The following is a 57671-nucleotide window of genomic DNA, read 5'->3' on the forward strand; positions in this document are numbered from 1 at the left end:
GAAAGTCCCGTCCCCCTGTTTTTAGAACTCAATCTCGCGGCTCCATGCCAAATGGCATGTCAGTATTGCTTTACTGAGTCTGCAACTCTCTTAGATCGGAGGAAATTCAAACTGAGAGACGTAGATCTGTTCGCTCTTAGAGAGAAAAAAATAACACCATTATCAGTTTCCGAAATCTGCGATGCGATGGCGCAGTTTTCGAGTATGGGTGGATCGGTGATTTTCTTGTGCAGCGAGGGTGAAGTCTTGATTAGAAAAAAATCGTGTAGGCAACTGGCATTGAAAGCTAAGGAGCTAAATTTAGGACTGATTATTTATACGAATATGAAAGTGCTAGACGAAGAATATGCGACGGAACTTCATAATCTCGGAGTTAACTTAAGCTGCAAGTTGGAGAGCTTAAACCCTCAAATTAATGATCAATTAATTCCAGGAAAGACCATTAACCACTTTTACAATTATGTAAATTTTAGTGGAGTGGATATTCCAGAACAACTAAGTATGTTGTTGCAAGTATATGAAGATGACCTAAGTAAACTCGGGTTGAGTACGACCTTAACAAACCTGAACGCACCAGGAATACTCGAAGTAAGGAAATTTGCATTTGAACATGGTATGCAACATATGATCAAAGGTTTGCATTTCGACGGCTATGCAAACAAGAACGATATATTACTTAAGTTGGATCCGAACTCTTTAAAAAAAGTTGAAAGTGAGTTAGAAGAATTCGGTTCTCGTTACGGGTACTCATGTCCTAGACAAGACTGTGCTGGAGAGCATCAACATGCTTACGACATCAGAACGTGGCTAAATAATAGGAAAAGTCATAGTAGTGGCATGTTTGCGAAAGTTATTACTAATCAAGCCGGCGCGTTTGCAGAGTACAAAGGTAATTTTGTAAGCGTGCGAGATGACCAAGGCATAGTTAACCTCAGCAATATGTTTAAGAAATTGTCACAGCTTGGGGAACACGATATATGAAAACCCTCGAAACCAATAACTACTCCATACATAGTGAAGACATGGAGAGAACAATTGGAAGTATGTCCGAACTTGCTGACGGTAGACTCCCAACAATTTACCCGTATCAATTACAGGTAAATCTAACTGATCGTTGCAATCTCTTTTACCCAAATGGGCCCAAAGACTGTGTAGGTTGTTCGTTCCCAATCAAAAATGACATCTCAGTGCCAATTGATGGGTTAATAAAGAACATTTCTCAATTCGCATCTTTCCAAGGCCAATCGGTATTGATTACTGGTGGAGGAGAACCTGGCATGTATGCTAGCTGGAAGGACTTACTTCAAGAAGTTGCCAAGAGAGATCTAAGCTTAGATGTGAACACAAATGGACTAGTATCGATCGTATATGAAAAGTTAGTCCGAAATGATGCCCTGGGTGCCAGCCTATTACAAAAAATATATTCACGTCAAAGAAAAGTCTCGACAATGAGTTTTTCTGTTCATGAACAAGGTGCTTATACGGCAATTAAGCGAATGAACCAGATTAAACGAGAATTAGATTTGAACCTAAGACTGCGATCAACATTTTTGCTCCATGCAGATACTACTCAAGATGAAATAGATCGGTTCATAGAAAATAGCGCTAATAGTGGTAGTGATGTTATCCACTTCAAACCTTTTCATGTGTTCGATCCTAACAGTGAAAAACGGCGCTTCATCAAAAATATACCGGCCTATGAATATGTGAATGCTTTATGCAGTAATAGTCAAATCGAACTCCAAATTGGAGCGTTGAGATTAGATCGCATGCATACAGATTATTTATCGATTGAAGAAAAAATGATCTCAGATAGAAAATTAAATCAGTTTGAGGACTTAGCATTCGATCCCGTGTTCACTATATTTCTGGATACGAATTTGCGACCGGCTTTCAATTGCGATACAAAAGCAGTTGGAATTGGCGGAGTAAAGGAACGATTAATTGATAATCATCTTACTACGCCGAAGGATTACTTTCTTCAAGCGATTTTAGGCATTGTAACTGCAGACACAAACAATCATTTGGTTGGCGACAATTTTACAGAAATGAATCAATTAATCTTGTCAAATGCCAAGTTCAGTACATTGATTACGTTTCTAAAAAATCTTCGCACTCAATTTTTTGCCAAAAAAATGAGCGGGCAGGATATTAGTCGAATTCTTAGCGCCCATTTCGTCTGATTGTAAGTAATCGAGGAAAAGCAACAGGCGTTTGCAGAAACAGCTACTACGCTTCTCTAACACCAGCACGCTCACCCCATGCATAGTTAGGTAAGTCCAGTGTTCCATACTATTACTTACCTAGGTGAATTTGGTATCTCTAGCATCAGATTTGGCGCGCAAAGTGGCGCGAATTCATTTGCGCGCCACTTTGCAATGATTATCACAGTTTCGCCAATCAGCAGAGAAAGAAGATGAAACCGGCTTTCTCAGCTCATTTTCGTATTTGGGGGAAGTTGCAGAAGAGGACGTTCTAAATGCCCTGGAGACCATCGAAGCTCAAAACCTTTTCGTGGAAGCGCTTCGTGGCTAAACACGGCTGGCTCCGAGTTGAGTTATTGGACCAAGAGACCTATCCAGGAGCGGATCCCTTGTTTTGGTCTGCCATTGTCGGAATTTTAGGGACGGAATACCAAATTGCTGCAGAGGGGCCCTATGGGGGTATGTACCAGTCGCAACTAAAATCGGCGTATTTGAGCCGCCAGCATTTGTCAGAATAGACGATCATGTGAGATTGATGCGCCATGCTGACGATTCATGGACTTGCGAAGGGTGGGCCTACAGCATTGTTGGTCACTACATCGCGCAGTATGCAAGGATCGAGCTAGCTGAGCCATCAAGCTACAAGAAACGAATCAAAGCCTGCGTTGCAGAAACTCACGGCCTGTTAGCTTCCACGATGGTGAAATAGAGCTGAAGGTCACTGACGTCAGGACTGATGAGGCCCAATAGCGATTCGAGCTAGCTACAAACTAGCGCCTGACGAATCGCCTTATCACTTAGAGTACCGCTGGTACCAAAATCGTCTGTGGACCAACGTAAAATGTTACCGGGGCGAGGTGCATTTGGACAGAGGTACTAAAAAGCCCTTATTGTTCGCTAAATATGGCCAGATCCTAGATCTCAGAGGTGATTGGCGTTTGGAAAGCTCCGAGTTTGGATTCTTCATGCCTAATGTGGTCAATTCAAAGGATCAAATTGTTGATTTCTTGAATGATTGGGTTAAACATGAGCTGATCATCGATGGTTGCGGCATTCAAGCACGTCGAATGGTCTTACCGTCAAGTGTAATCAGCATCAAAACTTTCCCCCACCTACCCAAGATTTTAGCCAGGACGCCTGCAACTTAAGTAAGGACACAATAGAAAAAGCCACCTAGCAGGTAGCTTTTTTAATCGGTAGAAAATTAGTGCACCTGTTGACTGAATCGCGGGTGCGCCGGCCTTTCTATGGATCCGGTACAATAGTCGCTGCAGAAGTCTACTAGCCGTTCCACATGAGAAACCGCAAAATTGGGCAGGACGATATCATCAGTGCGTCCGTTGTCTCCGACAACGATACAAAGTGCCTGCTGTGCATCAAACTGGATCTCTGCCTTGTTGAGCTGAGTATAGTGGCTGCGTATCAATACTCCGGCGCCATTGAATTGTTCTGCGAATAGCATGGGATGGGAATAGCCTCTCCGCCGAATTGAAAATACCCAATCCCCAAGTTCCATATTCTCGTCAGTGGATATTCCTAAACGACTATTCGAGCCAGAAAGTTTGGTTTGGTCACTGGCATCAAGTTGCAATACTTGCGATAGCCTAGCAGCTGTTTCGACCGGGTTAGCCAACACGAAACTTGCAACACTGTCGTAGCCAGGATCAGGATAAACTTCCATTGCCGGTGCAACTGAACATGCATCCTCCAGCCAGTCATGTCGGTCAATCTGTTGGTCGGAATGAAAGTGAGCGTGGATGTATGGACAGCCACCGTCCAAGGTCTTGCCGCTGTACTGTACTGCACCGATTGCTTCGCCAGACCAAGAATCAAGTGTAGCCGCAAAGCTCCAAATCCCTTCTCCAGCCGTGCGATAGAATCGATACTTTAGCTTGTCTGTATCAGACCTGCTCTCCACCGTACTTAGCATAACAGGCAAAGTCCGGCATATTCCCTCGTCTTCCCCGGATACCAGATGTGCCCAATTCTTCGCTCCAAGGCTTGAGGCTAAGAGCTCTTGAACCTGGTGTTGCTTCAGATTAACGTCGAATAGTTCCTTCAGCCTATTTCGTAAGCCGCTGGCAAGGTTTGCGGCTGTTTTGATGAGCGTAATACCATTATTATCACTATCGCGATCTCTGGCACGGCCTGAAATCGATGACAGCCCTGGCAAGCTTGCCAACCGCTTGCATGCGCGATCGTCCGGCCCAAACGCTAGGATACCCTTGAGCGCTTTTTCCACTCGGTGTCTGTTGTGAGCAGAGTATGGCTCGAACGGAACTGGTTGGATCCTTAGCACCAAGGAGCCTTTGCACCGAAACTCAATTTCCATATTCTGAACCAACACTTCGTCAGGGAAAATACGAGCAGTATCCATCTCGCTCAGCGCACTAGATAGTGCATCCCGCTGTGACCTCGCCACCGACACCAGATCGTTCCGCTCGATAATAGAACCAGCAGCCGGGCCAAGCCAAATAAGGTGCCACGAATGCGGTTCACATCCCAAAAGCTGCTGAGCATAGTCGAAATCGCATTGCTCAAAGTCTGTCACAACATAATCAAGCACGTCATCGAAGTTCAGTTCGTACCCAAAAGCGTTGAGATGATCGGTTAGTCGCTGCGCAAACGTCGAATGCGAGTCAGTTGAAGCAAGGTAATGTATCAAAGAAGCAGTCATCAATATCTCCAAAATGGACAGCATGCATCGGTGTGCGCATTGCCGACATCGTGTCCTGGATTATCGATGTGGTAGGGAGTGATATGGTCCTGATTTACCGTAATGCCTGAACATTCGCGCACGGAAGGTATCGGACAACCCGAGAGGAATGCTAAACCAAAAAAATCAAAGGCGCAAGGGAGCTATAAAGATAGGACTGGTAAGGGGCACGCACTTCCCGCAGGGGGATGCTCCTCTTCTCGGGAGAAACTGAATGAGTTGCAGTCTCGAAACAATAACGAAAGTCGGCTGTTTATGCTGTGGAAAACGTGCCGCAACAATCGTGTACGAGGATAAGTTCCCCCATTATTTGGAGTCCATTTCAAAAAGCGTATTTATCGTTCTGAGCGAGTCATAAATTTTTTCGAAAAGACTATCGTAAATTACTTCGTGAGACGTATTCGATACGTCAACGGAAAGCCTTTCGTTTATTGACTTAGTTTTTGTCATTACTGTTTCTTGAGACTGCAAGTGACAAACATTTATTCTGTAGTCATAAAGCACAAAGAACGGCGACATTATCGTTCGCGCCGCAGATGTGTCTGATAAATTTTCAATGACTTTTTCCAGCAACTTCAGTCCGCGCGCGTTCTGAATAATGTTGATTTCACGGGAAATCAGAAAATCTTTTAGAAAATTTTCATTTAGTGATTCAATAAAAATTCGATTGAGTGATTCGACCACTGGCGCGACATGTCGATCCTCCCAAAAAATCGGCTTCTGCAATCCTGCAATAGTTAATCCAATTTCATTGGGCAACTTATAAAGACTGACTCCATAAAGGTCCTTTACTTTGTCGGAAATTTCCCCCCTTAGATTTAAGCATTTATTTTCGATGGCGCCCTCTGACCATTGATTTTCAATTTGCGCATCGAAAAAGTCAGAATGAATATCAAATGCAGAAGTGATGTTTTCCGAAAGCAAATACTGTTGCTCCTTAACTGGGAGTTTATCAATATCTCCAAGCCACATAATTACTTGCTTTTTAGCGTTGACGCCAAATGATATCTGCCATTCGTCGCCTTGTGAGATGCTGCCATAGGTTCCCGAAAATATATCGATTGTGTATTTTGGATTTTGAGTGTACTTGTTTAAAACTTCATTGTTGAAATATACGGGAGCGAGAAACCCATCATGACTGAATTCGCTGCCCAGCCCGGGTATAGAAAGATATTCAATGTTGGAGTATTCAAATTGTACGGAAGGGCAAAGGCTATCAAATCGCGCTTTTTGTATATGAGATGGCGGCGTAACGCCCTCAATAGAAGATAGTCTCTTCTTTTTGGCTATTTCAACAAGCTTTTGTAGCGCGACATCAGTAAATGGAGTTCTGTACAGTTTATTGTTGCGGTTATCACGTAAAAATGGCATCCCCTTCGTTTTGACAACAACTCCATTTAAGTTATCTTCCACCTCATCAAATGTTAATTCCAATTTTTGGCCATCGTCAGTTTTATAAGAGTCAATTCGTTCTATCATGCTTTGTAATCCGTTCAATAGGCTGTTGCAGAGGGGGCTTGCCGCTCAGTGACTTTGCATGGAGCTCGACACGATTACTTTACAGTCAATTCTCGCACCCAGCAAGAATTGGAGGCGGCAAAGGCTGCTGCCTACTCCTGCCGCATTGGGGTTCATGCTTTTAACTCGCAAAAGGCCATCGGCGGGCATCCAGAGGATGCGATTGAAGCGTAAGGGAAGCCGCTTTTATTTGAACACCAAGCGGCGGATAAACTACGCTGGAGAGCAGATAGATTATCTTGCCTGTGACAGCCTCCAGGCACACATTACTAAACTCTACAAGGATGCGGGCATCAAACAAGGCTCAAGCCACTGTGGTCGGCGCACCATTGCCTATAAATAACCGCTGACACATCACATCGCGCTGTTCGTCTAGGAATACCGGATCCGATTCAAGGACAATTCCGTAGCTAAATTTTCGTTCAAATGCGCAATAGATCGAGATTGGGTCAGTTGACAGCTATTCTTGTGTCAAAAACAATCATTTGCATTTATCAATGTTCTATTCGCAAATAGCAATGTTCGTCACACAAGGAATCAGGCCGTTTTGATTTGCCCATTGCCCTTGGCATACTGGCCGCCTCTGGCCAGATACCCGGCGACGCGCTGGAACAATATGAATTTGCCGGTGAACTGTCCCTGTCAGGTGAATTGCGCCCCATACGCGGTGCGCTGGCCATGACATTTGCCATCTGCAAGAGCCAGCAGCATACCCGGCAAGAACCTGCCTTCATCCTGCCGCGCGCCAATGCCGATGAAGCCGCCCTGGTCAGTGATGCAGCGATCTACCCTGCTGATTCCTTGCTGCAGGTATGCGCCCACTTCGCCGGATTTGACAAAGACCAGAAGCTGCCACGCCACCGCCCCAGCTCAAACCGGCAGCGTCCGGCTTATCCGGATTTTGCCGAAGTCAAGGGACAGCTACAGGCCAAGCGTGCACTGGAAGTTGCCGCAGCAGGATCACATTCCATCCTGATGATGGGCCCGCCCGGCACAGGAAAATCCATGCTGGCCGCCCGTTTCCCCGGCATCCTGCCCACCATGACAGACCAGGAAGCGCTGGAATCGGCCGCAGTACAGTCGCTGACTTCGGGTTTTTCAATTGAGAGATGGAAAGCGCGTCCATACAGAAGCCCTCATCACACTGCTTCGGCAGTCGCATTGGTAGGAGGTGGAGGAACACCAAGGCCAGGCGAGATATCGCTGGCGCATCGTGGTGTGCTGTTCCTCGACGAACTTCCTGAGTTTGACAGGAAGGTTCTGGAGGTTTTGCGTGAACCACTGGAATCGGGTCATATTACGATTTCTCGCGCCGCCCGACAAGCAGATTTCCCGGCACGTTTCCAGCTGGTCGCGGCAATGAATCCCTGTCCGTGTGGCTACTACGGCCACAGCAACGGTAAATGCCGCTGCACACCTGATCTTATTGCCCGCTATCAGGACAGGATATCCGGCCCCTTGCTTGACCGCATCGATATGCAGATACAAGTCGGCGCCCTGCCGCATGCTGATTTGCTCAGGCAGGCAGATGGCGAAGCCAGTGCGTATATCCATGCGCGAGTAGAGGATGCCTTTGCCTTGCAGCAGCAACGCCAGGGCAAGGCAAACAACCTGTTGTCAACGACAGAGATTGACGTCCATTGCAAACCTGATGACGCTGCGGGTCAGCTCTTGCGCAATGCCATGAACAAACTCAACTGGTCGGCCCGCGCCTACCACCGTGTATTGAAAGTCGCCCGCACCATTGCCGACCTGGCCGGTGCACAGCAGATTGCAACGGCCCATGTGGCAGAGGCAATTCAGTACAGGCGGGCGCTCAGGGACCAGTAAATTGCTCCAACAAGTATTCAACTGTTGGCGATTTCTAATGCGTTGACACACAGTTGGTAATCAAGATGTGGTGTAGTTTTTTTCGGATCAATCGGAATCCCTATTTGCTACCTGACAGTCCTTGGAACACTGATGCAAACTTGTTCACGACATAGGGTGCAAATAGCGTAAGGCCTCCAAACAGAAAATGAACCACTTGATCAGAACTGGGAGGCACTTTCCCCGTGTTGCCAAACGAAAACAATATAAATACACCAAAGCCTATAAACAGGAACAAAATTGCGATCATGCCCATCAATGCGACTACGCGACTGCTACTCGCCCGCATTTCTGGCACTAGAACCGGTTTTTCATCTTTGCCGTAAACTGGTTCACGTGTTTTTACACCTTGAGTATCAGTAATTTCCTTAAAAACTGGAAGATCAACCTCTTCAGAAAGCGCGTCCGCTAAAGACCAGCTTGTCGATTTCAAAGCTCCTCGAACAGCCAGGATAGCCATAAAAGACCCGATTAACACAACTGTTGGAATAAAGTAGAGAAAAAAATCATTTGGCCTACAACTGTTTGGTTGACACTCCTTCTGCGAATCAACATTAGACGCCGCTTCCGGTGTTTTTTCTTTCGGGGGCGGAGACTGCGGCACACTCGCAGACCCATCTGGTTTTAGCACTGATGCCGCTGCATTTTGTGGAGGAGGCGCTGGGGTCTCAGCATACACTGGAGCAAGCAAAGTCACTAGCATAGCCATGACCAGGTAGAGTTGGGTAATTAACCGCATGGTAACTCCTGATAAGCAAAGGGCATTTATCGTTCTCCTCTTCAACTGAAAGTTGTGAAGATGAGAGAAGGCATTGATATAAATAAGTTAATTTTGTATTTTTATTAATATAGCATTTAAGTAAAAAATGACAAGATTTTTTTATGCTTCTGAAATTCTATTGATGCTTAATTCGCTATATGTTAATGAGCAAAGAAAAAATGAAGCGATTGATGCTATGAGCCAATAGCAACGCTTCAACATTGCATTCCCGCAAAATACTGACTAGCCGCTCTACGTTCAGGGATCAGTAAGTTGATCATCGCTGGCATTGAAATCCCCATCATCATGACCAGATTAGGCTTAATACTGTCCATCAGGAGTTGATCATGTCGCCACAAGAAGTCCAGGTATTACAAAACTTTCTTGATCAGTTGTGCAAGGTGCAAGGCATCAGCAAGGATGTCCAGGCGCAACAGTTGATCAATGAGGCTGTGAGCAAGCAGCCTGATGCCAGCTACCTGCTAGTGCAGAGAGCCTTGTTGCTGGAACAGGCTCTGGCGAATGCCAATAATCAGATTGCCAGCTTGCAGGCGGATGTGCGCAACTTGCAGGCAAGCAAGGTAAATACTGCCGGGTCCGGCTTTCTTGATCCGGCCCATGGTGGCTGGGGCAACAGTGCCAGCAGCCGCCCGTTGACGGCAAGCGCAGTCAATACGGCCATGCCGCCACCTATCCCTGTGAATGCCACGAATAACTATGCCAGCATGGCGGCACCAATCGCTGCCCCTGCCTCCGGCTTTTTTGGTGGTGGCGCCGGCAGCGTGCTGGGCACGGTCGCGGCGACAGCAGCCGGTGTTGCTGCCGGGGCGTTTTTGTTCCAGGGCATAGGGCATTTGCTGGGGCAGCAATCTCATACGCAAATTGCAGACAACTCTGCTGCGCAATTAAACCAGGGTGGCGGTGATTTATTGCCTGGTTACTTTGACCAGGGCAACACCGCTGCGGCAAATATACCTGTGCCCATTGATACCACAAATACCGTAGATACCGCAGCTCTGGATACATCGTTTACCGATGATGACAGTGTTTACGATGGCGATGACATGGACCTGGCCTGAGCATCTTCCATGAATGAAAACTGATATGTTGTCGGACTGAAACCACGTCCCCCTGTGCGAGCTTGCTTTGCAGAATAGCAGGCTTGCCACTGTCAAAAATGCCTCCAGCACAGGCATGCTTGCCTTTTTCCGGTCTGTTACAGCGCGTTACGAATTTTTGGGTAAATATACATATACTTCGTATCACGATTTACCGGTTCGCACGTTAAGTGCAGATGTCAACGGAAAAGGCTGAGCGAAATGATGACCCGATTGAACTTGCAACATGCTCTGGCTGCCAGTTTGCTGGTTTTACTGACCGCCTGTAGCACCACATACCAGCAGCAGGCTGGCGACACCGGCAAACCCCCTGTAGGCAAAACGCTGACGCAGGCGGCAGTACCACCAGAGCAATTATTGAACCGCCTGAGCTGGGGCAGCAATCCCTCGACATTGCAGGCCATGCAGACCCTAGGCCCGGACCGTTACCTTGATCAGCAGTTGCGCGGGCGCAATGCCATCCTGCCAGCTGCGATACAGGCACAGATCGATGCGATGACTATTTCGCGCCAGCCCTTCATGGATACCATGCGTGATCTGGAGGCACGCCGGGTAGCGTCGGAACAGCAAAAAGGCACAGACGATACCCTGCGCAAGGAATACCAGCAGGAACTGACACGCCTGGCCAGGGAAGCAGCCAACCGTGCCCTGTTACGCGATATTTATTCGTCCAACCAGTTGCAGGAGCAGATGAGCTGGTTCTGGATGAATCATTTCAATATCCATAGCGGCAAGCACAATATCCGCGCCATGCTCGGTGATTTTGAAGAGCAGGCGATACGGCCAAATGCCCTTGGCAATTTCCGTGACTTGCTGCGCGCCACGGTCATGCATCCGGCCATGCTGCGTTACCTCGACAATGAATACAATGCCGTCAACCGCATCAATGAAAACTATGCGCGTGAACTGATGGAGTTGCACACCATGGGCGTCAATGGTGGCTACAGCCAGAAAGATGTGCAGGAACTGGCCAGGGTGCTCACTGGTGTCGGTGTCAGCCTAAACAAGGATGCACCACGCATGAAGCCTGAGCAGGAAAAACTGTATGTCAGGAAGGGAATGTTTGAATTTCAGCCGCAGCGCCATGATTTTGGTGACAAGCAGATACTCGGGCAAACCATCAAGGGCCGTGGTATTGCCGAGCTGGACGATGTCTTGCTGATGCTGTCCAGGCAACCGGCCACGGCGCGTTATGTGAGTCAGAAGCTTGCACAGTTTTTTGTAGCGGATAATCCCTCAAAAGACCTGGTAGAGAAGATGGCGCAACGTTTCCTGCAAACCGATGGCGATATCCCGGCGACCCTGCGCACCATGTTTGACAGTCAGGAATTCATCGCCTCGCTGGGCAAGAAATTCAAGGATCCCATGCACTACATGCTGGCCTCGGTACGCCTGGCGTATGACGGCAATACCATCGTCAATACCGGCCCCATGCTGAACTGGCTCAATATGATGGGCCAGCAACTGAACGGCAGGCAGACACCTGACGGTTATGCCCTTGATGAAAGCGCCTGGGCCAGTTCCGGCCAGATGACAGTGCGCTTTGATATTGCCAGGTCACTGGCGAATGGCAACCCTGGCCTGTTCAAAGTCGATACACCGGCAGTACCTGCCCAGGATAAGTCAGCACAACCTGCCATGCAGACGGGCATGCAGCCATCAATGATGCAGGCAATGCCGGCGCCTGCTTCCCCACCGGCGGCGCAATCATCGGTGACACAGCCACCTGCACCAAAACCGCCGCAACCGGCATTGGCAACATCGAACTATGTAAAAAACTGGAGCAAGCAATTCAGCCCGGCCACGCAGACTGCATTGAGTCAGGCAAGTACACCGCAGGAGTGGAATGCCCTTTTCCTCGCCTCGCCTGAAATGATGCGCCGCTAATTCTCACGGAGAACCCGACATGAACCGCCGCGACCTGTTAAAAGCACTATCCTTGATGTCGTCTACTGCCATGCTGGGTATCAGCAGTCAGGTGATGGCCGCCCCTGCCACACAAAACCGGCTGTTGCTGGTCTTTTTGCGTGGCGGCTATGATGCCAGTAACCTGCTGGTGCCGACATCAAGCAATTTTTATTATGAATCGCGCCCGAACATTGCGATTGCCAGGCCGGGATCAACTCCGGATGCTGCACTCGCCCTGAATGCAGACTGGGGCCTGCACCCTGCCTTGCGTGACACGATCTACCCGATGTTCCAGCAGGGTGAAGCAGCCTTTATCCCTTTTGCGGGCACCGATGACCTGACGCGCAGCCATTTTGAAACCCAAGACAGCATAGAAATGGGCCAGCCCTTAAATGGCAGCCGCAACTTCCATTCCGGCTTCATGAACCGTCTGGCCAAGGTGCTGGGCAACAATGGCCGGGTGACTGCGATGTCCTTCACCGACCAGTTGCCGCTGGCCATGCAGGGCAGCGCTCACATCGCCAATACGGCATTACGCAATGTCAGCAAGAACAACGTCGACCAGCGCCAGCGTGACCTGATCCTGCAGATGTATGCCAACACCAGTCTGTCACAATCCGTCAGGGACGGCTTTGCCATGCGCGATGAAGTCGCGCGCGAAATGCAGGAAGAAATGAACAGTGCCAACCGCAATGCGATTTCCACCAAGGGCTTTGAACTGGAAGCGCAAAGAATAGCCAGATTGATGCGCGAAAAATATGCGCTGGGCTTCATTGACGTCGGCGGCTGGGACACCCATGTCAACCAGGGCGGCTCCAGCGGTACCCTGGCGGTCAAGTTCGAAGAACTGGGTCGCGGCCTGGCGGCCTACCGCAAGGAGATGGGAGACAACTGGCGCAATACAACGGTGGTCGTCATCAGCGAATTTGGCCGCACCTTCCGCGAAAATGGCAAGCATGGTACTGACCATGGTCATGGCAGCGTGTACTGGGTATTGGGCGGTGGCATCAAGGGCGGACAGGTTGCCGGTGAGCAGATTGCGCTGGAAGCAGGCAAGCTGTTCCAGAACCGTGATTACCCTGTGCTCAATGAGTACCGCACTGTCCTTGGTGGCCTGTTTAGCCGTATCTATGGCTTGAATGCCAATCAGCTTGATCAGGTCTTTGCCGGTGTCAAGCCGCGTGATCTTGCTTTAGCGTAATCGCTTCAAATCCTGCCAGCTCATCTTTGTGCAGTGGCAGGTCTACATAGAAATGTGTCCCCGGCTGTGCCGGGTCCTCATTCATGTAGTAACCGATATCACCATGCATTTGCCGCATGATGGCCTGGGATATGGCCAGACCCAGGCCGGTGCCGCCCTTGGCGCGGGTATCAGAAGAATCGGCTTGCGAAAACTTCTGGAACAGACGCTCACGGAAGCTTTCCGGAATACCCGAACCGTGATCAATCACTTCAATACGGATCAGGTTGTCATGCGTTTGCAAGGTCAGCACCTGCACCGCCACGCCAGGCGGCGAGTATTTGCAGGCATTTGACAAGAGGTTGGCCATCACTTGCTGGAAGCGGCCAGCGTCTACCATGACCAGGGCGGACCCGGCATTGTTTTCTATACGGATTTCCGTTTCCATGCTGTGCGCAAAACTCTGGGTATTGGCAACCGCTGTTTGCAAGAGTGTCTGCAAATTCAGCAGCTCAAACGCAAAATCCATCTTTCCGGCTTCTATCTTCTGGATATCTAGCAGATCATTGATCAATCTGGTGAGGCTCTCACTGTTCTTGTGGGCCATGCCCAGCAAGGCGGAAATTTTTTCAGGGATGCCGCCCATGGCGCCACCGACCACCAGGCCGAGAGCCCCGCGTATGGCGGTCAATGGCGTACGCAATTCATGACTGACGGTGGAGATGAACTCGCTCTTCATCCTCTCCATCTTGCGACGCTCTGAAATATCCCTGACGATCACGATCAGTTTGCGCCGGCCCGCATGATAGTACTCACTGATGGCCAGTTCTGCCGGGAACAGGCTACCATCTTTGCGCATGCGTTCGGTTTCTGTACGCAGGCAGCCGGTTTCAAGAAATTCCTTACGGCTCATGGCCAGGCCCAGCAAATCCGGCTGGCCAGGTGGCGAGAAGAATTTGCCATTCTTGCCCACCACCTCATTGGCCGGATGGCCGTAAATCGCCACCGCCGCCGGGTTCAGTGCTTCTATCTTGCCAGTGTCATCAATCATGATGATGCCGTCCGCAGCATTCTGGAAGATCGCCTGCAGGCGATCCGACGAATCTTTCAGGGCCAGTTGCTGTTCGGTCAGGTTCTTCAGCAGATGCGCCTGGTTACGGTTGATGACCTCGGCCTGCTGCTTTAATTCCGTCGTCATGACCAGGTCCTGTTCGCGCCGCTCAAGCAGCGTGACCAGCACACTGAACGCCGCCACGATCGCCAGTACACCACCCATGGCAATCACCACCAGGCCAGTGCTGATCTTGCGCCAGTCGGCCAGGTATAAATCTTCGTCGACCGAGAAATTGATGATCAGCGGATATTTTTCCAGTGACTGCACGGCTGCCATGCGGGTGACCTGCTTGCCGCCGTCAGCCATACGCGAATTATTGGTAATGATGATACCAGCCTTCTTTTTTTGCTCATGCACTAGTTGATAGGTACTGCCGGTCAGGTTCTTCATGCCCATGACAGCACTGCTTTCGGGCCAGCGCGCCAGGTAGGTAAAGTCATTCCTCAGCAAACCGATGGAAGCATGGCCGTCAGCGCTGAGTTTTTCGTAAAACTGTGAATAAAAGGAAGGTGACATACCGAGTATCACGACACCGATGAATTCACCATCGCTGCCGGTCAGCCTGTGACTGAGAAAAAACATCCATTTACCGGTAGTCTTGCTGCGTACTGACGAACTGAGGTAAATACCCTGTACAGGATTGTCGCGCTGGACAATAAAATAATCGCGATCTGCCAGGCTATAGGTCGGCGCAGGAAAACTGCGTGAGGTATTGATGACATTGCCGTTCACATCGAGTACAGAAATCACTTCGACCGCTGGTGACAGTGCCGCTTTTTCACGCAGGAACTGGTGAAAATCATGGGTAGATAATTTGCCTGTCAGGTATTCGGCACTGACGCTCCAGCGGTCCTGTATGCGCTCAGAGATACTGTCTAGGGCTGTATAGGCAAAATCCATTTGCTGGCTGACGGTTTCTGCCAGCACGATACTGAAAGTCTCGGTCTGCTTTTCCCATTTGCCGGTTTCCTGCACACGCAGCATCCAGACCGCCGTTGCCGTACCGACGATAATGGCCAGCACCAGGCAAGCTGCCAGCGCAATGGCTAAACGACTGGTGGGCAATCCCGCTGGCTTCATTTCATGTGGTCCGGTCATGCAAAAAAGCTGATCTTGTCCTTGTGCTCAGGCCTTACACAGAATAGGAAGTGTGATGGCACCCGCATCTTGCCTGAATTGAATTATGTATTCAGAAGTGCAAGCACTTCCCGCTCCCATCATCATAAAGCAAAGCTGCATGGAAGACATATTCTATCCCAGCACGGGCGTGCAAAAGCAGCAATACCAGGTTTTCCCCCATTTAGTGAGAACGCGCCGCGTCTATGTTGCCCATATTGCCAGTCTCAGGTTTGCCCGACTATAAAACAATATAAAGAAAACATGTGAAATTGCCCAGCAGACAGAATCTTTGCAGACGATTTACCACGGTTTCACTGAAGAAATCATATATTTCTGTCAAAAACATCGCGGAAATGTTACGGTTTTATTGCTATCAAACAAACGCACAACAATAGCTTTTCGTAAACGGCGAAATCGGAAAGGCAGATGCCAAATCAATGCCCTGTCTCCTTTTTCGTCAGATGCCAAGCACAGAAAGGGAGCACATCAATGAGAATAAGCGTTTTGATCAAAGGCCTGGCAATCAGCGTGTTGCTCTGCACCACACCGGCGTGGGCAGAAATCACTTCTTGTGAAACCATTAAAGACAAGGTAGCTGCCAAGCTTGAGCGTAAAGGTGTCAACAATTACACCCTGGAAGTTGTATCAAAGGATACGGAAACCAAATTACGCGTCGTTGGCTCTTGTGAAGGCGGCAAGAAAAAAATCATCTACAAAAAAACCAAGGGCAAAGCCGAAGAATAATCCCTCTGGCCGCGCCTACGTATCCTGATCGGACCTGTTTCAGGTCTGGTCGCTCTGGATTGCGCCCGTCAACTCCCTGTACATATATGTTGCCAGCCCGGTATAGCTGCCCAGCTTTGCCCGTTGGTCCTCGTCAGGGTCTTCGAATTCAGCGAAACCCAGGCGCTGCCAATAGGTCTGCGTGCTCTGCACTGAAACCAGGCAAGCATACCGCCATCCTTGCCGGCGCGCATAGTCAAGCGCAACATCAAGCAGCAAGCTTGCCACACCACGCCCACCATGCCGGGGCTCCACGGCCATGTCATGCAGGTAAAGTGCATTGGCCGGATCAGCGACCGCGAATTCATGCCCCAGAGCAGAAATCCTGCCAGCCAGGGACGGGTAAGCCGCCAGATAGGCAATCACCTGGCGGCCTTCTTCCGCCACCCAGGCGGTTGCGGGTGCTGCAGCCAGGCGTGCTGCAAGTACATCCTCGGCTTCTACCATGGCGGGGACATAGGCGAATGTCTGTATCCGGAAAACTGCAGCCAGATCTGCTGCCTGCATGGGGCGCACCAACACTGTCATGCCTGATCTGCTTCGCTCTTATTTTTCTGACTTGGCGCTGGCGGAGGAACTTGCCTCTTCCGCTTTTACCGGTATTTCTGATTTTGCCAGCTCGGGTTTGACCACTTCTATCTTGTTTTCACGCATATAGTCATTCATTTCTTTCCAGCCTGCATAAACTGCCGAGCGTGACGCGTCCGGATTGAGGGCATAGCAATCTTCGATCGCCCGGCCAGCATGACGGCAGGCACTACCGGTCGCACGCGCATCTGACTCGCGTGCCGCGGCCTCTCTGGCTGGATCAGGCAAGCCCAGGCGGTCGCAAGCAGTCAGCGATGTCAACATGAGCAGGGAAATGCCAACAATAGTAGGGAATGACATCAAAGCACCAGAAAAATTGAAATAAACCGCACCGCGCAACCCTTATATGATAACCCAGTGTACATCCTGGCAGAGCAGCTTGAATGCACGGGCAGATGGCAAAATACCTGCCAGTTCAGCAGCTTGGCAGCTTATTGCGAGACATACGGAGATAAAAACGCATAAAGCCATTATCATGTCGGCTGCCAGGGAGTGTTGACGTCAAACCTCTCTGGCAGCCAACGTGCGAATATGCACAGGCAAAAGAGTCCATGCATGTCTGCCCATTATTGAACTGCATGACCTTTACGGCAAGAAATGCCGCAAACATGAATACTATCGAGCAAATTTAATGATGTCCGCTTCCAAACTCCCTTCCCTTGGCCGTCTGTTCCTGCTTGCAGGCGTTTTTTTTGCCGCCGCCTGCAGCCCCAAATTTGACTGGCGTGACGCCCGCGGCAGCGACGCCCCATACACCATATTAATGCCCGGCAAGCCCTTGAGCGATAGCAAGGACTTGCAACTGGAGGGTGTAAGCCTGAAGATGCACATGCTGGCTGCAGAAGTCGAAGGTATCAGTTTTGCGGTTGGCAGCACCAAAGTGGATGATGCAGCCAAGGCCGGGCAGATCATGGCAGCCATGAAAAATGGCATGATCAAAAATATACAGGGCACAAGCGACAGCACCAAAACCATAGCGCCAGACATGGTGGAAGTACGCGGCAAACTGGGAAATGGCACACCGGTACTGATGGTAGGACGTTTTCTGACACACGGCCCCTGGGTCTATCAGGTGATACTACTGGGCCAAGAAAAAAACATCAAGCCTGAAGTCATCGACACCTTCATGACATCTTTCAAGGCAAATTGAATCAACAATCTGACACAATAATCTGAAACGACAAATACGCAATTTGGGATTATTATATAAACAGCGGGACAGGCATGGCGTATGCAGCAAATACCATATTGGCATCTGGTGCCTGATGTTGCCTGGTATTGCCTGATCTCTGCGCTTTCACAATCCTTTTACAAAAGGGGAAAAGTTCATGCTGATCACGTTTAAATCCAAAGCTGCTACCGAAATCACCATGTACAAGGAACACGCGCGCCGCATCCTGGATCTGCTGCACAAAGACGTGGAGCGCGGCATTATCACGCCTCCTGAATTACCTCAGGCGATACAAAAAATCGAAGCTGCTGTTGCAGAAAGCAAGGCCCACCCTATCTCTGACGAAGTCAGCCGTGATATTAACGCCCACCATAATGAAAATGGTGATGACAACGAGCACGAACAACCAGAGCCTGTGAGCTTTGCGACACGGGTGTTCCCCGTACTGGAAATGCTGCACGCAGCCAATAAAATGCAGCGTGAAGTGATGTGGGGCGTATAAAACCATGACTTCCCACGTAGACAATACCAGGGAATTCGAACTCAAGACCGACGACGGCCAGGCATTGTTTATACGTGACTGGCCACTCGCCGGCAGTAATCATCAGCAATTACAACAGGGTGTGGTCATCATGCATGGCCTGGGCGAACACTGTGGCCGCTATGCCCATGTTGCCAGATTTTTCAATGCCCTCGGTTTTGTGGTGCGCAGCTATGATCATCGCGGTCATGGTCAGTCTGACGGCGCGAGCGGTGACGTGCCCGACTCGACCTGCCTGTTGCGTGATGCGCAAGTGGTCATCAATGATTTCAGCCAGCAGTTGTCAGGGCCGCCGATCTTGCTGGGCCATAGCATGGGCGGCCTGTTCGCTGCCCGTTATGCTCTCGAACAATTATCCCCTTTGCGTGCGCTGATATTGTCTTCACCGGCGCTGGCAATACGCATGTCGGCCTTCCAGCATGGTTTGCTGAAGGTGGCATCGAGCCTGATACCCGGGGTGGGCCTGCCGAATGGCTTGCAAACCCGTTACCTGTCCCATGATGGCGAAGTCGTCATCGCCTACCAGAATGACGCCCTGGTGCATACACGCCTGAGCGCCCGCCTGCTGACGAGCATGTTGCAAGCCATGGATTTTTGTCATGCACATGCCGCTGAACTGAATATTCCATTACTACTGATGGTGGCCGGCGATGATCACCTGGTCGATCCCGCAGGCAGTCGCCGTTTCCATGAAAAACTGACTGGCAGTGCAGTCAGTTCTGCAGCCAGTTTATATAGCGCTCATTACTATCCAGAGTTTTATCACGAAATATTTAATGAACTCGATGCCACCAGGGTTTTTGATGATTTGCGTACCTGGCTGGAATTACAAAAATTTACCCCTGTAGAAGTTATCCAGCAAGCGGCCTGAAGCAGATTGCAAAGTGGTGCGCGTCCAGTAAAAAGCCTGGGGTAAGCGGCAAGGCTGTTACACTACGTGCCCAAAGCTGGGATCGCGCTGTCGTTTTGTGTTGCGCACCTGGTTGGCGTATCCGCATAAAATTGCTATAAATGCATTTATGCACAGTAATCGAATTGATTGAACAAGAATATGCAAGAACAACCAAGAAAAATCCTGGGCAAACCTGCCAAACCGGGCCGTACCACGGCAACCAGGGCAAACACCGCGCCCGTGGCGGCAGAATTCCAGTCCGTTGATGTCAAGCTTGACTCCCTGGCTTTCAGCCTGACCGGTGCAGCACAGGCAGTTGCCTATGTATTGGAAGGCACGGCCCTGCCCCAGGCCCTGTCGCGCGTATTCGCACAAACCAACACCCAGCCACAGGCCCGCGGCGCCATCCAGGATATTTCTTACCGCACCATGCGCCAGGTAGGCCGGGTCGATGCCCTGCTCAAGGTCATGACCAACAAGACGCCAGAGCCGGCGCTGCTCTATGGTTTGCTGTGTTGCGCACTGACTTTGCTGGTTGGTAATGACGGCGATGAAAGTCCGGCCTATGAAGAATTTGTCGTGGTTGACCAGGCGGTCACTGCTGCGACGTCCAGTCCGCACATGGTATTTGCCAAGGGTATGGTGAATGCGGTCTTGCGTCGTTACCTGCGTGAAAAAGACGAATTATTGAAGCTGGTCATGAAGCAACCGGCAGCAGCCTGGAATTACCCGCAATGGTGGGTAGACCAGTGCAAGGCGGCCTATCCGCAAGACTGGCAAGCCATTTTACGATGTGGCAATCATGCCCCGCCACTGACTTTGCGTGTGAATCAGCGCATGGGCACCACCGCCGCCTACCTGCAGCTATTAGCCAATCAGCAGATTGCTGCCAGCCAGATTGGCCCGTTTGCCGTACGTCTGGCCAGGCCCATACCTGTGCAACAGATACCAGGTTTTAACGAAGGCCGGGTCTCGGTACAGGATGCTGCAGCCCAGCTGGCAGCTCCCCTGCTCGATGTACAGGACGGTATGCGTGTGCTGGATGCCTGCGCCGCGCCCGGTGGCAAAACCTGTCATCTGCTGGAAATGGCCGACGTTGAATTGACGGCGCTGGACACCGATCCTGCCCGTATCGCCCGCATCCATGAAAACCTGGCGCGCCTGAAACTGTATGCCAGCATCAAGGAAGGGGACGCCAGCCGCCTCAACTGGTGGGACACCCAGCCGTACGACCGCATACTGGCCGACGTGCCCTGTACCGCTTCTGGTGTAGTACGCCGTCATCCCGACAGTCGCTGGCTGCGGCGCAAGACCGATGCCGCCCAGCTGACTGCCCTGTCAGCCCGCATACTCGACAATTTGTGGCGCACGCTGAAACCTGGTGGAAAGATGCTGATGGTCACCTGCTCCATCTGGCCCATGGAATCAGAAAACCAGGCGACCGCCTTTGCCAGCCGCAACGCTGCAATACGCCTTGATGCACCTGGGCAACTGCTCCCGACAATAGCCACGACGTCCGAAAGCAACAACGAACATGACGGTTTGTTCTATGCATTGTTTCAAAAACCACTGCAAAATTAACGAATGCCAACAAGTTCAAGCTATCATTAGCAGACTTTTGTTTTCGCATTGATTGCATGATCCGACGTTTCGCTTCCCTGCTGCGCCAATTTAGCCTGACTTTGATGTTGGCGATATTGGCATTGGCGTTCGTCCCTGCCGTCCAGGCTGCGGATGTGGAAGTAAAGTCAGCCAGGGTCGAGGCCAGTGATGAAGGTTACCGTCTGGCTGCGAGCTTTGCCCTGGAGCTCAGCGACGGCCTGCGCAAGGCCATCAGGGATGGCATCCCGGTATCATTTACCACCGAAGTCGAGCTGACACGTTCACGCTGGTACTGGGTGGATGAAAAAGTCGTGCGCAGTGAATATACCGTCAGGATTGCCTATAATGAATGGACCCAGCAATATACGGCGACCATCAACAATGGCCTGCAGCAGACTTTCCCCTCTCTTGATGCGGCACTCAATCTGGTCACGCGGCCCAACCGCTGGCTGATTGCCGACAAATCCATCCTGGCTGCTGGCGCCAACTACAATGCGGCTGTGCAATTGCGCATGGGTTTGAGCAAGATCCCCATGCATTTGCAGATACCGAGCTTCAATGACAGTCACTGGAGTCAAAAGACCGAGTGGAAGCGTTTTTCCTTCAAGGCTGACGACAAGTGACAAGATTTTTGCGGTATGCCCTGATTATCGGCGGTGCTCTGATGAGCATCCTGCTGTTCTTCCTGACCACGGTATCAGAGAATTCAGCCCGCTTTGAACACAATTATGAATGGCTGCTTGATGCCAATGCCATCGTTGCACTGGCGCTGCTGATTCTGGTCCTGACCCTGGTATTGCGACTGTTCCGACGTTTCCGCGCCAAGGAATTTGGATCACGCCTGATGACCAGGCTGGTAGTCCTGTTTGCCCTGGTCGGTATTTTGCCGGGCAGCGTGATCTACCTGGTATCGGTGCAATTCGTATCGCGTTCCATTGAATCCTGGTTCGACGTCAAGGTGGAATCAGCACTCGATTCAGGCAAGAACATGGGCCTGACGGCGCTTGACTTTTTGCTGGCTGACCTGCAATCCAAGGCCAATGACATGGCATCCGAGCTGTCTGATCCTTCAGAAAGCTCCATGTCCATCCACTTGTCACGCCTGCGTGAACGCATGCAGGTACAGGAGGCCACCATCGTCAACAGCAAGGGACGTCTGATTGCATCAGCCAATGAAAACGTCGACAGCCTGCTGCCGGAACTGCCTACCCAGGAAATGATCAGACAGGTCAGACTCTCGCGTTTCTATGCCGCCAGGGATGAAAAAATCATTGGCGGGAATCAGGACATGGCCGTTGCATCCAGTGGTGTCAGCACATCGGCACCGGCGACAGAGCCTGTGCGCCTGCTGCGTTCACGTGTGGTGGTACCGCTGACGGTGAAAAATGGCTGGATTTCCCTGCAAAATGAAGCCTTGTACCTACAGTTGATACAACCCGTACCGACCAACCTGGCCATGCATGCCGAAGCCCTGAGCAATGCCTCGCGCGAATACCAGGTGCGCTCCATTGGGCGCGTCAACCTGAAAAAGATGTACATCATCACCTTGACGTTGACGCTGATGCTGGCCATTGTCGCCGCTATCACCAGTGCTTTCCTGATTTCGGGTGAACTGGCCAGACCCTTGCTGCTGCTGGCAGAAGGTACCAAGGCAGTCACTGAAGGTAATTTCTCACCGCGCCCCATCGTAACCAGTACGGATGAACTGGGCAGCCTGACCAAGTCTTTCAATACCATGACCAGGCAGTTATTTGACGCCCGCGCCGCCGTTGAAAAAAACCGCAATGAACTGGAAAATGCCAAAGCCTACCTGGAATCGGTGCTTGCCAACATGTCGGCCGGGGTAATGGTGCTGGATCAAAGTGGCCATCTGGTAACCTGTAATGAATCGGTGGAACGCATACTGCAACGCAAGCTGGAAAATGAAATCAACCGGCCGCTTGCCGACATCGACGGCATGCAGGCATTTGCATCCGCCATTTCCAAGGCGTTTTCCGAGCAGCATGCACAGTCAGCCGCCGGCGGTGAAAACGAGAGGGAACAGCATTGGCAACAGCAGATAGAAGTACCGCGTCCAAACGCCGGCAAGCAAGTCACCGTAAATGATGCAAACTCGCAGGCGACAGAAGATGAACAAAGAATCACCCTGCTGGCCCGCGGCTCCCACCTGCCTGTCGCTTCAGGCAGTGGCTATGTGGTGGTATTTGATGACATCAGTAATATCATTTCTGCCCAGCGCTCGATTGCCTGGGGTGAAGTGGCACGACGTCTGGCACATGAAATTAAGAATCCGCTGACCCCCATACAATTATCGGCTGAACGCCTGCAAATGAAACTGCAGGACAAACTCAGCGAAACCGATGCCTTGATACTCAACAAAAGCACCACGACCATCGTCAACCAGGTCACTTCCATGAAACGCATGGTTGATGATTTCCGCGATTATGCGCGCACTCCGCCAGCCGTATTGATGACCCTGGACCTGGCAGAGCTGATCGATGAGGTGCTGCATCTTTACCTGGCAGGCGATGGCCGTGATGCCATCAAGCTCACACTGGCACCCGATTTGCCAAAAATCATGGGGGATGCCACCCAGCTGCGCCAGGTAATTCACAATCTTTTACAAAATGCCCAAGATGCCGTCGCCGACAATGTCAAACCGGGTTTTGTGCCGCGCATAGACGTCATCACCGATGTGGTGCGCTATACTGGAACTGACCAGGTCGCTCACTCTGCGGTACGCCTGTCAATTATCGATAACGGCCCCGGATTTTCCAGCAAAATCATGGCACGTGCCTTTGAACCCTACGCCACTTCCAAGCCGCGCGGCACCGGCCTGGGACTGGCGATGGTGAAAAAGATTATCGATGAGCATGGCGGTAGAATCGATATTCAAAATCGCAGCGATACAAACGGTGCAAAAGTAGCGATTTTGCTGTTAAAGTTAGCACCGGATTCAAATACGGTATAAGTTATACCTGTTTGCAGATGGTGAATCACCTGATGTTCCCATTAGAGGAATACAGATAAAAGCAGAAGGGTTGTTTTGAAATTGATGAGTCAGCCAGAGACTGTCGTCATGGCCATTAACACCTGGCGTCACGACCATCAAAAGCTGAGCGTTGAACGGCAAGAAGCATCCCAGAAAACATAGAGGCGGTAATAGGGTAGATTTATGGCAAACATATTGGTCGTAGATGATGAAATGGGTATCCGGGAATTGTTGTCTGAAATTCTCGGCGACGAAGGTCATGTAGTTCAACTTGCTGAAAATGCGCAGCAGGCACGTTTGGCCAGGCAGGAAGCCAGGCCAGACCTGGTTTTGCTTGACATCTGGATGCCGGATACGGATGGCGTCACTTTATTAAAAGAATGGCAGCGCGACGGCTTGCTGACCATGCCAGTGATCATGATGTCAGGTCATGCCACCATAGATACAGCGGTCGAAGCGACCCGGATAGGCGCCTTGAACTTTTTGGAAAAACCAATTGCCTTGCAAAAATTGTTGAAAGCCGTACAGCAAGGTTTGACACGCAGCACGGAAGCACCAAAACCGGCTGCACCGGCCCTGCGTGTGATCAGCAATGAAAATACTGGTGGCGCCGGCATGTCAGGCAGTTTCGGCAATACTGCCCCAGCGTATGAAGCCAGGCATTTTTCGGCAGCGCAACCGGTAGCAGCTGCACCGAACAACCAGTTCGCCAGCCTGTCTTTCGACCTGCCCCTGCGCGAAGCCAGGGATGCCTTTGAACGTATTTATTTTGAATACCACCTGAACCGCGAAGGCGGCAGCATGACCAGGGTGGCAGAAAAAACCGGTCTCGAACGTACCCATCTGTATCGCAAACTCAAGCAGTTGGGCGTCGAATCCATGAAATACGCCAAACGCGGCGAGTAAGTTTGGTCGTCGCAAGTTTGCCCCAGGCCAGGGCGCAACTGCATCTGCATCATGGCGGCAGTTATTCATCCCGGGAGGCGGCCATAGCTGCCGCCCTCTCCAACCTGCCAGAAAATCAAACGAGTGTCGTTATACTTGAAGGCTTGCCTGCCGGCCAGGATTTGCTACAGCCTGGCCCACATTTACATATACACCGCATTGCCCCCGGATGCTTTTGTTGCATAGGCAACATCAGTCTGCGTGTCACCCTGAACCGCACCCTGCGCCAAAAACCTGCTCATATCTTCCTGTCCATCGCCACAGATGAACATCTTGACAAGTTCAAAGCAAGTTTGCTGGAAGCGCCCTATACTGAATTACTGGAAATCGTCACCAGCTTGTGAACCAATGTTAAGCGCACTAAAGTCAGGGGGTTGCCTTGCCGTAATAATTCACAGCAGCACATCATTTGAATTCACTTGAATTTCGCTGTCACCAGCATCATGTACGCACCATGAACGGTTAACCAGAGGAAATAATCCTCTTGCCAGAAAGGATGCATAAAATGAATCTCATCTATAACAGCGATCAATACAGCGTCATCGAATATGGCGCAGATACTGACCACGAAGCCCTGCGCTTTGGCGGTTACGAAATCACTGACAAGGCAGTACGCCGCGAATGGTTCATCGGCGGCCCGCTGGCCATCAATTTCCGCAAAGACGTTACTGAACTGATCGCCTCCGAACCCAGCATAGAAGAAATCGACGATTTCCTTGGTCAGTTCGATGGTTATATGGGTCAGAGTGTACTGCTGCACTAAGAGCAAGCGTTTTTACGACTGGCAGCACACTTGTGCCACAAGGTACTGATACTGATGGATACTCATCTGCGCTTTGTTTTTACCATGGAAGATGGCAGGTGAGTATCCAGTGCGCCAAACAATGACAGAATATCGGCACGCTAACACCTTGCAGGCCTGATAAAATCCGCACCGTCGCCCTGACAAACCATACTGCCGCGCAGTTCGCTGCGGTACAGATCACAGCAGTACTGCTCAATATACGGCGGTCTATACATAACATCACCAGGTTTTGATATGCTGATAAAAATGCAGTGATATCTTGGCTTATCGCTTGAGTGATGGCATGAATGATAGCCTGACGCTCTTTTCCCGGACATTTTCTGATACATGCTCAAGTTTTCATGGAGCAAGATCAATATAAACACCCAGACAGGTTTGACAAATGAGTACTGACTTGCACGACTTTATCCGTGGCCTGCCAAAGGCAGAATTGCACCTGCATATAGAAGGTTCGCTAGAGCCTGAACTGATGTTTGCCCTGGCACAAAAGAATGGCGTGCAACTGCCGTATGCGACCGTCGATGAAGTCCGCGCCGCCTATGATTTTGAAGACTTGCAGTCCTTCCTGAACCTCTACTACGCCGGTGCAGCGGTATTGCAGACCGAGCAGGATTTCTTTGACCTGACGCACGCCTATATACAGCGTGCCCTGGCTGATAATGTGCGCCACGTCGAATTATTCTTTGATCCGCAAACCCACACTGCACGCGGCATCGCCATCAGCACGGTATTCGCCGGCATCGCCCGTGCCCTGCGTGAAGCACGTGCAAGCCACGGGTTTTCTGGTGCCATGATATTGTGTTTCCTGCGTCATCTCAGTGAAGAAGATGCTATCGCCACACTGGAAGCCGCCCTCCCCTTGCGTGACGCCTACGCCGATCTATGGACGGGTGTAGGCCTGGATTCTGCCGAAGTCGGCAACCCGCCAGAAAAATTCACGCATGTTTTTGCCCTGGCCCAGGCCATGGGTTTTCACTTGGTGGCGCATGCCGGTGAAGAAGGGCCACCAGCCTATATTCACAGCGCACTGGATGTCCTGCAGGTAGAACGTATAGACCATGGTGTACGCGCAGAAGAAGACCCGGCCCTGATGGCCAGACTGGCGCAGAGCCGCATGCCTTTGACAGTCTGCCCACTATCCAATCTCAAACTATGCGTGGTCAAAGACCTGCGTAATCACAACCTCGCCCGCATGTTGCGCGCCGGTTTGTGCGTCACCATCAATTCTGATGACCCGGCGTATTTTGGTGGCTATATGAATGCCAATTACATCGCCACCGCGGATGCGCTGGAACTGGGCAAGTCAGAACTGCTGGAACTGGCACACAATGCTTTTGAAGCTGCATTCGTCACACCTGAACAAAAGCAGATCTGGTTTGATGAGCTGACAGATTACGCAAGGGCAAACTGAGAAGCGCCGGCCAAAGCCACAGCGTCGGCACCGGCAGCAATACGTATTGGACAAGAGATGTCATTTGCTGCGCGCCACACCGCCTCTGCCACATCCAGCGCCTGCGTCACTTCAGTCGATTCTGCCCAGCCAGCAAAAATGCGCTGCGCCAGTTCAGCATAAGCCAGTGGTATGCCGGTCTGCATTCTAGGGGCTGCATTTTCGCCGAAACGTGTCGCCGGAGCGCGCCCTGGCAGCACCAGTTTGACCCGTACATTGAATTGCTCAAGCTCCAATGCCAATGATTCACTGAATGCATTGATGGCAGCCTTGCTTGCGGTATAGACGGCAAGCAGGGGAAGAGATTTCAAGGTCACGCTTGATGTGATATTGATGATGACACCGTCCCTGCGCTGCCGGAACTGTGGCAGTACCGCCTGCGTCATCGCTATCGTACCCAGGGTATTGGTTTCGAAAATATCGCGAGCGGTCGCCATGGTCGTGCCCTCGAGTGCACCCAGCATGCCTATGCCAGCATTATTGACCAGCACATCAATCTCCCCTGCTGTCTCGACAAGCTGGCGTATGCTGTCCGGCCTGGTGACATCAAGCGCCAGCACGCGCAGATGTTTGGAAAGCGGCAGGATATCTGCACGTGGTGCGCGCATGGTCGCAATGACTTGCCAGCCACGCTCGAGAAAATATTGGGCCGTTACCAGGCCAAAACCGGATGAGCATCCGGTGATGAGTATCGTCTTCATGATGACTCCAGAAAGTAATTTGCGGAAACCAGACTATAATCAGTCAGGTTCAGACTTTCTATAATTTATAATCCATTTTTCATTTGCAATAGTCCAGAACAATCCCATCATGACAGATCCACTTGCCGAGGTTGTCACACTACTGCAGCCGCAAGCCCGCTTCTCGAAAGTTGTCAATGGTGCAGGATCATGGCGGGTTCGCCGTTCTGAATCAGGGCAGACTTTCTACTGCGCCATCCTGGAAGGTTCCAGCCTGTTGATGGCAGACGGTCTCGATACCATTGAACTCAGCCAGGGTGACTTTGTGCTGATCCCCGCCACCCATGGTTTCACCATGTCCAGCCTGACACCAATGAGCACAGGGGATGCCGACACCGAACCGGTAGCGCTACTGCACGGTGAATTCAGGCTCGGCACACAAAGCGGACCGCCGGAAGTCATCTTGCTGGTCGGTCACTGCACTTTTGCTTCACCGGATGCAGCACTGCTGGTATCGTTGCTGCCGCAACTACTGCATGTTCGTGGAGAAAGCAGGCTGACCACGCTGGTACAACTGGTCAGTGAAGAGTCGCGTGCGCAACGACCGGCGCGCGATGTCATCCTGGCGCACCTGCTGGAAGTGTTGTTCATTGAAGCCCTGCGCTCAATGGCAGGGAGTAGTGCGTCACCCGGCCTCTTGCGCGGACTGATGGATGAACGACTGGCCATCGCACTGCGCTGTATACACGCCAATATCAATCAGCCCTGGACTGTTGCACAGTTGGCCAAAGAGGCGGCTCTGTCCCGTTCCAGTTTTTTCGAACGTTTCCATTGTGCCGTCGGCGTCTCCCCCATGCAATACCTGCTGACCTGGCGCATGGCTTTGGCAAAGCAACTGCTGATGCACAAGACAGGCAACGTTGCTGAAGTGGCCGAGCGGGTGGGCTATGGTTCTGCCAGTGCGTTCAGTGTGGCCTTCACCCGTCATGTCGGAATACCGCCTGCCCATTTTGCCAGAGCATCCCTGCAGGCACAGCCGTTGGCAGAATGACGCCAGGCAGAGATCAAATCACATTCTTTTCCAGCAGCGGCCGCTTCCTGAGCAGCCGCTGCGCTGACAAAGGCGACAGATCAATACTGCTGTAAGCCCCCTCGACCAGCAATTCCGCGATCCCCCGACCGACTGCCGGCGCATGCTGCATCCCGTGACCACTGAAGCCATTCGCCAGTATCAGGTTGGCCAATTGCGGATGGGCGCCGATGACGGCATTCTGGTCAAACAAATTGTATTCATAGTAACCCGCCCATGCTCTTTGCATGCGCAGGGCCTCAAAGCCTGGTACCCTGCCTGCCATGATTTCCCAGACGGTATCGAACTGTTCGTAGTCGACTTCCAGTGGTGCATCGTCACTATCATCTTCGGGCGGCAGGCCGCAGATCCAGTACTGGCCTTCTGGCCGCAACCACAATCCCGAAGGATCAATGATCAGGGGACAAGCCGGTGTCTGTGCCGGGCTAGACACAACGAAGACGCTGCGCTTGCGGCCTACTACCGGCAAATCAAAACCGGTATCTGTCAGCAAAGGCCGCGCCCAGGCGCCGGCAGCATTGACGGCATAATCGCAAGCGATCATGGCGCCATCTTGCAAGCTTACCCCACGCACCTGCCCTGCTGCATGCGCAAATCCCTGCACGTCAGCCTGCACATAACTGACACCAAGGCTGCGCGCCTTGCGTCTGAATGCCATCAATAAACCATAGCCGTCAAACCAGCCTTCACCAGAGAGGCCAAGTGAAGCCAGCGCCAGATCATCCACATTCAGCCAGGGAAATTTTTGCGCCAGCGCCTGCGGCTCCAGCAAGGCAACATTAACCTGCTCAGCCTTTTGCAGCAGGTGATTGTCGCGCAAGACCGCAGCGCCGGCCTCGGTCGCCAGGTACAGGTAGCCATGTTCGGTCAGACCAAGTTCAGGTACGTCATCATCGACCGCCAGGTGCTGGTGGATATCGCGCATGAATTCAAAACCGAATTGCGACATATGGATGTTCACCGGCGTACTGAATTGCTGACGTATCGAGCTGGCCGACAAGGCCGAGGAAGCATGGGTATAAGTGGGGTCGCGCTCAAGCACGGTGACCCGGCCGTCAAAATGGGGATGTGCTGCCAGAAAATAAGCGATGGCGCTGCCAATGACACCACCACCGACGATGACAATATGTTGTTGAGCCATGAAACCGCAATCCCTGTTCAGAAGCGCAAGCCAAATCTGCGCCGGTAATCCTTGGGCGTGACCTGCGCCCATTGCTTGAAGATTTTACTAAAGCTCGACACATCTTCATAGCCGCAACGCGCAGTGATGTCTTCCATGGACAGACGGGTAGTTTCCAGCAGCGCCTTGGCCCGCTCTACCCGCAGTTGCTGTACATAATGAATCGGGCTCAGGTTCATTGCCTCCTGAAAACGCCTGAGCAGGGTACGCTGGCTGACATGGCAATAGCTGGCCAACTCCGCCATGTTCCATTGCTGGTCCAGACGCTGGTTCAACCAGCGGCGTGCACGCTCGATAACGGCATGCCCCTGGTCCTGTACCATGGCCTTGGCGACATAGGGGGCCTGGCTGTTACGGTTGGCGTCGACAACCAGTATCTTGGCAGTCAACTGGCGCAGTTCTTCGCCACCAAAATGTCCGACCAGCCAGAGCGCCAGGTCAATATAAGAGGTCACGCCGCCTGATGAAACCAACTGACCATCCTGGACGATCAGTTCTTCCGCCTCCAGTACCACATCCGGGAATTTTTTACGAAAATATGCACTGAGCCACCAACTCGTAGTCGCACGCCGCCCTTTCAATTCGCCGGTCCTGGCCAGCAGGCTGGTACTCGAACAACTGGAAATCAGCAAGCGCTCAGACAGCAGATAGTCACGGACCAGTGCCTGTTCAGGTGCCAATGCATCCATCAGGCTGTCGAGCTGACGCGTATCACCATGGTCTATGCCGGGCACCATCAGAGCATCCAGCGACTCTGCCAACGCATCGCTGGCATCAAAGTGCAAGCCCCCGACTTCCTGCCTGAGCTTGCCGCGCGCGCTGACCCAAAGTGTCTCGAAGCGCACGGAAGCAGTCGCTGCCGGACGTATGCGCGCCAGGGTATTGGCAATTGCAAACACATCCAGCGGCATCACCGCCCCGCTACGCAGGCAACCCGGATAAACCAGGATGCCTATGCGTACTGTCCGTGCATATGCAGTCTGCTCTTCAGCAGGCGCAGGTGTTTTATTGTCACTGATCGTCATTTGGCCGAATTAACCTTTTATTTGTCGATTCAGCCAATGGTACTCGCTTTCCGAGGGCGGCACAATCAAGTCTCTTTCAACCAGATCGCACTGCGATCAAACACAGGAGCCTGTATGCCCTTCGTCCAGATACACACCATCAAAGGAATGCTGAACCCCGACCAGAAGCAACTGATGCTGGAAAAAATCGCTGCTGTCATGGTGGAAATTGAAGGTGCGGGGGACCCCGACTTCAAGAAATCTGTCTGGATCAACATCCATGAAAGCGAAGCAGAATGCTGGTCCATGGCGGGCATGCGTCCAAGTACCAAGCAGATTGAACAATTTCTCGCTGTCAGGAATGCCCAGGCCGCCAAACCGCAACAGGCAGAACAGGGAGCGAGCAAATGATACACCTCCCCGCCCTGCCAAGTTTTGTCATGGCCTTGCTGGCCCTGTTCCTGAAAACCACTCTGGTCAGTGGCTTGCAGATTGTCACCCGAGTACGTAGCCGCCGCTATCTGTTGCCTGAAGATGCAGGCATGGCGGGGCTGCGTCCGGTTGAAGCCGAAGCGGAGCTGGTACAGCGCTGCGCCAGGGTCTGGCGCAATGATGTGGAAAACCTGCCCCTGTTCCTGGCGCTGGCCCTGAGCTATGTCTTGCTTGGTGGAGAGCCGTCCAGTGCCAACTGGCTGTTTGGCAGCTATGTGCTGATACGTTATCTGCATACCGCTGTGTACCTGCGCGGCCTGCAACCCTGGCGCGCCATGCTTTATATTGCAGGCATGCTGGTGTGCTGGATGATCGTTTTGGGTATCTTGCACCAGATTCGCTTGTAAAGCGGTATGCTGATATTTTCTTAATCCTGTACGGGGGAAAGACGTATGGCTTTTATCGGTCCGGATGTCACACTTGATGAACCTGCCTATATTCATGATACGGCGCAGCTGTATGGCAAGATCAGTATCGCCAGGCATGCCTCAGTCTGGATCAACGTGGTCGCCCGGGCCGAGCATAAGGAGATCATCATCGGCCCCTATACCAACATCCAGGACTTCGTGATGCTGCATGTCGGTGAGCAAACTCCGACCATCATAGGCAGCCACTGCTCGATTACCCATCATTGCACCATCCATGGCTGCACCATAGGTGACAACTGCCTGATCGGTATCAACTCGACCATCATGGATGCTTGCGTGATAGGCAATAACTGCATCATCGCCGGACATACTTTCCTGAAAGAAGGTACGGTCATCCCCGACAATTCCATCGTCATGGGTACACCGGGCAAAGTAATACGGACGCAAAACAATTTTGTACGCAACCGTCTCAATGCCTATATGTATTACAGGAATGGCTTGGCCTATGCCAACGGAGAATACCGGGAATGGGCCAGAGCAGAATTTCCGGCAGAAGTGATGGCGGAAATTGCCAGGCTGAATGCCCAACTGGCGGGCGAAGAATGACAATTTAAGTTAAAAGCTGCCAGGTTTGTCGTCCCGAGCCAGACTTGGGATTGACACGCCCGCCACAAATATCCACACTTGAAGCAGGCGTTTGATTTCCATGCAAACCAGGCGTGACCAGATGCAGCTTGAATCGAAAGGGAAATCGTGGCGAATACCCTGAGCAAATTCTTCACCCGTCTGTTTGGTGCTGACGAGCGAGCTACGTCTGCATCCAGCCACGCCGTTGCGCAGGCAACAGTTTCGAAAGAGCAGGTAGCTGCGAGCAAACCAGCGCTGGCTGATGTTGAGACGACGCATGCTATTGCCACTGAAGCACCTCCCGCCCCTTCAGCCCCCGATACGCCGCTAGAAACTGACACAGTAGCCGTAGCCCTGAAATTGCAAGCCTGGAAACCTGCCCTGCCGGTAGAGAACCTGTATTTTGACTGGATCATGGGTTACCCCGGTGAAGGAGGTAATTTTGATACCGAACAAACCGTACTGCAAGCCTTGTACAAGCTGCTGGCGTCCGACCTCAATGATGCTGTCATCGTGCCGCGGGTACCCAGCGTCATCCCGCAATTACTGAACAGCCTGCGCAGCAAGACCATTTCTGCCGGGGAATTGTCACGCCAGATCGTCAGGGATGTCGTACTGGTCGGTGAAGTCATCAATACCGTCAACAGCGCCTTATACAATCCTGCGGACCGTATCAACAGCCTGGAAAAAGCCGTGATGGTCCTCGGTGAAGAAGGCTTGCGCCTGGTAATCGCCAAGGTGGCATTTCGCCCCATCATCAATCTCAATGCAGGTCAGTTCACCCGCCGTGCCGCACCGCATATCTGGAACCAGTCAGAAAAATGCGCGGTCGCCTGCCATACCCTGGCGCGTGGCATGGACCCTTTCCATGCCTTCCTGACCGGGTTGATGAAGAATGTGGGGCTGATCATCGCCTTCCGCCTGCTGGACCAGACTTGTGAGCAGGGCAAGTTCAAATACTCAGCTGCCTTCCAGCCCATTTTTTCTTCCGTAGCATCGACACTGTCTTACCGCATTGCCCAGCGCTGGGAATTCCCCGAGCATGTCATCATCGCACTGCAACAGCAGGCCGGTGGTCGCAAGGCCATAGACTGGAGTCCGCTGGGGCATCTGCTGCACACGGCAGACCTGATCAGCAAAATGCGCCTGCTGGTCAATCACGGACAACTGAACGGCACCGATAAAAAACTCAAAGTGGGTTTGAACCAGGATGAAGCCAGCTGCTTTGACCTGCTCAATGAAATCCAGCTCTACGACACCAGCGGTGTGCAACAGCATCCCCCCGAAGTTAAGACGGGATAAACGACCTGAATCCTGCCTTATGCCGGCTGACTATGGGACAATAGCGACTTGTGCGCCCACCATAGAGAACACCATGAATATTCCCGGACTTGGACCAGTAGAAAAAGATGAAGAAAGCGGCTGGTACATCAGTCAGCCCATTACCATTAATGCACTGAATCAACAGGCATGTGAATTCCTGGTTGAAGGCTATGACGAAGCCAGTGAAACAACCAGGGCCGCCTATCACCAGGCCATAGACAATTTCATCAGGCTGCAAACCAGCGCGCTGCAAGCGGCACAAGAAGCCATTTTTGCCTATTACCAGGACACCGCCAATTATCGCCGTTCTGAAAAAGCCGATGTGGTCAGCATTGGTAGCGCTGCCGATGTCTGGCAACACATACAGTTCGGTGACGAAGCCCTGGTATGCCGGCGTCAGAATGATGAGCAGACTGTCTACGTTTCCCTCGAATGTGAATGCGATTGGGAAGAAGAACAGGGTTTGCAGATCGTCTTCCGTCATGGGGCAGAAATCAGCAAGCTGGGGCCTTTTGATGATTTCATGAGCAATGCCGATGTCTTTGGCGAAGCCAGCCTGGATAAAGTCATTTATCAGAGCCGGGGTTGATCCTGCCCCTCGTCAGCCGCTTCGCACTGGACGCCGGTACGCGCCCCTAACGTTCTATCAATTTATTGGAACGGATTTTTCTCTGCAACTGGATGATGCCGTAGATCAGTGCTTCAGCAGTCGGCGGGCATCCGGGTATATACACATCCACTGGCACGATGCGGTCACAACCACGTACCACCGAGTACGAGTAATGATAGTAGCCGCCGCCATTGGCGCAAGAGCCCATGGAAATCACATAGCGTGGCTCTGCCATCTGGTCATAAATGCGGCGCAGGGCTGGTGCCATCTTGTTGGTCAGGGTACCAGCAACGATCATCAGGTCAGACTGCCTGGGGCTGGCGCGCGGTATCATGCCGAATCTTTCCATGTCATAGCGCGAAGCGGCGGCCTGTATCATCTCCACTGCACAGCAGGCCAGGCCAAAGGTCAGATACCACAGGCTATTGGTCTGTATCAGCCTGGTGACATCCTCCAGTCGCGTCAGTATGACGTTGTCTTCTTTGATGACTTCAAGTTCATCCATCATGGCTCCCTGCTTGTGTCAATAACAGGGGCAGTCTAGTGATACAGGCCCGTGCCTGCTTGTACCGGTACGACAAATTTGTACCGACACGTCACCCATAAAAAAAATAAATGTCAGACCAGTTTTGGATAGGTGAAGAAAACGAAGTGGCAAAGATTAAAACCAAAATGCGTCAGGATTGCCCACTCTATGCGTCTGGTCAGATGATACACATAGCCATAGCCCAGTCCGGCAACCGTTGCCAGGCCCGCATACAGAGGGCCACCACCCAGGTGTGCCATACCAAACAGCAGGGCCGATATCAGCAAGGCTAGGTAAGCCGCCAGCGGTTTGCTGCTGGACCGGTACAAGGCTTCTTGAATGAAGCCACGGAAGAAGGCTTCTTCAGCCACACAGGTCAGGAACAGGTTGACAGATAAAAACAACAGCGTCGCTTCCGGCAGTTTGGGGTCCAGCCGGAAAAATTGCAGGCCCAAACCAAGGGTAATCAGCACAACGATGGTAAGCGCCGCGGCAAAGGCAATGCGCTTGCCGTCAGCCAGGAATTCCCTGAGATTGGCAGCACGCTGGCAAAACAGGGTCAGCAGTAAAAATCCCACCATGCCCTTGTCAAAATTGGCATACAGGCTAAAGGCCTGGGCATCATTACTGAAGCGGACTTGATCAAGCAAAAGCGGATTATGGAAACCCGCTACCTTGTGCATGGCCAGGGCCAGCGCCAGGATCAGGGCAATGACACCGCAAGCGAGCCGCAGATAAAATTTGAGACTGCTTTTTGCACTGGCGAACAGCAATGCCCCCAGCACCAATAAGACCAGGGCAGCGACAGGGGTGATCAGCCCCAGCGCCAGGGCTGCTGCCATGGCAATCAGTGCCATACCAACGGCAGGTGTCAGTTTGCTCAATGCCCCGGTTTGCACAGGTACTGGCAACCAGACCATGGCAATGGCCGCAAACAACAGCAGGTAAGGCGATAATGTGGATATCGCGGGCAAATTAGTCATGGACGGGTAATCCTGTATCAGCTTAACTTTTTGAAAATAGCCCGCCCAGCATAAGCAGTTTTATGCAAATGTCAACATTTCTTAATTGCGCATGGCAAAGCTTTTACCGCAGGCGATGGCGACGCGATTCCAGGCATTCATGACGCCAATGACAAAAGCCAGCTCAACCAGTTCTTTTTCGCTGAAATGCCTGCGCAGTTCCTGCTGCAAATCATCGGACACATGCTGCGTGGCAACCTGGGTCAGCGCTTCACTCCAGGCCAGCGCTGCCCTCTCTGATTCACTATAACAAGGGGCTTCTCGCCAGCAAACCAGGCCATTGATACGCTGGAAGGCGATGCCCTGTTCCAGCAAATCATGGGCATGCTTGTCGACACAAAATGCGCAGCCGTTCACTTGAGAAATCCGCAAGAACACCAGGTCAATCAGCGTTACGCCCAGGCTGCTGCTCTGCAATACCGTGTTGACGCTGGCAAGTGCCTGATAAGCTTCTGGCGCCAGGCCAGGGAAATTCAATTTGAGTGTCATGTTAATGCTCCAAAGTGGGGTGAAAGAATGAGAAGTAGCGACAGCGCCTGTTGAAGACTTGCTGATGGCTCAGGTAACAGGGCCGGGCAAGATGGTTTCAACAGTCTGTGGCTACATTCATTAACAAGACGCTGGAGCAGGATGCTTTGTGACAGGTTTTCAAAAAGAATTTGAAGATGGGGCAACAATGCCCTGGTAAGCCTGCAGTTTTTCCGGGTTGCGTATGGTGTAGAGGTCAAGAATTTTTTCACCATCACTGACGATGGAAAAAGTCGCATCGAGCTTGCCGTCAATGAAACGCAGGAGGCCAGGCTCGCCATTGATCTGTGCTTCGACAAACTGCATGCGCTGTGCAAAATTCCTGGCGATGACGTGGTACAGGCGGGCGATGCGGTCTGCACCACGCAAGATGCGGTTGACCGAGGCAATCTTGCCGCCGCCGTCACCTATCATTTGTGCATCGTCGGCAAACAGGGCATGCAATTCTTTCAGGTCACCACTTTGTGCCGCCAGGGTGAAGCGTTGCAAGAGCCAGTGATGGTGCTCACGACTGACTGTAAAGCGTGGCCTGTCCTGCTGTACCCGCTCTTTTGCCCGGTGCACCAGCTGGCGACAGGCGGCTGCGGTCTTGTCAAGCATTGCTGCCACGTCCGGATAATCGACTTCAAACACCTGATGCAAGAGAAAGGCGGCGCGTTCTTCTGCACCCAGGCGCTCAAGCAGGGTCAAAAAGGCCATCGATACATCGCTGCTCAATTCGGCCAGCAATTCCGGGGTTTGCTCATCGACTTCTATCATCGGTTCCGGCAACCATGGTCCTTCATAGTTCTCACGCTCACGCTTGAGCAGGCGCAGCCTGTCCACGCACAGACGACTGCAGACTGTCACCAGCCAGGCCTGGGGTTCGCGTATATCCCGTATTTCTGTATCGCTGAGCGCGTGCCAGCGCAAATAGGTGTTCTGGACGATATCTTCGGCCTCGGCACGCGAAGACAGCATGCGATAGGCAATGCCAAACAGGCGTGGGCGATTATCGGTAAATATTTTTAGGTGCTTGGTCATGACAGCGTCCTGATGGAATCATGATGATAAGACGAAACAGCACCGCTGTTTGTGACAGACCAGGCGAAAAAAAACCGCATGTCGTAATAACATGCGGTTTTTCATCATGGAAACCCGGTCAGAATCGATGGCGTATGCCGGCAATCACGCTGGTTGCCCGGTCTGCCGTATTGATCTTGTCGCTCATCATTACGGCATATACATCCGTGCGCTTGGACAAATTGTAGTCGTAACCAGCAGACAGGGTGTCGCGCTTCAAATCATTATTTGCTGACAGCGTCCCGCTGCGTTTGGTATTGGCATAAGCAAGCAGGACATTGCCGCCGCCAGCCGGGATTTTTGCCCCAAGGCTGTAAATCTTGTCGTCCAGCTGTTTGGCAGACGCCGTGTCATTCTTGCTTGAGGTATAGGTGGCATACAGTTTGGCGGACGTCAGGTCATAGCTGGCGCCGACAAAATAAGCAGTCTGGCTATTGATGGAAGCAAAATTGACCGGTGCTGCCGTCGCATCCACGATGGCTGAGCCACCAAGCGGATTGGATACCTGCACTTTTTGGTAAAAGGCGCTCAGGGCCAGCGGACCATTAAAATACAGGGCATTCAGGCCGATATTGCGCGTACCGGTATCGCCGGCTTTTTCCCCAAACTGGTAATGAATATTGGCACTCAGGCCATCAAAATTCGGTGTGCTGTAGATGACTTCATTACTCCAGCCAGAATCACCGGCGGCCGAATTGGCCCAGGTACGTGAAGCAAAACCACCGGATGGCACATACCAGTGCAGCACCAGCGGCGACACATCAAAGGAATCACCAAAAGGATTGAAAATCACAACCGGCAAAAAGCTGGGGGCCAGATCACGACCTAGTGAGACGCGGCCAAAACTGCCGGACAGGGCCAGGTTGGCATCGCGTGAAAACAGCGTATCACCACCAAAACGACCGGACTCACCGGTATCAGGACGCAAGAAAGCCGTCAGGGCGAATTCGGCTTTCAGGCCGCCCCCCAGGTCTTCCACGCCTTTAAAACCAAACCACGATGTCGTCATGCCACCAGGCGTGATGGCCGCCGTACTGGCCTTGTCACCACTCATTTTGACTGAACCGACAGACAGATCAACCAGGCCTTGCACGGTCACACTTGATTGTGCCATCGCGCTGCCGGCCAGCAAGCAGGAAGTGACTGCGAAAACCAGGGTCTTCATTTGCATTTTCATTTTTTTCCTTCTCCAGGGTTAACAACAATTCATGCAGCGTGATTGCTCATCAAACTTTGTCAGCTCAATCCAGTATCAGGCGGGACATCGGTAAGCCCGGCCCTGTTCAATTCAGTCGCCAGCTTTTTTAAACGGATTTGTCTGCGGGATGTACCTGCATCCAGTGTTGCGCAATGTCGATACGGCGGCACACCCAGACCTTGTCATGTGACTGCACATAGTCAAGAAAGCGTTGCAAGGCACGAAAACGCCCAGGACGCCCCAGCAAGCGGCAATGCATGCCGATGGACAGCATTTTTGGTGCATTGTCACCGGCGGGATCGCCCTCGGCATACAGGACATCGAAACTGTCTTTCAGGTAGTCAAAGAAGTGCTCACCGGTATTGAAGCCCTGCGGCGTAGCAAAACGCATGTCATTGCTGTCCAGCGTATAAGGCACGACCAGGTGCGGTTTTTGCTGGCCGTCACCGGTAGTCACTCTGGTCCAGAACGGCAGGTCGTCGCCATAATAATCGGCATCATAGGCAAAGCCGCCATGTTCGACCACCAGCTTGCGGGTGTTTGGTGAATCGCGGCCGGTATACCAGCCCAGTGGCGCCTTGCCTGTCATCTCGCGCAGGATTTGCACGGCTTCTTGCATGTGCGCACGTTCGGTCGCTTCGTCCATACCCTGGTAATGTATCCAGCGCAGGCCGTGGCAGGCGATTTCATGACCGAGTTCGCCAAAGGCCTGGGTCAGTTCGGGATGTCTTTGCAAGGCCATGGCAACGCCAAAGACCGTCAGCGGCAACTGACGTTTTTCAAATTCGCGCAAAATGCGCCAGACCCCGGCACGCGAGCCATATTCATAAATCGATTCCATCGACATATGGCGCGCTTCATAGGCGGCAGCACCCACGATCTCAGACAAAAACTGCTCGGATGCGCGGTCACCATGCAAGACACAGTTTTCACCGCCCTCTTCATAATTCAGGACAAACTGTACGGCTATCCTGGCCTGTTGCGGCCATTGTGCATGCGGGACATGGCGGCCATAGCCGATCAGGTCGCGCGGGTAATTGTTGTATTCGGGTCGCTGCTGACTCATTACGGGATTCTCCGGGTCATGACTGAAGGGACTTCACTGCCATCCAGTCTTGATGTTTTGTGTTTGCCTGCTCATGCAATTGATATGCCAGTCATTGCACAAGCATATTGTTTTAAACGATTAGCCACGATTGTCGGCAATTTTCTGGCAATACATATACTGTTTTCAGTATATGTTCTATCAAGCACAAAATAGACCTCAATGCGCTTTTTCTCTGTAACAATGCAACCATCCGTCTTTGTGCCCACCTACCTTGGTCTGTGGACATGAGCCGGGCTGGCTTTGCTACAATGCGGCCATGCCTCTACAATCCATAGACCAGTTTCTGCTGCAACCGCCCCGACCAGCCAGGCTGGAGGGTTTTCAACGTTTCTTGCTGGAGTTCTGGTATTTCGGCATCAAGGAAGCGCGTTCCTGCCTGTTCGTCGGTCTGTTCTTTGCATCGATACTGGCGGTGCCCAAAAGCGGCCTGCTCGGCCTGCCACGCTATGATGTACTGTTCCTGATCGCCGTCCTGATCCAGGGCGGCATGGCGTGGAGCAAGCTCGAAACCATGGATGAACTCAAGGCGGTCACCCTGTTCCACATGGTAGGTTTTGCACTGGAAGTGTTCAAGGTGTCAGGCAACATACAGTCCTGGGCTTATCCTGAATTTGGCTATACCAAACTGTGGGGTGTTCCCCTGTTTAGCGGCTTCATGTATGCCAGTATAGGCAGCTACATCATCCAGGCCTGGCGCCTGTTTGACTTGCGCATACGCCACCATCCGCCTTACTGGATGGCAGGTCTGATAGGTGTACTGATCTACCTGAATTTTTTCACCCACCATTACATCGGTGACTACCGCTGGTACCTGGCGGCTTGCGCGCTTGGCCTGTATGCCCGTTCCAGCGTGGTGTTTCGCCCACTGGACCGTGACCGTAGCATGCCCCTGTTGCTGTCGTTCGTGCTAATAGGATTTTTTATCTGGCTGGCAGAAAACATGGGAACCTTCTTTGGCATCTGGCGCTATCCGAATCAGCTCGGCGCCTGGTCTACCGTGCATCTGGGCAAATGGAGTTCATGGTCTTTGCTGGTCATCATGACCTTTACCATTGTCGCCCACCTCAAGCATATCAAGCGGCATATCCATATAGCTGAGTAAATTAACAACTATCAGGGCAAAAAAATAGCCCGCTGAATTCGCGGGCTTAAATCCAAACCTTAGGAGGTGTTGGAGGAGACAGATGCAACTTTAATGCAGCGCAACATATTTGTATGCTTTATTCTTCAAATATCAGGTATACAGAATATGAATATCTAACCCATGTTCTATCCCATGTGATTCACGCCAGTAACTGCCGATACTGGCTGGGGTTAATACCAGTCGCCTGCTTCCAGCTATGATCCAGATGCGCCGCATCATAAAACCCGGCCGCATGGGCAATACCTGTCAATGAATTCTCGCCTCGCCTGATTGCCGCGCTAACCAGGTTCAGGCGTATGGCCATGCGTAAACCGGCGAAACCCAGACCAGCCTGGTGCAGGGCGCGCTGCAGGCTGCGGCTGCTGCAGGCAAGTTTTTTGGCGCTTGCTGGCAAGTCTGCCCAGGGTTCTTCATACAGGTACAGGCATACATCGCGCAAAGCCTGCTCTTGTAAGCCAAGCCGGTCAAGATTTTCCAGTAAATGACGATCAGAGCGTTCCGCTGCCAGCGCATTCTTTGTCTGTAGATAGTCAAGGCAGGCAGCCATGACTTGCTCTCGCAGGCCTTCCGTGGCATGGCCGCTGATATCCAGCCCCTGTCGCGAGGGGTTGGTTTGCTGCGCAGCATCGTCGCGGGTATTGTCGTTGGTATCATTGCTGCACAGCCGGGTACTCACACCCAACGGCGCCAATTGATTATAACCGTTCCAGCGCAGTGTGAATTGTGCCGGCCCGGTGGCAGTCTGCATCAGATCAGCCACGGCGTTGGCATCAAGATCACCCAATATGCTCATTTGCCTTTGCATGCGGTCATCGCCGAGCCTGTATGCTTGCGGTTGCGCTGCCTGTCGCAGATAAGATTCATGACTGAGCATGCCATGTACAGTCGCCCTGACCGACCAGGCGAACAGGGCCCTGGCATCATCGCCTGGATAGCTGAGCGCGCTGGCCAGCAAATGGTAACTGAGGCGGGTATGTTGCCTGTGCTGCATGAATGAACTCTTTCTGCTTTTTTGACTATGATGACCAGCGAACTGGCAATATTGCATCTTTAGCATAAATTTTGCCAGGGCGGTTTTTTACAAGCCAGACGATGCAGGCAGCAGTCACAATGCAAGTCCCTATTTTTTCCAGGACAGCTCAGATGCAACCAGAAACATGCCTGCCCCTGCATGACGTCGACGCAAGCGCACAGGCGGCACTGATACAAAGCGGACAAATCAGCGCCACAGAATTGCTGGAAGCCAGCATAGCGCAGATAGAGGCAAGCAATGCGCAGCTCAACGCCATCGTCACTCCCATGTTTGAGCAGGCGCGCCAACAGGCCAGAGGCAAGCTGATACCTGGCCCGTTTTCCGGTGTGCCATATGCCATCAAGGACCTGGTTGATGTGCAGGGCGTACGCCGCAGTTCCGGCTCACGGCTGCTGAGCAGTCATGTCAGCGACAGCGATGCCGCCATCGTCAGTCAAACCAGGGCAGCCGGCCTGATCTTGCTGGGGAAGACCAATACGCCAGAATTTGCACTGAATGCGACCACCGAAGCAGTCTTGTCAGGACCGGCGCGCAATCCCTGGAATAGGGCGCATTCTGCCGGTGGCTCATCCGGTGGTGCAGCAGTAGCGGTAGCCTCAGGCATGCTGGCTTTTGCCCATGCCTGCGACGGCGGCGGATCGATACGCATACCAGCGTCTTGCTGCGGCCTGTTTGGTCTTAAGCCCAGCCGTGGCCGTATGCAAGGTTCCGGCATGGGAGACAGTGGTGTTGAACATTGCCTGAGCCGCAGTGTGCGCGACAGCGCCCGCCTGTTTGCCTGGAATCAACGGCATGATGCAGATGCGCCATGGCCAGCAATCAGACTGCCCGTTTCAGCAAGTCAGCATCGTCTGAAAATTGCATTTGCTCTCAATGGCATGGCAGGTACCGCGCCAACGGAGGTCGTCGGCACGGCAGTGACAGCAACTGCGCGCTTATGTGCAGCGCTGGGCCATCATGTGGAAACAGTGCAGTTACCGGTCAATGGCGAGCTTTTCTTCCGGCATTTCAAATGGGCCTGGAGTCATAGCGCACAGCGGGCATTTGATATGGCAAGAGAGATGGGCAAAGACCCTGAACAGGAACTGGAAGCCTGGACCAATTACCTGGCCGCCCATGCGCGAGCGGCTGCACCTGAAGCAGCCGGTCTGGCTACTGCCTATTTTTCCAGGGTGGCACAGGACTTTGCCGGTTTTTTTGAAGACTACGATGTCTTGCTGAGTCCGGTGACCAGCATGCCTGCTCCCAGACTCGGCTACTTTGATACCGGCCTGCCCGGTGAAGTATTGTGGGAAAGATTGCAGCACTACGCTGCCTACACGCCCATGCATAATATTGCCGGCACGCCAGCCATGTCCGTACCACTGGGCATGAGCCATGAAGGACTTCCCATAGGCAGCCAGTTTGCTGCCCGTGCTGGCGATGAACAGACCCTGTTCGAACTGGCGTTTGAACTGGAACAGGCACAGGCCTGGTCACACCTGCGCCCGCCTCCGCCTGAATACAAAATCAGTCCAGCAGCTTCGCCATAATAAAGTCGTCGATGTACTCAGCTTCACCACTGCGTTTATAAAACTGGCGCAAGCGACCTTCTATCTCAAAACCCAGGCGCTGGTAAAACGCCAGACCGCGTGGATTATCGGATTCCACAATCAACTCCACACGGCGCACGCCGGTCTGCCGTAATTCTGCAATGACCACGGCCAGCATGGCCTGGGCTACGCCTTTTCCCTGATAGCGGGGCGCGACAGCCAGTGTACCGAGCTGGGCAACATGGGCAGCACGGCCTGTGAAGCGTGTCACCTTGTAAAATCCCGCGACCTCGTCCTCCTGCAGATAGACGAAGAAAGAACAACTGGCCAGCAAATCCTCAAAAATCACTGAAAACTGCTCCAGTGACATGGCGTCGTAACCAAGAAAGCGCAGCACTGCCTCATCCATATAAATGGTGAACACGGCATGCAAATCATCAGGGATAGCCAGTCTGTACATTAAGTATATTTATCCTGAGTCGTGGCAGGTTTTCGCTATGGTCAGCGCAGGATGAGCATTATATCAAGATGATGGGTCCAGTCTTGCCTGGTAAAACCGGGGATTTGCCAGGGAAACAGGCAAAAGACGGGCAAAAAAATAGCCCGCTGAATTCGCGGGCTTAAATCCAAACCTTAGGAGGTGTTGGAGGAGACAGGTATAACTATATCGCAGCGCAACAAATTCACCAAGATCTATTTTTGCATATCAATCATTCATAAATCAGATATCAAGGCATCAGGATTATTTCCCTACGGAATAGAAAATGTGTGGAGCATACGATTGCTACAGGGGATAGTAAATAATCAAAAAAAAACCCGCGACCTTGCGGTTGCGGGTTAAATCCAAACCTTAGGAGGTGTTGGAGGAGACAGGTGTTACTTTATCGCACCGCAACAAATAAGTCTTCTTTATTTTTGGTATACCAGTCATCACTCTTGTGAATAGCTTTATTGAGGTCAAGCTGTGGTCATCAGCGTTTCACTTCTCTTTACCCCATAAGCACAGGAACTTGCAATACAATCAACTGTCTATTACCACGCTACCCATCCAACCATGGACCTGAGTACTCCCAAGTCTGTCCCCACAACCATTTATAGCCATGATGTCACTTGTCGCGTGTACCGTTAGCAATATCAACCATCCCTCTTTTTCAATGGGTTCAGCAACAAGGCGTTTCTTGCCTGGTGGTTTGCTCACCCTCGCTTGCTTGCTGACAGGTGCTGCATGCGCCAAAGATCTGCCTATAGGCAATCCAGGCTTTGAAGAATGGCGTGCGGGTAAAAATGTACCCGAATCCTGGAATCTCATGACGGCAGTCCACACTCTGGACGCTGATTGCCAGGTTGCCAGAGAGGGCAAGTGCTCTCTCAGACTGGCCAGTAATCCGCAAACCCCGGTGGGAGGCATGACGACCCTGGCGCAAACCCTGGTCGCCAGCACTGTCGGCGGCCACCCCTTACATTTGTCCGGCTGGATCAAGACACGTGATGTTGTCGGCAAAGCAGTCCTGCTAATGCAGGTGGACAGCAAGGTCAAAACCGCCGTCGCCGAAGCCATACTGGGCAAGGATGCGCCTGATGGCAGCAAGGATTGGCGGCGTTTTGACATCCAGGTGCCGGTTGCCGCAAATGCCAGGTCTGTGCATATAGGCCTGGGTCTGATAGGCAACGGTACGGCCTGGTTTGATGATGTGAAACTCGATATTGATGAAAGCGTCAAAATCGCTGATATTGCCGAAGTGCGCCCTGCGCCCAGGCCACAGAAATCCAGCGTGCTGGCGGACGATAACACACTGGCTTTGCCACCGGGCCTGATACCGGATATCAAACCTGAATGGAAAACCGGTGTACGGCAAGATGCCCGTCACCTGCGTTCTTTATTCAGCGAAGACTTTAGCGACCTGCAATTCCTCAAACCACTGCTAAAAGGAAAACGGCTGGTACAACTCGGTGAAAGCGGTCACGGTTATGCAGAATTCAACTGGATGAAAGTGCGTCTGATCAAGTTTTTGCATCAGGAAATGGGCTTTGATGTCATTGCCATGGAATCATCCATGTCCACCTGTGATGCCGTGGACAAGGAAATAGTTAAATCCAGTGCAGCCGAGGCCATGCGTAATTGCCTATTTGCCACCATAGGCACCGATGAAACTGCAGACCTGTTCTCTTACATAAAACAAAGCAAGGGAAACAGCGGGGCAAGACACCCCCTGATACTGGCAGGTTTTGACAACCAGAGCTCCAGCGCCATATCAACTGCTGTCATCACGGCACGCTTCAAATCCCTGCTGAGCCAGATTGACAGTCCCCTGGTGACAGAAATAGACGGCATGGAGCAGGAGTTACAGCTATTATTCACTCCCAAACAGGACGCTACACTGTCCGGACGTCTGGCCGCACGCTATCGTCTGGTAGCAGAAACCCTCGCCAGTAACAGGGAAAAACTGCTGACCCTGGGCAAAACCGGGCAGGCAGAAGTGGATATGAGCCTGCAGGAAGCCTGGTCACGTGTTGCCTACTGCGAAATGCAGCCCTATCCCTATCCACAGAAACAGGGAACAGAAATCCGCGACAAGGCAATGGCGGATAACCTGAATATCTTGCTTGACCGCATCTACCCCGACAAAAAAATCATTGTCTGGGCACACAATACCCATATCGCCCATCACTGGAACCAGCAGGACGCTGCCAGGACTACAGGTGTCTGGATGGCAGAAAAACGTCGCCAGGACATCTATACCATAGGCATGTACATGGGGCGCGGCGTCACCGGTATCTATGGCAGGGATAGCTACAGTGCGATAGCTGCTCCCGAAACAGACAGCCTGGAAGCCATTCTGGCCAACGCCGGCAAAAAGTGGAGTTTCATTGATTTTTCACAGGCAAAACCCGGGCCGGCGCATGACTGGATGTTCAAGCCCATCAATGCCCGTTACTGGGGAAGCAGCAACGAACAAATCATCCCGGCCAGGGCGTATGATGCAGTTATCTACATTGATGAGGTAACACCATCTGCCTATCCTGGGTAGGCAAGACGGGCATCTCCCGGGAGTCGCACCAGGACGGGCTACCGTCTTTGATAGAATCTGGTATCTTTCTCTCTATGAAGGAGGTTTTCTGGCAGCGCCGGAAAACCTCCCATCAATAATAATGCAGACATGCAAGCAGCAGCCAGCATGCAAACGGAGAACATAATGAAACTGATAGATCCCATCGTGCAGTTCCAGGCTGAAATCCAGCAAATCCGGCGCGACATCCATGCGCATCCTGAATTATGCTTTGAAGAACACCGCACCTCTGAAGTCGTCGCTAAAAAACTGGAAGCCTGGGGCATCCCCATCATCCGCGGCTTTGGCGGCACCGGCATCATCGGCGTACTGAAAAACGGCACGAGCGAGCGCGCCATAGGCCTGCGTGCCGACATGGATGCCCTGCCCATGCAGGAGATCAATACCTTTGCCCATACCTCAAAACATGATGGCAAGATGCATGCCTGCGGCCATGACGGCCATACGGCAATGTTGCTCGGTGCGGCGCATTACCTGTCGCAATACAAGGAATTCGATGGCACAGTCTACCTGATCTTCCAGCCGGCAGAAGAAGGCGGTGGCGGCGCCAGACGCATGATAGAAGACGGCATGTTCGAACAATACCCCATGGAGGCAGTATTCGGCATGCATAACTGGCCCGGTGTGGCGGTCGGGACTTTTGGCGTCACCCCCGGCCCGATGATGGCTTCATCGAATGAATTTGAAGTCGTTGTCAGGGGCAAAGGCGCCCATGCCGCACAGCCACACAAGGGCATAGACCCGATTATCGTGGCCATACAGATGGCTCAGAGCTGGCAAACCATCGTCAGCCGTAACGCCAGCCCGCTGGAGTCTGCCGTGCTGTCCGTGACACAAATCCATTCTGGCAGCGCCACCAACGTAATTCCTGACGAGGCAACGCTGATAGGAACGGTGCGCGCCTTCAGTACGGAAATGATAGACCTGATAGAAAGACGCATGCAAACCATCGCTGAACATACGGCAGCGGCGTTTGACGCCCAGGTTGATTTTCGCTTCAAGCGCAATTATCCGCCACTGATCAATCATGCCAAAGAAACAGCATTTGCCACTGAAGTCATGCGCAGCGTGGTTGGCGATGAAAACGTTGATGCCCAGGTTGAACCTACCATGGGCGCAGAAGATTTTTCTTTCATGCTGCAGGCCAGGCCAGGCTGCTACGTCTTCATCGGTAATGGTGATGGTGCCCATCGTGACTTCGGTCATGGCCTGGGCCCTTGCAATTTACACAACCCCAGTTACGACTTCAATGATGATTTGCTGCCAATAGGTGCAACTTATTGGGTCAGACTGGCAGAAGCCTACTTGAAAAAATCGACTTGAGCAGCCATCTTGGCTGCCTCAACCCCTAGTTTGTAAACCCGCTCAGACAGAAGACTTCCATGGCCGACGAAAAAGACAATAACGAAACGCAACGCAGCCCTTTCCTTGAAGAAAAGGCCTTCAAATCCCGCACCGTAATGGTATTTGGCACCATCAATGACAAGCTGGCTGCCGATATCAGCAAACGCCTGATCGCCTTGTCGGCCGAGTCAAAAGACCCGATTACCGTGATGGTGTCATCCCCCGGTGGCCATGTGGAATCGGGCGATGTCATCCATGATGTCATCAAGTTCATTGATGCACCGGTCAATATGGTGGGGACAGGCTGGGTAGGCAGTGCTGCCGTCACCGTTTTCCTGGCTGTGCCGAAAGAGCGCCGTGTCTGCCTGCCCAATACCCGCTTCCTGATCCATCAGCCCAGCGGCGGTTTTGGTGGCCAAGCCAGTGATATCGCCATTCAGGCACGCGAAATCGTCAAGATCCGTGAACGTATTGCCGCCCTGATCGCACACGAATCCGGTCAACCTCTGGAAAAAATTGCGGCAGATATCGACCGCGACTATTGGATGAGTGCTACCGAAGCCAAGGAATATGGGCTGATATCACGCATCATCGTCAAACAGGGCGAACTGTCGTAAATCATACCGTTTGGATCACATGAAGCTAGCCTGCTGTTTTTGACGAGCAGCAGGCCAGTTTTGTTGAAGCAAACTTAAAACTCTTCCCAGTCATCAGCAGCACCGGCGTTGACCGGCTCTTTCCTGACCGGGGCAGTTTTTACCTGACTCGTTCTGGCCACAGCCGGCCTGGGCAAAGCTTTGGTTTTAGACTTGTTGCCGGCCACTGTCGTTGTCGGTTTCACCGGGCCTGAAGGTTTTGCGCCGGCAACCTGCTGGCCCTGATCCAGTTTGAATACGCTGACTATGCGGCTCAGGTTTTGCGCCTGGTTTTGCAGGGCGCCAGCGGCGGCAGCGGCTTCTTCCACAAGGGCGGCATTTTGCTGCGTCATCTGGTCCATCTGTGTCACAGCTGTATTGATCTGTTCAATCCCACTGCTTTGCTCTGTACCGGCAGCGGTAATTTCGCTGATGATATCGCTGACCCGCTTGACGCTGTCCACGACTTCTTTCATGGTGGCGCCAGCCTGGTCAACCAGGCGCGTACCCTGCCCTACCTTGTCGACAGAATCGTTAATCAGTTCCTTGATTTCCTTGGCTGCGCTGGCAGAACGCTGGGCCAGATTACGTACTTCTGATGCCACCACGGCAAACCCCCTGCCCTGTTCGCCGGCACGGGCGGCCTCGACGGCAGCATTCAAGGCCAGGATGTTGGTCTGGAAAGCGATGCCATCAATCACGGCAATGATATCGACAATCTTCTTGGATGACTCATTGATGGACCCCATGGTATCGACCACCTGCGACACCACGTCGCCACCTTTCTGCGCCACCGCTGAAGCTGAATGCGAGAGCTGGTTGGCCTGGCGGGCATTATCACTATTATGCTTGATGGTAGAAGTGATTTCTTCCATTGACGAGGCTGTCTCTTCCAGTGAACTGGCCTGGTTTTCAGTGCGGTTGGACAAATCCAGATTGCCTTTGGCAATCTCGGTGGCGGCAGTGGTGATTTCATCGGTACCCTGGCGCACCTGGCTGACAACTTGCAACAGGCTCTGATTCATCTCTTTCAATGCCTGTAGCAGCAGGCCTGTCTCATCACGGGTTTGCACATCAATATTGCTGGTCAGGTCGCCCGAAGCCACCGTCTGCGCCAGCTTGACGGCATCCTGCAAGGGACGGGAAACGATACGGGCAATCGCATAGGCCAGTGCCAAGCCGAGCAGGATACTGGTGACCAGTACAACAATGATCAGGCTACGTGAAGCCTCGTATGACTCTGTGCCTTTCTTGTATGCATCCACACCACCATCGACATTGGTTTTCACCATCTTGTCGACCAGGCCGCGCACCTTGGTGTTGAGTTTGGAAGAATCCGTACGCATCAACTCCATGGCTTCCTTGTTGTTGCCTTCACGGGCCAGGGCTGCCATTTTGTCGGATATCTGCAAATACTCCGTCATCGATTTCATGTAGTCATCGAACTGCTTTTTCTCTTCCGGGTCTGCCACGAGGCGCGCATATTCAGCTTCATTTTCCTTCAGTCCGGTGACGGCTTCCTTGGTGCGGCCGATATATTTTTCCACTTCCTCCTTGTTTTCAGCCGACACCATTTGCGCCTCTTGCGAGCGTATTCTTGACACGCGCTCCTTGATACCCATGGCTGCATTGACGCTGGGCATCCAGTTGGTGCCCAGTTCATAGGCATTCTGGTTGACCTTGGCCAGCATCACGATGGAAAACACGCCAAGAAATATCGTCAATGCCAGCAGGAAGCCAAAACCGACAAACAGCTTGGCTGAAATCTTCAGGTTATAGAACATCTTCATCATGCTTCCTTTGGAATAGATGAACAAAATTCAAGGACAGATGGAATGCAGGTGAGCAAGTCCCTGTCCCTGACTAAAACTCTTCCCAGTCGTCGCCAGCTTTCACTGTTTCTCTTTGCTTCGGCAAGGCTTTGACTGTAGCAGCCTTGTTTGCATTACCAGCAAGGCGGGCCGGTCTGGTAACTGCTTTATTGTCTGATCTACTGGCAACAACCGGCTTGCTCTGTGCTGCCTGCCCCTGCTCCAGTTTGAATACGCCAACCACGCGGCTCAGGTTGGCCGCCTGCTCCTGCAAGGCGCCAGCCGCGGCTGCGGCTTCTTCGACGAGCGCGGCATTTTGCTGTGTTACCTGGTCCATCTGTATGATGGCATTATTGATCTGGTCTATGCCTGAACTTTGTTCTGCACCTGCTGCGGTAATTTCACTGATGATGTCACTGACCCGTTTGACACTCTCCACCACTTCTTGCATGGTGACTCCAGCCTGATCGACCAGTCGGGTTCCCAGATCCACTTTTTCCACAGAGTCGTTGATGAGTGCCTTGATTTCCTTTGCGGCACTGGCAGAGCGTTGAGCCAGGTTACGCACCTCTGAAGCCACCACGGCAAATCCCCTGCCCTGCTCACCTGCGCGAGCCGCCTCGACAGCGGCATTCAATGCCAGGATATTGGTCTGGAAAGCGATGCCATCAATCACGGCAATGATGTCGACAATCTTTTTCGAAGATTCATTGATGGAGCCCATGGTATCCACGACTTGCGATACGACACTGCCCCCTTTTTGCGCCACCGTAGAAGCAGAATGCGAGAGCTGGTTCGCCTGACGGGCATTGTCACTATTCTGTTTGACGGTAGAGGTCAGTTCTTCCATGGAAGAAGCTGTTTCTTCCAGTGAACCGGCCTGGCTCTCGGTGCGCGCCGACAAATCCATATTGCCATTGGCGATTTCTGTTGAAGCAGTAGCAATCAAGTCAGTACCGGTACGCACTTCACTGACCACGGATAAAAGACTGGCATTCATTTCCTTCAACGCCTGCAGCAACTCGCCTGTCTCATCCCTGGTTTTAACTTCTATATTGCTGGTCAGGTCGCCCGATGCAACAGTTTTTGCGACTTTGACGGCCTCCTGTATGGGTCTGGCGACGACTTTTGCTATCCAGTAGGCCAACAGCAAGCCAAGCGCGGTGGTGACAACAATCAGGCCCAGTATCAGCGTCCTTGAATTTGCATAGATTTTCTCGCCCGTATGATATTCGGCGACGCCACCATCTGCGTTCACCTGCACCATCTTGTCAGCCAGTGCCAGCATGTCTGCATTCAATTTGGACGAGTCCCCGCGCAGGGTGGCCTTGGCTTCTTCGACATTGCCTGCAACTGCCTGTTCAGTCAGTTTCTTGCTCTCTACAGCATATTTTTCCCAGACTTTGCTGTACTCCGCAAAATAGGTTTTTTCTTCAGGTGTACTGATGAGCTTTACATAATCTTCTTCATATTTTTTCAGCTCGGCGGCATAGTCTTTCCAGCGCTGAGTGTACTTTTTGATACTGGCCTCGTCACCGGCGGAAAGCACGATCTGCATTTCCTGGGTGCGCAGGCGTGAAATTCTTTCCTTGATACCCATGGCAGCATTCACGCTGGGCATCCAGTTGGTGCCCAATTCCAGTGCAGTCTGGTTAACGCGAGACAACTGGAACACAGAAAAGCCACCGAGAAATATGGTCAGAATCAGCAGCAAAACAAAGCCAACATATAGTTTGGCAGATATCCTCAAGTCATAAAACAATTTCATGGCAAGTCCTTTTGGTAAAAGAACGACACAATTGCAAAGCTCAGGAAACAGCGGAGGGATGATATGAATATATACTTCGTTTTAGACGGCATTGTTGCAAACTGCAAATTTCACGAAGGTAATTTGCAGTTTGTCTTCAAAAAGTAACAAGGGCAAACTATCAAAGATAGTTGCAAAAGAAAAAAGCCGCATTGCGGCTTTTTTCAGGGCAACAATAAAGTTGCGCTCATCAAGGCAGAACAGTCACGACTTTTACTGTTGAGTCCACAGCTGAACGCTCTATGTAACCTATGCCAGTAGGGTTGGCGGCCACCGCCTTTTTCACCTCGGCATTGTTATGCATTTCTTTTGGCGCCGTACCTTTACCGGTGAAAACCAGCTTGGACCAGATGGTCTTTACTTCAGACATGTCCTTGTCTGCTACCTTTTTATAGAACTCGGCACGGATGGGTGAATTCTCTGGCAAATCGACGGGGGTAAACATGGCAGATTTGCCAAGAAAAAATTGCGACGCCTGTGCTGCCGTCATGGCGGTGGCAGGATTGGAAGGATTGACCACCACCACCAGTTCGGCGGCACATGCCACGGATGTCGCTGACATGACGGCTATCGCAATCAATAACTGTGTTAAATGCTTATTCATCGCGCCTCCCATCAGAATACAAAATCAACTGCTGCTGCAAATACGGTAACCGGGCCTTTGAAACCAGGTTTGGCGTTGATGAAAACACCGGGTCCGTTCTCTGGCGACATTCTGTCGAGCTGCAGTTTCAGGGCAGCCGATTTATGGAAATCCCAGCGCACACCTACGCTGTTACTGGTTTGTATCGGTGAAGCTGATGCCAGTCCGTTTGCGCCCAGAGTATAGGGCAGCAAGGGGCCAGATGTCGGCAGGCCGGCGACAGTGCGCGGGCTGTCCTGCGTTGCTGATGCATGGACAAAATACGGCAGGAAACTGCCGGTACGGTAACCAAACATGGTGTACCAGGAAGTCGTGTCAGCGATCGACAGGCTGGCTGAAGAACGCTTGCCGTATTCTGCCTGAACGACAAAGTTCTTCCAGTCCACGCCCAGACCGACCGAAGTGAACGAAGCCTTGGTGTCATTGACGGCAATGGCGTTCGCTGCCGAAGCAAAACCAAACTTGTTCAGGCCGCTTACCAGGGTATTCAGATTGGTAGAATTATCGACTGTCACCTTGGCGTCGACACGTCCGAAACGGAAAGTGAAGGGGCCGTTTTCCGCAACAATATTGACGCTTGATACGTTCTTGAATTTGGCTGTAAAACCGCCGCGATTATCGGCATCGGTAACGCCATAGGTTACCTGCGCAGTCACGGCCGTATCGCCAAAATTGGTCTGGTACAGGGCATCGATGCCGTCCAGGCTTTCCAGTGTCACCTGCGTGTACATTTCTACCGGCGGACGTATCATGGTGTTGGCATAACCAACATTGCGGTAGTCAGAAATCATATAGACCGGCAAACCGACGCGACCCAGGCGCAGGTTCAGGTTGTCATTGACCTTGGCTTTGGCAAACGCCCAGGCCAGTTCTGCACCAAAATTGTCCGTCACATTTTTTCGCACCAGACCCTGGCCTGTGAAAGACAGCCAGTCATTCATTTTTGCCGTCACCTGTATGCCGAAATTGGAATCGACCCCGGTTTTGGCAGAACTGGTTACACCAGCCAACTGATTGGGGCGGGCAAATTCTGCGTCGGAAGAATTGCTGCGAGTGAGGGCAGCGGTACCAAATCCGCTGATAGTGACATTGGACGTGTCATCAGCCCAGGCAGCAGATACTGCGGATGTCATCGCCAATAAAGCGATAAAAGGCGTTAATTTCATGCTATCTCCTTGAAAGTTTCTTCATTGTAACTTTTAACGAATGGCAGGAATTTAGACTGTTTCTTCGAGGAAATTATTTAATATGTTGCCTCAATGAATATTTCCTATTGGTAATTTTGCACGGGTGACTTAAGCTCTCCTAGGAGATGCTTATCAGAAACAAAATCTTTGACCAGCCTTTTCAAGTTAGGTCATGGTCAGGCTGACAAGCAGGCCAGTTCACCATTTCTTGCACTTTCCGTGGCGAAATCCCCACAATCTTGTTCGCCTAAAAACAAAAAATGGCAAGCCTTTACAGCCTGCCATCACCAAATCAGTGCAAGTCTTTTATTAATTCACATCTGCAGACCCATACCTAGAAATCTGCGCTGACAGACAGGTTCCAGCTACGTGCCGGCACAAAGGTATATTGATCAAACTGCACGCCCTTACTATTGGTGGAAATCGAGGTGACATCCTGTTTGTCGAACACATTATTGATACCTCCCTGGATTTTCAGGTTCTTCAGCAGCCAGGCATCTGTCTTGAGGCGATAGCCGATGGTGAAATCGGTCGTCGTGTAGGCAGCGATCTTGTAGGCAGCCGGTTCACCGTCCTTGGCATACTGGCTACCGGTGGTTTTTGCGATCAGCGAGCCATACAAACCATTGGCCTTGTACAAGACGCCGAATGCAGAAGTCGACTCTGGCGCCTTGGCTACCTGCAAACCAGTATCTTTCGCCTTGGCGCTGTTCAGCGAAGCATTCGCATGCAGCGAGAAACCACTGCCAAGATAGTAGGTAATGGCGCCTTCCAACCCCTTGTACACAACACCACCCTGGTTGTAGTACACGAGATCATTACCGTTACCGGTCGAAGCAATCTTGTTGTTGAAATCGATGTAGTAAAAATCAGCATCAAATGTCAACTGATTCGACTGGTGAACCACACCCAGTTGATAGTTGGTGGAAGTCTGTGGTTTTGCCGAGCTTTGGCCTGGATTATTCACATAAAACAGCGACAGGTCCGGCGCCAGGAAACCCCTGGCAATTTGTGCATAGGCAGACCATTCCTTGTTGATGCTGTAATTCGCCGTCAGGAAAGGCAGGGTCGTTGTATAGGTCTGCTCGGTCGTGGTCGGGATACGCGTGGTCTGATTGACCTTGGCATCGAGCGAGCGCTGGAAGCTCACGTATTTCAAGCCGGGTGTAATGGTCAGCTCAGGCGAAGCAGCCCATTCAAATTCTGCAAATGGCTGATACTGCTTCCAGTTTGAGCCCTGGTCGTAAGACACATTCTTTGGCGCAGTCGATTCTTTGGGATTGGGCAAACCCAGGGTCCAGTCCAGGTCATAGGTGTGGCGATTGGTATTGGCGTTTTCCATCCAGATACCCAGGCGCAGCAAGCCTGCATCAAGACGATTGCTGGCCTTCAGTATATCGCCATTGACACGGTAGGCATTGAGCTTGTTATAACCGGGCACATTCAGGTTGCCGGCGACACCGGCCTTGGTGCCGTTTGCTGTCGCGCCGCTGGCGTCCTGACCTGAGTAAGTATCATTGGTATAGGAATAGGTGTACAGGGTATTGTCGATATCCCAGCCTGCCAGCCTCGATTGCAGGCGTATATAGTCAAAATCCGTGTTCTTGTTATTGTAGTTGTAGCCAAAATAGTTCTGGCTGGAACGGTCATTATTGAGCGCATAGTTTTTGCCGAACTGTGCCACCTGGCTCAAAGTTACGCCACCTTTGTCCGGTGTATAGCTGGTGATCTTGTTAAAAGTGGAGAACACCGTCAAGGTGGTGTCTTTACCCAGGCTGCGCTGCAATTTGAACTGGTAATTGTCTTCAGTCACCGCGCTGTATGTCAGGTAGCCATCCGTGGTCAGGCGTGAGCCATTGAACATGAAACGGGTATCGCCAAAATGCGCCGCCGTGCCGCTGTCTATCTGCACACCGGTCATCCTGGTATTCCAGGAACCAAATGTCGCGTAGGGCGTGAAATGAAAGTCCTGTGACAATTCCTTGGAAAACAGATTGACGGAACCGCCAAAGGTCGCCTGACCCAGGTTGCTGGCATTGCCAGGACCACGTTCTATCACCATGCCGCCGATGATGCGAGCCGGGAAATACGACGTCGAGTGATGAGTAGGATTATTGGTATCGCCAAAAGGAATACCGTCATAGGTAATATTGTATTCCCCGTCCTGGAAACCACGCAGTGTCACCTTGGTTTCAGCCAACCCGGGGCCATTTGGCGAGACACCACCGCCCACGCCGGGAGCAATCCTGGCCACGGCATTGAAGTCTGCCAGCGGCGTCACAGACTGTTCGATAAAGGTGGCCGTAATGATGGACTGCGGCTGTGTCGCCTTCAATGAAGCCTGCACAGGTGCACGGTTGCCAACTGCCGAGCCGGTAATGACGACGCGCGATTTGATCGCTTCTGCATCCAGCGCAGATGGCGACTCTGCCGGTGCTTCGGATACAGGAGCAGTCTGTGCACGAGCCTGCTGTTGCGCCATGCATGCCATGGCCAATAAGACCTGGGCTGTCATTACCTGTACGGAAAATTGTGCTTGCTTGCGGTTCATCATCTGCCTTCCAGTGAGCTTGGTGGGTATAAAGCCCGCAAGTTTATGAAGCAGATATGACGTCCAGATGTAGGGAAGATGACCGCTGAGTGACACGACAACAAAAAACGGGGCAATGATTGCCCCGTTGCATGGTTTTAACAAAATTTAATTTTTCAGCTGGCGTCCCTGCACAAATCTCATGAACAAGACAACCCATCAATGCGCAAAATCCTTGCATATATTTTTCTTGTCCTGCACCTGACATTGCGTCATCAATTTGCCCTGCTTGTTCCAGGCCTGAATTTTCCAGCCCTGCTCATCACGTTCCAGGAGAGTGAAACCCACTTCATTTGAATTACTGAAGAAATCAGTATGGGCGCCCGGATAGGGTGTCGCACCTGCCGCCAGCGGTGTCGGTATCGCCATGTCCAGAGAAGACCCGCCGTTACCAGACACAAACTGTACAGGATGATTACTGCTGAAAGTCAGCGCTTCAAACAGATGTACATGGCCGGCAAGGGCCACCTGTATACCTGCGGGGAACAGGCGACTGGCATTGAGGTCCTGCATCACTCCCTGCATGGCTGGGTTGCCGGGCCGCACATCGAGGCCGCCACTTTTTTTCTTCTCTGCCGCCAGCCCCAGAACCGGATGATGGCTCAGGAAGATATTAAAATCAGCCCCCTCACTCAACTGATTCACCAGCCCGAATTGCTTCTTATAGATCTGATAAGCCTGCTCGTCTTTTGCCAGGGCCTTGCCTGGCGCTTTGGATGAATCGAAGACCAGCAGTTGCGCCTGCCCATCCCCAAGCTTGCCCAGGGGAACCGCATAGGGAGGG

The 57671-nt window shown here is 52.0% G+C and carries 50 protein-coding genes and 1 pseudogene (2 of these 51 cut by a window edge); 28 read left to right on the forward strand and 23 right to left on the reverse strand.

The window, feature by feature from the left end; genetic code table 11:
- Together LZ463_RS02845 and LZ463_RS02850 are read left to right on the forward strand one after the other, a co-directional pair.
- Positions 1 to 981, forward strand: partial view of a radical SAM protein gene (locus LZ463_RS02845; RefSeq protein ID WP_241453646.1) — the 3' portion only. 132 nt of this gene lie to the left of the window's left edge; only the last 981 of its 1113 coding nucleotides appear in the window; the start codon falls outside the window, past its left edge; the stop codon is at positions 979 to 981.
- Positions 978 to 2183, forward strand: coding sequence for a hypothetical protein (locus LZ463_RS02850; RefSeq protein WP_241453648.1), 1206 nt, complete (start codon positions 978 to 980; stop codon positions 2181 to 2183). Before LZ463_RS02845 ends, LZ463_RS02850 begins: the two co-directional genes overlap by 4 nt.
- A 1225-nt stretch (positions 2184 to 3408) precedes the next feature.
- On the opposite strand, the gene LZ463_RS02855 is transcribed toward LZ463_RS02850, so the two are convergent.
- Positions 3409 to 4881: a hypothetical protein gene (locus LZ463_RS02855; RefSeq protein ID WP_241453650.1), complete on the reverse strand. Its 1473-nt coding sequence runs from the start codon at positions 4879 to 4881 to the stop codon at positions 3409 to 3411.
- A gap of 345 nt (positions 4882 to 5226) precedes the next feature.
- Positions 5227 to 6399 (reverse strand): hypothetical protein, encoded by a 1173-nt coding sequence (locus tag LZ463_RS02860; protein ID WP_241453652.1) that lies wholly within the window; start codon positions 6397 to 6399, stop codon positions 5227 to 5229.
- Positions 6400 to 6969: 570 nt separating this feature from the next.
- On the opposite strand from LZ463_RS02860, the pseudogene LZ463_RS02865 reads away from it, so the two are divergent.
- A pseudogene (locus tag LZ463_RS02865) lies at positions 6970 to 8268 on the forward strand (YifB family Mg chelatase-like AAA ATPase); the annotation flags it as partial.
- Positions 8269 to 8368: 100 nt separating this feature from the next.
- Here LZ463_RS02865 and LZ463_RS02870 read toward each other — a convergent pair.
- A complete protein-coding gene (locus tag LZ463_RS02870; RefSeq protein WP_241453654.1) occupies positions 8369 to 9046 on the reverse strand; it encodes a hypothetical protein in 678 nt (225 codons plus the stop codon).
- Positions 9047 to 9414: 368 nt separating this feature from the next.
- On the opposite strand from LZ463_RS02870, the gene LZ463_RS02875 reads away from it, so the two are divergent.
- From LZ463_RS02875 to LZ463_RS02885, 3 genes are all read left to right on the forward strand, one after another.
- Entirely contained in the window at positions 9415 to 10146 is a 732-nt protein-coding gene (locus LZ463_RS02875) for a DUF2076 family protein (protein ID WP_241453656.1), read from the forward strand.
- A gap of 240 nt (positions 10147 to 10386) precedes the next feature.
- Positions 10387 to 12072, forward strand: coding sequence for a DUF1800 domain-containing protein (locus tag LZ463_RS02880; RefSeq protein ID WP_241453661.1), 1686 nt, complete (start codon positions 10387 to 10389; stop codon positions 12070 to 12072).
- A gap of 19 nt (positions 12073 to 12091) precedes the next feature.
- Complete coding sequence (locus LZ463_RS02885) at positions 12092 to 13294, forward strand: DUF1501 domain-containing protein (RefSeq protein WP_241453663.1); 1203 nt, start codon at positions 12092 to 12094, stop codon at positions 13292 to 13294.
- On the opposite strand, the gene LZ463_RS02890 is transcribed toward LZ463_RS02885, so the two are convergent.
- The gene (locus tag LZ463_RS02890; RefSeq protein ID WP_241453665.1) at positions 13266 to 15485 is read right to left on the reverse strand and encodes an ATP-binding protein; all 2220 of its coding nucleotides are present in this window, start codon (positions 15483 to 15485) and stop codon (positions 13266 to 13268) included. The two genes, LZ463_RS02885 and LZ463_RS02890, sit on opposite strands and share 29 nt — an antisense overlap.
- A 510-nt stretch (positions 15486 to 15995) precedes the next feature.
- Here LZ463_RS02890 and LZ463_RS02895 point away from each other — a divergent pair.
- A complete protein-coding gene (locus tag LZ463_RS02895; RefSeq protein ID WP_241453667.1) occupies positions 15996 to 16250 on the forward strand; it encodes a DUF1161 domain-containing protein in 255 nt (84 codons plus the stop codon).
- A 39-nt stretch (positions 16251 to 16289) separates the two neighbouring features.
- On the opposite strand, the gene LZ463_RS02900 is transcribed toward LZ463_RS02895, so the two are convergent.
- Positions 16290 to 16817 (reverse strand): GNAT family N-acetyltransferase, encoded by a 528-nt coding sequence (locus LZ463_RS02900; RefSeq protein WP_241453668.1) that lies wholly within the window; start codon positions 16815 to 16817, stop codon positions 16290 to 16292.
- A gap of 18 nt (positions 16818 to 16835) precedes the next feature.
- Complete coding sequence (locus LZ463_RS02905) at positions 16836 to 17177, reverse strand: hypothetical protein (protein ID WP_241453671.1); 342 nt, start codon at positions 17175 to 17177, stop codon at positions 16836 to 16838.
- Positions 17178 to 17508: 331 nt separating this feature from the next.
- Between LZ463_RS02905 and LZ463_RS02910 the strand changes: the two genes are divergently transcribed.
- From LZ463_RS02910 to LZ463_RS02955, 10 genes are all read left to right on the forward strand, one after another.
- Positions 17509 to 18027, forward strand: a complete 519-nt coding sequence (locus tag LZ463_RS02910) for a hypothetical protein (RefSeq protein WP_241453673.1) — start codon at positions 17509 to 17511, stop codon at positions 18025 to 18027.
- A gap of 178 nt (positions 18028 to 18205) precedes the next feature.
- Positions 18206 to 18550 carry a DUF1840 domain-containing protein gene (locus LZ463_RS02915; protein ID WP_241453675.1) on the forward strand — a complete coding sequence of 115 codons (345 nt, stop codon included), beginning with the start codon at positions 18206 to 18208 and terminating at the stop codon, positions 18548 to 18550.
- 4 nt (positions 18551 to 18554) lie between these two features.
- Positions 18555 to 19460: an alpha/beta hydrolase gene (locus LZ463_RS02920; protein ID WP_241453677.1), complete on the forward strand. Its 906-nt coding sequence runs from the start codon at positions 18555 to 18557 to the stop codon at positions 19458 to 19460.
- 180 nt (positions 19461 to 19640) lie between these two features.
- The gene (gene rsmB / locus LZ463_RS02925; RefSeq protein WP_241453679.1) at positions 19641 to 21062 is read left to right on the forward strand and encodes a 16S rRNA (cytosine(967)-C(5))-methyltransferase RsmB; all 1422 of its coding nucleotides are present in this window, start codon (positions 19641 to 19643) and stop codon (positions 21060 to 21062) included.
- A 56-nt stretch (positions 21063 to 21118) separates the two neighbouring features.
- Positions 21119 to 21706 carry a DUF4390 domain-containing protein gene (locus tag LZ463_RS02930; protein WP_241453681.1) on the forward strand — a complete coding sequence of 196 codons (588 nt, stop codon included), beginning with the start codon at positions 21119 to 21121 and terminating at the stop codon, positions 21704 to 21706.
- On the forward strand, positions 21703 to 24054 hold the full coding sequence (locus LZ463_RS02935) for a sensor histidine kinase (protein WP_241453683.1): 2352 nt from the start codon (positions 21703 to 21705) through the stop codon (positions 24052 to 24054). The genes LZ463_RS02930 and LZ463_RS02935 overlap by 4 nt, the downstream gene beginning before the upstream one ends.
- A 204-nt stretch (positions 24055 to 24258) precedes the next feature.
- On the forward strand, positions 24259 to 24981 hold the full coding sequence (locus LZ463_RS02940) for a response regulator (RefSeq protein WP_241453685.1): 723 nt from the start codon (positions 24259 to 24261) through the stop codon (positions 24979 to 24981).
- A 2-nt stretch (positions 24982 to 24983) separates the two neighbouring features.
- Entirely contained in the window at positions 24984 to 25364 is a 381-nt protein-coding gene (locus tag LZ463_RS02945) for a GTPase (protein ID WP_241453687.1), read from the forward strand.
- Between the two features lie 161 nt (positions 25365 to 25525).
- The gene (locus tag LZ463_RS02950) at positions 25526 to 25783 is read left to right on the forward strand and encodes a BTH_I0359 family protein (RefSeq protein ID WP_241453688.1); all 258 of its coding nucleotides are present in this window, start codon (positions 25526 to 25528) and stop codon (positions 25781 to 25783) included.
- Positions 25784 to 26207: 424 nt separating this feature from the next.
- Complete coding sequence (locus LZ463_RS02955; protein ID WP_241453691.1) at positions 26208 to 27236, forward strand: adenosine deaminase; 1029 nt, start codon at positions 26208 to 26210, stop codon at positions 27234 to 27236.
- Here the strand turns inward: LZ463_RS02955 and LZ463_RS02960 are convergent.
- Positions 27218 to 27976, reverse strand: coding sequence for an SDR family oxidoreductase (locus LZ463_RS02960; protein ID WP_241453693.1), 759 nt, complete (start codon positions 27974 to 27976; stop codon positions 27218 to 27220). The two genes, LZ463_RS02955 and LZ463_RS02960, sit on opposite strands and share 19 nt — an antisense overlap.
- 109 nt (positions 27977 to 28085) lie before the next feature.
- Between LZ463_RS02960 and LZ463_RS02965 the strand changes: the two genes are divergently transcribed.
- Positions 28086 to 29006, forward strand: a complete 921-nt coding sequence (locus tag LZ463_RS02965; RefSeq protein ID WP_241453695.1) for a helix-turn-helix transcriptional regulator — start codon at positions 28086 to 28088, stop codon at positions 29004 to 29006.
- A gap of 13 nt (positions 29007 to 29019) precedes the next feature.
- On the opposite strand, the gene LZ463_RS02970 is transcribed toward LZ463_RS02965, so the two are convergent.
- Positions 29020 to 30186 (reverse strand): NAD(P)/FAD-dependent oxidoreductase, encoded by a 1167-nt coding sequence (locus LZ463_RS02970; protein ID WP_241453697.1) that lies wholly within the window; start codon positions 30184 to 30186, stop codon positions 29020 to 29022.
- A gap of 17 nt (positions 30187 to 30203) precedes the next feature.
- The gene (locus LZ463_RS02975) at positions 30204 to 31250 is read right to left on the reverse strand and encodes a GlxA family transcriptional regulator (RefSeq protein WP_241453699.1); all 1047 of its coding nucleotides are present in this window, start codon (positions 31248 to 31250) and stop codon (positions 30204 to 30206) included.
- Between the two features lie 114 nt (positions 31251 to 31364).
- On the opposite strand from LZ463_RS02975, the gene LZ463_RS02980 reads away from it, so the two are divergent.
- The 5 genes from LZ463_RS02980 to LZ463_RS03000 all read left to right on the forward strand — a co-directional run bounded on the left by LZ463_RS02980 (position 31365) and on the right by LZ463_RS03000 (position 34628).
- Entirely contained in the window at positions 31365 to 31640 is a 276-nt protein-coding gene (locus LZ463_RS02980; protein WP_241453700.1) for a tautomerase family protein, read from the forward strand.
- A complete protein-coding gene (locus tag LZ463_RS02985) occupies positions 31637 to 32068 on the forward strand; it encodes an MAPEG family protein (RefSeq protein WP_241453702.1) in 432 nt (143 codons plus the stop codon). The genes LZ463_RS02980 and LZ463_RS02985 overlap by 4 nt, the downstream gene beginning before the upstream one ends.
- A 45-nt stretch (positions 32069 to 32113) precedes the next feature.
- The gene (locus LZ463_RS02990; protein ID WP_241453703.1) at positions 32114 to 32695 is read left to right on the forward strand and encodes a gamma carbonic anhydrase family protein; all 582 of its coding nucleotides are present in this window, start codon (positions 32114 to 32116) and stop codon (positions 32693 to 32695) included.
- Between the two features lie 147 nt (positions 32696 to 32842).
- A complete protein-coding gene (locus LZ463_RS02995; protein WP_241453705.1) occupies positions 32843 to 34018 on the forward strand; it encodes an HDOD domain-containing protein in 1176 nt (391 codons plus the stop codon).
- Positions 34019 to 34091: 73 nt separating this feature from the next.
- Positions 34092 to 34628: a DUF6985 domain-containing protein gene (locus LZ463_RS03000; RefSeq protein WP_241453706.1), complete on the forward strand. Its 537-nt coding sequence runs from the start codon at positions 34092 to 34094 to the stop codon at positions 34626 to 34628.
- 46 nt (positions 34629 to 34674) lie between these two features.
- Here the strand turns inward: LZ463_RS03000 and LZ463_RS03005 are convergent, their stop codons facing one another.
- From LZ463_RS03005 to puuE, 6 genes are all read right to left on the reverse strand, one after another.
- Positions 34675 to 35157: a NuoB/complex I 20 kDa subunit family protein gene (locus LZ463_RS03005; RefSeq protein WP_277623921.1), complete on the reverse strand. Its 483-nt coding sequence runs from the start codon at positions 35155 to 35157 to the stop codon at positions 34675 to 34677.
- Between the two features lie 110 nt (positions 35158 to 35267).
- Complete coding sequence (locus LZ463_RS03010; protein ID WP_241453707.1) at positions 35268 to 36158, reverse strand: CPBP family intramembrane glutamic endopeptidase; 891 nt, start codon at positions 36156 to 36158, stop codon at positions 35268 to 35270.
- An 81-nt stretch (positions 36159 to 36239) separates the two neighbouring features.
- The gene (locus LZ463_RS03015) at positions 36240 to 36686 is read right to left on the reverse strand and encodes a carboxymuconolactone decarboxylase family protein (protein WP_241453708.1); all 447 of its coding nucleotides are present in this window, start codon (positions 36684 to 36686) and stop codon (positions 36240 to 36242) included.
- Positions 36687 to 36845: 159 nt separating this feature from the next.
- Positions 36846 to 37748 carry an RNA polymerase sigma factor SigJ gene (sigJ, locus tag LZ463_RS03020; protein ID WP_241453711.1) on the reverse strand — a complete coding sequence of 301 codons (903 nt, stop codon included), beginning with the start codon at positions 37746 to 37748 and terminating at the stop codon, positions 36846 to 36848.
- 118 nt (positions 37749 to 37866) lie between these two features.
- On the reverse strand, positions 37867 to 38958 hold the full coding sequence (locus tag LZ463_RS03025) for a porin (protein WP_489686079.1): 1092 nt from the start codon (positions 38956 to 38958) through the stop codon (positions 37867 to 37869).
- A gap of 133 nt (positions 38959 to 39091) precedes the next feature.
- Positions 39092 to 40051 carry an allantoinase PuuE gene (gene puuE, locus LZ463_RS03030; protein WP_241453715.1) on the reverse strand — a complete coding sequence of 320 codons (960 nt, stop codon included), beginning with the start codon at positions 40049 to 40051 and terminating at the stop codon, positions 39092 to 39094.
- Between the two features lie 298 nt (positions 40052 to 40349).
- Here puuE and LZ463_RS03035 point away from each other — a divergent pair, with 298 nt between their 5' ends.
- Positions 40350 to 41195: a DUF817 domain-containing protein gene (locus LZ463_RS03035; RefSeq protein WP_241453717.1), complete on the forward strand. Its 846-nt coding sequence runs from the start codon at positions 40350 to 40352 to the stop codon at positions 41193 to 41195.
- A 181-nt stretch (positions 41196 to 41376) separates the two neighbouring features.
- Here the strand turns inward: LZ463_RS03035 and LZ463_RS03040 are convergent, their stop codons facing one another.
- Positions 41377 to 42228: a helix-turn-helix domain-containing protein gene (locus tag LZ463_RS03040; RefSeq protein ID WP_241453718.1), complete on the reverse strand. Its 852-nt coding sequence runs from the start codon at positions 42226 to 42228 to the stop codon at positions 41377 to 41379.
- Positions 42229 to 42380: 152 nt separating this feature from the next.
- Between LZ463_RS03040 and LZ463_RS03045 the strand changes: the two genes are divergently transcribed.
- A complete protein-coding gene (locus LZ463_RS03045) occupies positions 42381 to 43802 on the forward strand; it encodes an amidase family protein (protein ID WP_241453720.1) in 1422 nt (473 codons plus the stop codon).
- Here the strand turns inward: LZ463_RS03045 and LZ463_RS03050 are convergent.
- Positions 43780 to 44262, reverse strand: a complete 483-nt coding sequence (locus tag LZ463_RS03050) for a GNAT family N-acetyltransferase (protein WP_241453721.1) — start codon at positions 44260 to 44262, stop codon at positions 43780 to 43782. The two genes, LZ463_RS03045 and LZ463_RS03050, sit on opposite strands and share 23 nt — an antisense overlap.
- Before the next feature lie 694 nt (positions 44263 to 44956).
- Here LZ463_RS03050 and LZ463_RS03055 point away from each other — a divergent pair.
- From LZ463_RS03055 to LZ463_RS03065, 3 genes are all read left to right on the forward strand, one after another.
- Entirely contained in the window at positions 44957 to 46831 is a 1875-nt protein-coding gene (locus tag LZ463_RS03055) for an erythromycin esterase family protein (RefSeq protein ID WP_241453723.1), read from the forward strand.
- Positions 46832 to 46996: 165 nt separating this feature from the next.
- Positions 46997 to 48193 carry a M20 aminoacylase family protein gene (locus LZ463_RS03060; protein ID WP_241453725.1) on the forward strand — a complete coding sequence of 399 codons (1197 nt, stop codon included), beginning with the start codon at positions 46997 to 46999 and terminating at the stop codon, positions 48191 to 48193.
- Between the two features lie 59 nt (positions 48194 to 48252).
- The gene (locus LZ463_RS03065; RefSeq protein ID WP_241453727.1) at positions 48253 to 48831 is read left to right on the forward strand and encodes an ATP-dependent Clp protease proteolytic subunit; all 579 of its coding nucleotides are present in this window, start codon (positions 48253 to 48255) and stop codon (positions 48829 to 48831) included.
- A gap of 74 nt (positions 48832 to 48905) precedes the next feature.
- Here the strand turns inward: LZ463_RS03065 and LZ463_RS03070 are convergent, their stop codons facing one another.
- The 6 genes from LZ463_RS03070 to LZ463_RS03095 all read right to left on the reverse strand — a co-directional run.
- Positions 48906 to 50642 (reverse strand): methyl-accepting chemotaxis protein, encoded by a 1737-nt coding sequence (locus LZ463_RS03070; protein ID WP_277623922.1) that lies wholly within the window; start codon positions 50640 to 50642, stop codon positions 48906 to 48908.
- Positions 50643 to 50712: 70 nt separating this feature from the next.
- Positions 50713 to 52428: a methyl-accepting chemotaxis protein gene (locus tag LZ463_RS03075; protein ID WP_241453729.1), complete on the reverse strand. Its 1716-nt coding sequence runs from the start codon at positions 52426 to 52428 to the stop codon at positions 50713 to 50715.
- 229 nt (positions 52429 to 52657) lie between these two features.
- Positions 52658 to 53071: a type 2 periplasmic-binding domain-containing protein gene (locus tag LZ463_RS03080; protein WP_241453731.1), complete on the reverse strand. Its 414-nt coding sequence runs from the start codon at positions 53069 to 53071 to the stop codon at positions 52658 to 52660.
- A gap of 11 nt (positions 53072 to 53082) precedes the next feature.
- Positions 53083 to 54276: a hypothetical protein gene (locus LZ463_RS03085; RefSeq protein ID WP_241453732.1), complete on the reverse strand. Its 1194-nt coding sequence runs from the start codon at positions 54274 to 54276 to the stop codon at positions 53083 to 53085.
- A 355-nt stretch (positions 54277 to 54631) separates the two neighbouring features.
- Positions 54632 to 56851 (reverse strand): TonB-dependent receptor, encoded by a 2220-nt coding sequence (locus LZ463_RS03090; RefSeq protein ID WP_241453734.1) that lies wholly within the window; start codon positions 56849 to 56851, stop codon positions 54632 to 54634.
- 195 nt (positions 56852 to 57046) lie between these two features.
- A protein-coding gene (locus tag LZ463_RS03095; RefSeq protein WP_241453736.1) for a metallophosphoesterase crosses the window boundary here: on the reverse strand, positions 57047 to 57671 show its final stretch. It continues 797 nt past the right edge of the window; the window shows 625 of its 1422 coding nt (coding positions 798-1422); its start codon lies off the right edge, out of view; its stop codon occupies positions 57047 to 57049.

The organism is Undibacterium paludis (assembly GCF_022568815.1).
Classification (GTDB): Bacteria; Pseudomonadota; Gammaproteobacteria; order Burkholderiales; family Burkholderiaceae_D; genus Undibacterium.

What these genes read in the sequence shown, in the direction of transcription:
- LZ463_RS02850 (WP_241453648.1), top strand. Translation starts at nt 978, where the DNA reads ATGAAAACCCTCGAAACCAATAACTACTCCATACATAGTGAAGACATG.
- LZ463_RS02855 (WP_241453650.1), bottom strand. Translation starts at nt 4,881, where the DNA reads ATGACTGCTTCTTTGATACATTACCTTGCTTCAACTGACTCGCATTCG.
- LZ463_RS02860 (WP_241453652.1), bottom strand. Translation starts at nt 6,399, where the DNA reads ATGATAGAACGAATTGACTCTTATAAAACTGACGATGGCCAAAAATTG.
- LZ463_RS02870 (WP_241453654.1), bottom strand. Translation starts at nt 9,046, where the DNA reads ATGCGGTTAATTACCCAACTCTACCTGGTCATGGCTATGCTAGTGACT.
- LZ463_RS02875 (WP_241453656.1), top strand. Translation starts at nt 9,415, where the DNA reads ATGTCGCCACAAGAAGTCCAGGTATTACAAAACTTTCTTGATCAGTTG.
- LZ463_RS02880 (WP_241453661.1), top strand. Translation starts at nt 10,387, where the DNA reads ATGATGACCCGATTGAACTTGCAACATGCTCTGGCTGCCAGTTTGCTG.
- LZ463_RS02885 (WP_241453663.1), top strand. Translation starts at nt 12,092, where the DNA reads ATGAACCGCCGCGACCTGTTAAAAGCACTATCCTTGATGTCGTCTACT.
- LZ463_RS02890 (WP_241453665.1), bottom strand. Translation starts at nt 15,485, where the DNA reads ATGACCGGACCACATGAAATGAAGCCAGCGGGATTGCCCACCAGTCGT.
- LZ463_RS02895 (WP_241453667.1), top strand. Translation starts at nt 15,996, where the DNA reads ATGAGAATAAGCGTTTTGATCAAAGGCCTGGCAATCAGCGTGTTGCTC.
- LZ463_RS02900 (WP_241453668.1), bottom strand. Translation starts at nt 16,817, where the DNA reads ATGACAGTGTTGGTGCGCCCCATGCAGGCAGCAGATCTGGCTGCAGTT.
- LZ463_RS02905 (WP_241453671.1), bottom strand. Translation starts at nt 17,177, where the DNA reads ATGTCATTCCCTACTATTGTTGGCATTTCCCTGCTCATGTTGACATCG.
- LZ463_RS02910 (WP_241453673.1), top strand. Translation starts at nt 17,509, where the DNA reads ATGATGTCCGCTTCCAAACTCCCTTCCCTTGGCCGTCTGTTCCTGCTT.
- LZ463_RS02915 (WP_241453675.1), top strand. Translation starts at nt 18,206, where the DNA reads ATGCTGATCACGTTTAAATCCAAAGCTGCTACCGAAATCACCATGTAC.
- LZ463_RS02920 (WP_241453677.1), top strand. Translation starts at nt 18,555, where the DNA reads ATGACTTCCCACGTAGACAATACCAGGGAATTCGAACTCAAGACCGAC.
- rsmB (WP_241453679.1), top strand. Translation starts at nt 19,641, where the DNA reads ATGCAAGAACAACCAAGAAAAATCCTGGGCAAACCTGCCAAACCGGGC.
- LZ463_RS02930 (WP_241453681.1), top strand. Translation starts at nt 21,119, where the DNA reads ATGATCCGACGTTTCGCTTCCCTGCTGCGCCAATTTAGCCTGACTTTG.
- LZ463_RS02940 (WP_241453685.1), top strand. Translation starts at nt 24,259, where the DNA reads ATGGCAAACATATTGGTCGTAGATGATGAAATGGGTATCCGGGAATTG.
- LZ463_RS02950 (WP_241453688.1), top strand. Translation starts at nt 25,526, where the DNA reads ATGAATCTCATCTATAACAGCGATCAATACAGCGTCATCGAATATGGC.
- LZ463_RS02955 (WP_241453691.1), top strand. Translation starts at nt 26,208, where the DNA reads ATGAGTACTGACTTGCACGACTTTATCCGTGGCCTGCCAAAGGCAGAA.
- LZ463_RS02960 (WP_241453693.1), bottom strand. Translation starts at nt 27,976, where the DNA reads ATGAAGACGATACTCATCACCGGATGCTCATCCGGTTTTGGCCTGGTA.
- LZ463_RS02965 (WP_241453695.1), top strand. Translation starts at nt 28,086, where the DNA reads ATGACAGATCCACTTGCCGAGGTTGTCACACTACTGCAGCCGCAAGCC.
- LZ463_RS02970 (WP_241453697.1), bottom strand. Translation starts at nt 30,186, where the DNA reads ATGGCTCAACAACATATTGTCATCGTCGGTGGTGGTGTCATTGGCAGC.
- LZ463_RS02975 (WP_241453699.1), bottom strand. Translation starts at nt 31,250, where the DNA reads ATGACGATCAGTGACAATAAAACACCTGCGCCTGCTGAAGAGCAGACT.
- LZ463_RS02980 (WP_241453700.1), top strand. Translation starts at nt 31,365, where the DNA reads ATGCCCTTCGTCCAGATACACACCATCAAAGGAATGCTGAACCCCGAC.
- LZ463_RS02985 (WP_241453702.1), top strand. Translation starts at nt 31,637, where the DNA reads ATGATACACCTCCCCGCCCTGCCAAGTTTTGTCATGGCCTTGCTGGCC.
- LZ463_RS02990 (WP_241453703.1), top strand. Translation starts at nt 32,114, where the DNA reads ATGGCTTTTATCGGTCCGGATGTCACACTTGATGAACCTGCCTATATT.
- LZ463_RS03000 (WP_241453706.1), top strand. Translation starts at nt 34,092, where the DNA reads ATGAATATTCCCGGACTTGGACCAGTAGAAAAAGATGAAGAAAGCGGC.
- LZ463_RS03005 (WP_277623921.1), bottom strand. Translation starts at nt 35,157, where the DNA reads ATGATGGATGAACTTGAAGTCATCAAAGAAGACAACGTCATACTGACG.
- LZ463_RS03010 (WP_241453707.1), bottom strand. Translation starts at nt 36,158, where the DNA reads ATGACTAATTTGCCCGCGATATCCACATTATCGCCTTACCTGCTGTTG.
- LZ463_RS03015 (WP_241453708.1), bottom strand. Translation starts at nt 36,686, where the DNA reads ATGACACTCAAATTGAATTTCCCTGGCCTGGCGCCAGAAGCTTATCAG.
- sigJ (WP_241453711.1), bottom strand. Translation starts at nt 37,748, where the DNA reads ATGACCAAGCACCTAAAAATATTTACCGATAATCGCCCACGCCTGTTT.
- LZ463_RS03025 (WP_489686079.1), bottom strand. Translation starts at nt 38,958, where the DNA reads ATGCAAATGAAGACCCTGGTTTTCGCAGTCACTTCCTGCTTGCTGGCC.
- puuE (WP_241453715.1), bottom strand. Translation starts at nt 40,051, where the DNA reads ATGAGTCAGCAGCGACCCGAATACAACAATTACCCGCGCGACCTGATC.
- LZ463_RS03035 (WP_241453717.1), top strand. Translation starts at nt 40,350, where the DNA reads ATGCCTCTACAATCCATAGACCAGTTTCTGCTGCAACCGCCCCGACCA.
- LZ463_RS03040 (WP_241453718.1), bottom strand. Translation starts at nt 42,228, where the DNA reads ATGCAGCACAGGCAACATACCCGCCTCAGTTACCATTTGCTGGCCAGC.
- LZ463_RS03045 (WP_241453720.1), top strand. Translation starts at nt 42,381, where the DNA reads ATGCAACCAGAAACATGCCTGCCCCTGCATGACGTCGACGCAAGCGCA.
- LZ463_RS03050 (WP_241453721.1), bottom strand. Translation starts at nt 44,262, where the DNA reads ATGTACAGACTGGCTATCCCTGATGATTTGCATGCCGTGTTCACCATT.
- LZ463_RS03055 (WP_241453723.1), top strand. Translation starts at nt 44,957, where the DNA reads ATGGGTTCAGCAACAAGGCGTTTCTTGCCTGGTGGTTTGCTCACCCTC.
- LZ463_RS03060 (WP_241453725.1), top strand. Translation starts at nt 46,997, where the DNA reads ATGAAACTGATAGATCCCATCGTGCAGTTCCAGGCTGAAATCCAGCAA.
- LZ463_RS03065 (WP_241453727.1), top strand. Translation starts at nt 48,253, where the DNA reads ATGGCCGACGAAAAAGACAATAACGAAACGCAACGCAGCCCTTTCCTT.
- LZ463_RS03070 (WP_277623922.1), bottom strand. Translation starts at nt 50,642, where the DNA reads ATGATGAAGATGTTCTATAACCTGAAGATTTCAGCCAAGCTGTTTGTC.
- LZ463_RS03075 (WP_241453729.1), bottom strand. Translation starts at nt 52,428, where the DNA reads ATGAAATTGTTTTATGACTTGAGGATATCTGCCAAACTATATGTTGGC.
- LZ463_RS03080 (WP_241453731.1), bottom strand. Translation starts at nt 53,071, where the DNA reads ATGAATAAGCATTTAACACAGTTATTGATTGCGATAGCCGTCATGTCA.
- LZ463_RS03085 (WP_241453732.1), bottom strand. Translation starts at nt 54,276, where the DNA reads ATGAAATTAACGCCTTTTATCGCTTTATTGGCGATGACATCCGCAGTA.
- LZ463_RS03090 (WP_241453734.1), bottom strand. Translation starts at nt 56,851, where the DNA reads ATGATGAACCGCAAGCAAGCACAATTTTCCGTACAGGTAATGACAGCC.